Source organism: Veillonella parvula, assembly GCF_042850485.1.
Taxonomy (GTDB): domain Bacteria; phylum Bacillota; class Negativicutes; order Veillonellales; family Veillonellaceae; genus Veillonella; species Veillonella parvula_Q.
In genome coordinates this window covers 368,356-426,026 of record NZ_AP031417.1, presented here as the reverse complement: position 1 = coordinate 426,026, position 57,671 = coordinate 368,356, and the positions used below count along the sequence as shown (strand labels likewise).

Here is a 57,671-nt window from a genome sequence, read left to right as displayed (position 1 = left end):
TCCGTTCGATATCGTACGCTTTCATACGGCGCATGATGGTATCAACACTACATTGGAAATAATCCGCCACATCGCGAACGCTCCATTGTTTCTCTATATATAATTGCTGCAACAGCTGTTTTGGTATAACACGCACATTTCGATACATAATTTTGCCCTTCCTTATAAACGAACTCCTTCCCCTATTATTGTGAAAGTTTCACTAGGAAAAAACAATAAAAAAGAGGTTCCTAATAGTCACATAGGTGACCAATAGGAACCTCTTTCAATATGTAATTATATGCCCCACATTATGATATGTGACAGTATGGTTGCTATACCACATCAGTGCACAATCCATTATTATTTATGTTCCAATAAAACCATAATTAGTTTATACACTTATAAATAGATTACTTCATTAACGGTATCTACGTTCAAGAGCTTTAGGTTTACTTAAAATGATGGACCATTTCATGCCCTCTTTTAAAGCATGATTAGATTTACGACCGCGAGTTGAAGTCGCAGCTAGAGCAGTAGGCGCAGTTGTAATGCCTACATTTTCAATAAGAACTTGCTCCTCTTTAGCTACTTTATCTCGTTTAAACTCAGCTAGTCTTTCACTTAAGGTCGGCCCCGTAACAGCTTCTCTATCTAAGCGAGTCTTACTGGTAGTATAACTTGGAGTGCTACTGGAACTTTTCATTGATAAGGCTTCAATATCTCGTTGAGCTGCTGCAGCCTCTTCATTGAAATGTATGTCCTCCATAGTTTGCGATGGGGGTTCTGGTTGCTGATTGACAATCGGTTTATCTTCATAAGAGTCCTGATAAAAGTCATCAACCTTAAACAAATCTTCCATAGACGGTTCATCTACCTTGCGTTCTATGGAGATGCCATATTCGCGCTCCATATCTTCCCAAGTTCCGCCACCAGAGCTTTCATACTCATCATACTCTTCAGACTCTTCAGTATTCTTATTTTTTATAATGGAAAAAGCAATGTACGCTATGATACCTAAAACAAAGATTGGATTATGCGAAAAGATGGATAGCACTGAAGACAAAATAGAGTCCATAGCTACTCCTATTCACCATCTGCTAAGTTTTCACGCATTTTAGTGTCTGCAATAATATTGTTCATATTGTAGTAATCCATAACGCCAAGATTACCATTTCTGAAAGCTTCTGCCAATGCTTTAGGGACTTCAGCTTGTGCTTCCACAACCTTAGCTTGCATGTCTTGTGTTTTAGCACGCATTTCTTGTTCTGTAGCAACAGCCATTGCACGACGTTCTTCCGCACGAGCTTGAGCGATTTTCTTATCCGCTTCCGCTTGGTCAGTTTGCAATTGAGCGCCAATGTTACGTCCTACGTCTACGTCAGCGATATCGATGGACAAGATTTCGAATGCAGTACCCGCATCAAGGCCTTTACCCAATACAGTACGGGAAATGTGATCTGGATTTTCCAATACATCTGTATGTTCTTCAGAGGAACCTACAGTCGTTACGATACCTTCACCTACACGGGCAATAATTGTGGCTTCACCAGCACCCCCAACGAGGCGATCGATATTCGCACGTACAGTAACACGAGCACGAACTTTCAATTCGATACCATTTTTTGCTACCGCAGAAATAATTGGAGTTTCAATCACTTTAGGATTAACGGACATTTGAACCGCTTCCAATACATCACGACCGGCGAGGTCGATAGCTGCGGAACGTTCAAAGGTCAACGGAATAGATGCCCGTTCAGCGGCAATCAAAGCATCTACAACGCGGTCAACGTCACCACCTGCGAGGTAATGAGCTTCCAACTGATTTACATTCACATCAAGACCTGCTTTATTAGCTTTAATCAAAGGCATTACGATTTGAGATGGATTTACACGACGTAAGCGCATACCTACAAGTGTAAAGATACCTACGTTAACGCCCGCTGCTAGAGCAGATACCCAAAGCCCTAATGGCACAACATATAAGAATACCATAATACCAATCAGCAAAATGGGAATCAAAATTAAAATACCTACATCCATAATAACCTCCATTATTTACAACGATGTTGTGAAAGCTTAATCACGCTTTCTAACAATATTGCGGCCACCTACAACGCGAAGCACCACAATAGGTGAACCGGCATCGATGAAGTCACCTTCGGTTACAACATCTACCAAATTACCATTAATTTTAGCAATACCTGCAGGGCGCAGTGTTGTATGAGCTACGCCTTCCTTGCCAGCCAAATCTTCTAATACATCATTAGATACATAACCAGCTTTTGTCGTAGATCGTTGCCCTAAGGTAAACAATTTGCCTATCCAAGTCTTTTCAAAGTGATTAAAGAACACGATGATAATGACAATTAACAAGGCTGTTAATCCTAGCACGGCATACAATGCTACTGTGCCTTCCCCAAGAGCTACATAAACGCCCCACAGGAATGCGCAATAACCGATAAGACCTAAAATACCGCCTGGTACTACGAGTTCTACCGCCATCAAGGCAACGCCGATAGCCATCCATATCAAAAACTCCATAGGGCCTCCTCTCTTAAATTAATTTTATACAACTGATATGTTCATTATACAATATTGAGGATAAATTATAAAGACACTAAATAAAAACGACTACTTACTCAGGTTCAACCTAGTTCAGTAGTCGTTTATTATACTGAGTACAAATCAATTTACTTTATGATCTCAAGGTTATATTCCAAGATTTTAAAGAGCCATGATATTATACTTCTGTTTTTTTCAATTGGTCATTGCCAACGCCTGTTTTTTGAAGGATTAACAAGCTAATGCTCATAGCCATACCTACTACAGTGGCAAGGCCCATCCCTTTTAATACAACAGGACCAACTGCGAGTTCTGCACCGCTAAGACCTACCACAAGGATAACGGATGTAAGAATCATATTAACAGGGTTTGTGTAGTCTACTTTACGTTCTACAAGCATACGCAAGCCAGATGCTGCGATGATACCGAACAATAGAATAGATACACCACCCATAACAGGTACCGGAATAGCATGAATAAGAGCTGCCACTTTACCTACAAAGGACACAATCATTGCTAAAACTGCAGCACCACCGATTACCCATACGCTGAAGCAACGAGTAATTGCAAGTACGCCGATGTTTTCACCATACGTCGTATTTGGTGTCGCACCAAAGAAACCAGAAAGAATATTTGCAAGGCCATCACCAAGCAAGGATCTTTGTAGACCAGGCTCTTTCATCAAGTCTCTGGCAACGATGTTACTAGTTACAACCAAGTGACCAACGTGCTCAGCAAATACTACAAAGAGTGCTGGCATAATCATGATAATTGCATTGATATCAAATACAGGCATGCCGTAGAACTGAGGCAATGAAAGCCAAGGAGCAGCTTCTACACCAGAGAAGTCAACAACTCCCATCACAGCAGACAATACATAACCGGAGACAACACCAATAAGAACAGGAATAACAGCTAAGAAACCACGGAACACAACAGTTCCAAGCAAGGTAACAACTAAGGAAAACATGGAGATAATAACAGCTTGGCTATGGCTCATACCTAAATCTTGATTGCCGATAAGTCCAGACATACTCATCGCTACTGGCGCTAATTCTAAGCCGATAATAGCTACGATAGCACCCATAGCTGCGGGCGGGAATAATTTATCAATCCAACGCGTACCAATATAACGAACGAGAATAGATAAAATAACAAAAGATAGACCAAATACAACGAAGGCCCCTTTTGCAGCTTCATAACCAAGACCTGCAGATAACACACCTGCTACAGGCGCAATAAAGGCAAAGCTAGAACCAAGATATGCAGGGATCTTGCCCTTACACACAAATAAGTACAATAATGTACCAATACCATTCATAAACAATGCCGTTGCTGGGTCTACTTTTAATAAATACGGTACTAATACAGTAGAGCCAAACATGGCAAATAAATGTTGAAAACTAAGTGGTAACATTCGGCCCCATGATGGGCGTTCTTGAATATCAATATAATCTTTCATCGTTTCTCCTCACACACAATATAACGATGCTAAGTTCATATAGTACAGTCCTTAAATATACTCTATGAATTTACACAAACAGATTCATCTTATGATACATAAGTTAAATATTAACGTTCAAATTTAGTCTGTCTACGAGTCGACTTTTTAGAAGACCGTGGTTTAAACGGTCCAGGCATATTTGTCTTATTAGTACGCGTCGTAGCAGCAGGCTTGAAACGACTTTGTGTTTCTTCACGCAAAGATGGTAATGGTTCAGCTGTACCAACTGGTTTCACCCCTTCTACATTACGACGGCCAATACTTGCCAGCAACCCAATAGCCATGAAATTCATCAGTAATGAAGAGCCGCCATAACTAACAAACGGTAATGGTACCCCCGTTACAGGCATGATACCACATACCATGGCGATGTTAAACAAGGCCTGACCACTGATAAGCAATGTTATTCCCATTGCTAACCATTTCCCGAATTCATCACGAGCCTTATTAGAAATGCGGAACCCAAAATAGGTAAAAGCTGCAATCAGAACGACAACAAACACTGCACCAATGAAGCCCATTTCTTGCGCCCATACAGCAAAAGCAAAGTCCGTGTGTGCTTCTGGTAAGTAGAAATACTTTGATGTACCTTGCATAAAGCCTTCGCCTAAAATGCCACCAGAACCTACAGCCAACAAGCCTTGAACTGTTTGATACCCCATATCCTGTGCATGAGGCCAAGGATCAAACCAAGATTGAATACGTTCCCAACGATATGGCGACATACGAGCTGCAATAAAGCCAAGAAATCCAGCTATCACAAAAGCTCCGCCAAAGAATTTTCCATCAAAGCCCGCTAAGTAAATGAGCACAAAGGAAAAGCCAAAAATCAATACGGTCGTGCCCATATCTGGTTGCAAGATTGTTAAGCCTGCAAATATAATTGGCCATATTAACATTGGCAACATATAACTTATACGTTCACTAAAATAACCTTGTAAATTAATGAGAGGGTTAGTATGCTTTGGTTTTCCCCATTTCCGCATGGTGCTCAATTTAGCCGACGTCCATATCAAGGCAGCCAATTTCGCAAATTCTGAAGGTTGAATCGATACAGGCCCAATAACAATCCAACGACGTGCACCATTAATGACTGCACCAATCACAAGAACCAAGATCATCCCAATTAGTGTAGCAATCATAATTCTTTGCAACATGTGAGGCTTCTGTAACTGACGGTAATCATAACGATACAATATGACACCAGCTGCCATAGACAAAAGCAAGAATGTCATGTGCTTTAAAAAGTAGCCTAATAATCCTGTATTTTCATAGATAGAGCTGATATAAGTAGCACTAAAGATATTTACACTACCTATAATTGTAATGAGAAGAATAGGTAAGAGCATACCTTGTAAGTCATTTTTAAAGAGTGAGCCCCACCGACTATCCCCCTTATTCGGTGTTTCCATGTTAAGCCTCCTTTTGTACTTTTGGCTTAATTGCTTCTAAGCGGAAAATAGGTTGACCTTTTTCACTAAATTTTTCTTCATATTCAGTCTTTACATTTGGAAGATCCGTACTATGTAAATCATACGTTACATTTTTAAGCTCCCAACCGCATTCTTTGAATTCTTCGAGAGAAAACATAAACAATCCTTCATTATCCGTCTTGAAGTGGACTTCACCACCATCTTTCAAAAGACGAGCATAACGGTCGAGAAATGTGTGATATGTAAGGCGGCGTTTTGCATGTTTCGCCTTAGGCCAGGGATCACAGAAGTTAATATAGAAACGATCAACTTCACCTGGTGCTACTATCTCTTCAATACCTGCAATATCAAATAAAGATACCTTTGCATTGTTCCGCTCCCCTTCAAAGATTTTTTGTGCTGCATAATAAATAACCCCCAGCTGCACTTCAAAACCTACGAAGTTAGCATTTGGATACACTTCAGACATCCCCGCAATAAAGCGACCTTTCCCCGTCCCTAGTTCCATATATAATGGGTACTCAGGATGTTCAAATAATTCACACCACTTGCCTTTATACGCTTCTTGGCCAGACAAAATAATATGAGAGTCATATTCGTGGATAGCTTCATCAATCCATGGTTTTCTACGAAGGCGCATACTTTCTCCTTACATCTATTTTTAAAAAAATGTTTATATTTGTTTATATTTATTATTACAGGTCATATACCTATCTTATTAATTATAGAAAAGGGGACATTAAACGTCAATTAGATTCTATGTATTTAATACGAATCACTACGACTATGAAAGCACTTCTTATAAAAAAAAGACCTACTTCCGAAGAAATAGGTCTACATTTTATTGGAAAATCATAGCTTCTAAATTTTCAATTTGATATTGACTTAGGCCAAGTTCAGATAAACTCTTTTCAGCTGCAGTGAAAAGATTATTTTTACCAACTCGAGTACCTAATGCTGCCGCAGCGACCAATTCACGGTCCAATTTACCTAGACGTGAACGATTACGATTTTGAGGTTTTGGTTTTTTCATACGGAACGTATTATATTGAACCCCCTCTTTTGCTTCCTCAGCTTTCGGCTTTGTTAAAGGTGCCCCATTAGTGCCATTCCCCAATAAAGCACTAAGTCCTGTTTGCTTTGGTACCAATTTTTCGTACTCATCGCCAAACTCAGGGCGTTCATCACGTAATTGATCAAATGTAGCTAAAGCAGCATTCATTTGTTTCAAGCCAGCAGCAGAGTAAAGTTGACGAATGGCAATACTCACCTCTTGTGGCGTCAACGTGCCTCGCTCAATAGCAGATGCAATTACACTCTTTAATGCACCTTGATCACCAGACGCAGTATAGCGGCCAATTTCAACCAAGTCTTTCTGACGTGCATTAAGCTCTTTTGGCGTATATATATTTATCTCAGATATAGATGGTGCCTGTTTAGAAGGTTGTTCTCCCGCCCCATTAGCCTCAAACATATAGCCACCGGCAACGATGGCCACGGCTAATGTTAAGGTTAATACTCTTTTCAAAGTCTTACAATCTCCCTTATCATTAATACTAATTGTATAATACTGCAATAGTAGCGTACATTATCAATGGATTTATTTTACTGTTCTACTGTAATACATACTGTAAATATTATTATATAATACTTCATCTAATTTTTATAGTCCTATTCGAAAAAAATCTATAATCTTTTAAGAAATTATATATATTTATCTATAAAAATTATATATTTATAAACCACACTTAACAATGTATCAAAATGCACCTCTACTATTTTACCAAAGAGATTAATGGCTATCGTAACATACTAATATTCCTTACAACTATAATTTTCTACCATTTCGATTTATGATTCATTAGAAAGATAAAATCATTAAAATTATATAGCCGGTCCAAAGAACGCAAAAAGGCGGCACAACCAAATGGTTGTACCGCCTTGATTCATCAATTATTCAGCAGTGAATGGCAATAAAGCAATTGCACGTGCACGTTTGATAGATGTAGTCAATTTGCGTTGATGTTTTGCGCAAGTACCGGAAATACGACGAGGTAAGATTTTGCCGCGTTCAGTCGTAAAACGACGAAGTTTAGCAACGTCTTTATAGTCGATTTGATCGATATGGTCTGCACAGAAAACGCATACTTTTCTTCTTGGCTTTCTGCCTCTATCTCTTCTCATTGCGAATCCTCCTTTTCGAATTAGTAGGAGTCCCTGACACTAGAACGGGATGTTTTCGTCATCGCCGCCTGTACTGAAACTATCAAAATTGGACCCACCTTCGAAAGAATTAGTATTCATATCAAGGGATTGGCCCACAAAGTTCGCTACTACTTCAGTAACGTACCGTTTTTGACCGTCCTGAGTCTCGTAAGAACGAGTTTGCAAACGACCTTCTACAAAGCAACGACTGCCTTTACGAAGATTGCCTGCCGCTTCACCAAGTTTACCCCAAGCAACGCAGTTGATGAAAGCAGTTTGTTCTTTCGTCTCATTTGTTGTGGAATCAATATAGGTGTTTGTAGCAGCCACTGTAAAAGTTGCTACCGCACGACCAGTTTTGGTATAGCGTACTTCAGGATCACGAGCTAAATTACCTAGAATTTGTACAGAGTTCATGTTTTCCTCCAGGCTTTAATTATGCTTCGTGTTTAACAATTAGATGTCTTAGGACTTCATCGTTGATTTTCAATACACGATCGATTTCTTTGATTTCAGCAGGAGCTGCCTCAAAGTTAATCAATACATAGAAACCGTCAGTGAATTTCTTCACCGCGTAAGCAAGACGACGCTTGCCCCAACGATCTACCTTTTCTACTGTGCCGCCTACACGAGCAATTAAAGCTTCTACTTTTTCAATAACAGCGTTAGTTGCTTCCTCTTCAGCTGGTTTCACAATAAACATGACTTCGTATTTGTTCATACAAAATCACCTCCTCTTTCGGACTAATGCCCCTATCGACACATAGGGGTAGGAAGTGCTTACCATCAATAAGCCTTACTATTATAACCTAAAAAAATAATGAAAGCAAGGACTCAATTTAAGCCCTTGCTTTCACCAATATTATATACGATTATATTTTTCATCCTCAGGAAAGGCAATCATAGCACAGATACTTACAAATATGGCTATTACCCCCATCATAGGATAGGCCGTATCATTTGGTAAGAAGGTAAGTATCAACGATGACACAATACCACTACCATATTGCATGGCACCTAATAGTGCCGCCCCAGATCCAGCCATTCTACCTGCTCTATCTAAAGCTAATGCATTAGTTACAGCGGCAATGATACCGTTCATGGAGAAGAATAAAAAACAGCCAATAACGATTAACCACAATGAATGGTAACCTAAGAACATCAAGCCCATAACAATGGATACACAAACAGCAGCAAATAGTGTGGCATATTTCAATAGTCTATCAAGGCGTATAGCACTTACAATACGACGATTAATAGCACTTAACAACATAACACCAATAATATTGACAGAAAAGAGATAACCAAAATATTCTTTGGGCACTTCATACACATCTATATATACATAAGGCGATCCCGTTAAAAACGCATAAATAGCAATATAAAATGAGCTAACACATAGGGTATATTTCATAAACCCTTTATTGCGTAATAAAATCCAATAGTTATTATAGGTATGACCTATGGACTTTTTGCTCCTCTTCTCTACGGGATGTGTTTCCGGAAGCACTAATACGGCAACGAGCATTAAAAGCCCTATACCAACAAGCAACCAGAATATAGAATGCCATGTATACCATACAAGTAAATGTCCTGCTAACATCGGGCCTGCTATAGGCGCTATAGCCATAACAATGGCCAATGTAGACAACATTTTAGCCGCCTCAGTCCGACCATATAAATCCCGAATCATAGCCCGCGATAGCATCGGTCCTACACAGGCACCAAATGCCTGAAACACACGCCAAGCCAACAACTCCATCATAGAGGAACTCAAGGCACAACCTACAGAACCAATAATAAATAAAACTATCCCTATAATCAGTGGCTTCTTACGACCAATTTTATCGCTAACAGCGCCCCAAAAAAGCTGAGCTAGCGCAAAGCCAATTAAGAAACCCGTCAACGTAAGCTCCGCATCACCATTGAGGTCACGCCCCATCTCAGGCATAGCCGGCAAATAAATATCCGTTGACAACGATGTAAACGCCATCAAAGCACTTAATATAGACGTAAAAAGCCATCCCTTATTGCTAATCGTCAGCATAAAGACACCACTTTCATATAAAACCGCACTATCATATGTATGTATTTAAATTATATCAGAAATAAAATTAATGCTATATAAAGTTTTGATTTTTTCAATAAAAAAGCGTAGTAAAATACTACGCAAAAATTGGTCTATAGTAATATCACTCTTTGCACTATTCAAATAGTATAAAGACAAAAGCCTAACGCAACAGAGTATTCAAAATACTCGCACGCTAGGCAATCCTCTTAAAACAGTTTATAAGATGAGCCTAACGCTACCACACGTTGATGGCTCTCTTTTTATTATACAACATAAATAGAATTTCTTAAAGGAATTATAAAACAAATGGTATGACTAATAAACTCCTCATAATGCGACCTTTTATAGTCATAGACTTAAACAATATTTACATAAATCAGAAATTCTATAGAAAATCCTTGCGTCATTATTCTATATAATTTACTATATATAGAGAAATCTGATTATAAAAAGGAGTCATCATGGCTAATATCAATGAAAACTACTTAAACCTTCAAGGTTCTTATTTATTTGCTAATATTGCTAAAAAGGTAAATGAATACCAAACTGCTCATCTAGATGCAGATATTATTCGTCTTGGTATCGGCGATGTTACATTACCTCTTGCTCCAGCAATTATCGATGCTATGAGTAAAGCTGTTCAAGAAATGGGAAAAGCAGAAACATTCCGAGGTTATGGCCCTGAACAAGGTTATGACTTCTTACGTCAAGCTATTATTGATGGCGATTACAAACCATTAGGCGTAGATATCGCTATTGACGAAGTATTCGTTTCCGATGGTGCAAAATCTGACGTTGGTAATATCCAAGAGTTATTCAGCGAAGATAACATCATTGCTATCACAGATCCTGTGTACCCAGTATACTTAGACTCCAACGTTATGGGTGGTCGTACTGGCGAAGCTGTAGATGGCATCTTCCAAAAGGTTGTATACCTCCCTACTTACGCAGAAAATAACTTCTCTCCAGAATTCCCTTCTGAACGTGTAGACATCGTATACCTTTGCTCACCTAACAATCCAACCGGTACTGTTTTGAGCCGTGCTCGTTTAGCAGAATGGATCAAATGGTGTAAAGATAATGATGCGATTTTGATGTTTGACTCCGCTTACGAAGCTTTCATCAGCACAGAAGATACTGTAAAATCTATCTACGAAATCGAAGGGGCTCGAGAAGTAGCTATCGAGTTCCGGTCCTTCTCCAAAACTGCAGGTTTCACTGGTACACGTTGTGCTTATGCAGTAGTACCTAAAGAGGTCACTGGCAAAACTAAATCTGGTGAACGCCAACCGCTAAACCCTATGTGGAATCGTCGTCAATGTACTAAATTCAATGGTGTTCCTTACATCATCCAACGCGGTGCTGAAGCAGTATACACAAAAGAAGGCCGCGAACAAACTCGTGCTAACATTGCATACTACAAAGAAAATGCCCGCATCATCAAAGAAGGTCTTGAATCTATCGGTCTTACTGTATACGGCGGTGTGGACGCTCCATATATTTGGCTAAAAACACCTGGCAATATGACTAGCTGGGAATTATTCGACATCTTGCTCGAACAAGTTCAAATCGTATCTACACCAGGCTCTGGCTTTGGCCCTCATGGTGAAGGTTACCTTCGTTTGACAGCATTCGGCAGTCGTGAAAATACAATTCGCGCCGTTGAAAGAATCAAAACATTACAATTCTAATATGATTATATCTATATTTAGGTTTAGATTTATATCTTGATTTATATTTAGATTACATTAAATCTGGATTATGTGATTTAAAATAGTTTATATCTATAAAACCAAAAGACCGATTACAATCCTTCAATAGGAATGTAATCGGTCTTTTTATATACCCTTACATATATGAATATTTAATTCTAGTATTCCTTAACACTATAGTACTAACAAATAACATCCCCATATTATTTGTCTCCGCTATATTTACCATTAATTAAAAGTTATGACGAATCCCTGCGTCAATGCGATAGGAATTGTCTATGATAGCACCAAAGTTTTTAGTGAAAGTCCCATAAATATATGTATTAGGGCGTACGCTCCATGAACCACCTAACTCAAGATCTAGCCATGTATCTTTAAGTTTCACTTCACTGCCTGTAGTTGGCTCACCGGTCATACTATAAGTAGCTTTCATTTTACCAGAGAATTCATGCGCTAATGCAGCTTTGAGGAAGAGGTTGCTGTTCTTACTTTCCTTACCAATGCCTACACCGATACGACCAATAACGGAATTCACCGCATCAGAGTTAATGTGCACTGTACTACCTGTATTTGTACGAGCATCAAAGTTTACACCAGACAATCGACTAAGCGTCAATTCTGCGTTAGGATCGATATAGAAACCATTGTCTTTCTTGATTCGTTTACCATATTCAACGCTCAAAGAAGTACCTGTATTGCGGTAATCTCCGCTCAAACTTGTACCCAAGCTATTGCGTACAGTGAAATCATTTTTCAAACGACTTACTTTACCAATCACATCTAAATAACGACCATCATTATATTGTTTTGCACCGTATAACGCTAAGCCCGCAGTTTTACCAGAGCCAGAACCTAGTGTGTAATCACTACTGCTTGTACCATATAACAAGGCCCCACCAATAGTCCAATCGCCACGCAATATGTCATAGCCTACTTGTGCCATGTTATAGGTTTGATTTACATAGGCGCTGTCCGTAATTTTAGATTTACCACCGATGTATTTTCCCCATACACCATGCTTATTGGAGTTGAGTCGCACATCACCGAGGCGACGTTGTAAATCATTCGTATCGGCTCTCATTTGCATCACAGAGGAGACTAACGCACTCTTAGCACCAGAAACAACTTCGCTTTCACGAGCTGTCACAACCGCTTGGTCAGTAATACTAGGTTTCCCATCAACAGTAAAGCTACCTGTACCAAGCTTAGTGGAATATGCAGGGCTAATAAGGCCTGAATCGACTTGAACATTCACATCTAAATTACGTTCACCCTTGGTAAAGCCGGTATATGTTAATTTATTAGCCAACTGCTGCAAAGTGCCTCGTGGGTTGTCTATATTTGCATACCCTTTAAGTGCATCTGCCGAACTGCGCATAGTCACAGAAGAACCTTTATCAGCATGGTTGATAACGACTTTGCCCTTACCTTGTGCAGTCGCAGGGGCTCCCTTTTCATAGTCGATAGCTGCATGACCAGCATAGTTGTTAATAGTAATAGGTCGTGGATCTACGGCTTGGATAATACCTTGACTATTTATATCTTTACCACCAATGAAATGTTCTACACGACTACCAGTATATAAATAGTTTGCATTATTAGGGCGACCTTGTGTAGGATATACGCGTTCAGCTCCTAACCATTCATTGCGCCAAGTCGCACCATTTTGTAAGTACAATCGCAAACCACCATGGTACGGATTGTTGTTGCTTTCATCAAATTCATTAAGTACGCCCCCTACCAATTTAGAATTTGGTGTTGTTAAACCTAAAGAAATTTCAGATCCATGGTTATGTGGATTCTTGTCGATACCATAGTTTTTATCTAAAAATCCTATATTACCATACATCTTCACATCATTCGTTCCCGGATGTAAGCCATCCATACCTGTATTTACATAAACAAAACCTTCTTCAGATAATGCAGAATAGGTATCAGAGGTATCTAAAGGATATGTTTTTATATCAGCCCCACCTAGTATGCGAATATATCCATCTTTATTAGCTTGCAAACCAACGCCAACAGCATCGACTTTAGCATTACCCTTTACGGTAATTCGAGTATCATCGTTATTTCCATCATTAGTAAGTCCACCATAACCAGCATAGATACCGCTCATGTAATAATGTGCCAAATCAGGTCTACGTTTCGCACCACTTTCTGCAGGTGCTGGATTTTTAACTGTTACAGTTACATTTTTATCGATAGCGACTTGTGTCCCATCAAGGGCGTAAATACCTGTAACATTATTATGATATTTTGTTCCATTTACACCTAAACCTGATACATTAACAGTTAAGTCATCTGTATAATGTCTCTTTTCCCCCCACAAATTAAGGCCAATGGATTTTCCGTCTGTATGACTTTCCACAGTTGTGGCTGATACCATGGTAAAAGCATTAGCACCTGTTACAATTAATGCAGCAATAACAGCAGCTTTTACATTTCTTCTCATGTTATACCTCCTTAACACTTCAACTATGAACATAACTAGCTAACATAACCAATTTAATTGTATCTAGATTCAGGGTATATGTGTCAATTTCTACTCATATGATTTTTTATTTGTCCCCTATAACAACACGCTATGTATCGATATAGTTGTGCACAAATTACTTGTTTAAATTAGATATTAATTATTTTCTATACCATCTAATAAATTCTATAGAAAAATATTAAAAGCTATTAATTTTATGCTATAATAAATATGTTAATCATTAAATTTCAACTTATATAGGAGGCTAATATGAATATTCGTATTGGTATCGTTGGTTACGGCAACTTAGCTCGTGGCGTAGAAGCATCTGTTCAGTTGCAACCTGATATGGAGCTCATCGGCGTATTCTCTCGCCGTCAAGGTATTGAAACTGTATCTGGTGTACCTACTTACACGATGGAAGATATTCCTAACTTTAAAGGCAAAATCGATGTAATGGTTCTTTGTGGTGGATCTGCAACAGATCTTATCAAACAAACACCGATGGTAACAAAATACTTTAACTGTATTGATTCTTTCGATACACATGCACGTATTCCTGAACACTTCGCTAATGTAGACAAAGTAGCAAAAGAAGCTAAAACTGCTACTTTGATTTCTTGCGGTTGGGACCCAGGCATGTTCTCTTTACAACGTGTATATGCTGAAAGCATCTTACCTCAAGGCAAATCCTACACATTCTGGGGCCGTGGCGTTTCCCAAGGTCACTCCGATGCTATTCGTCGTATCGATGGTGTTCTTGATGCCCGTCAATACACTGTTCCTAAAGAACAATACTTAGACGAAATCCGCAACGGTAAAACTCCAGACGTTGATGGCTACAAAGGTCACCTTCGTGAGTGCTACGTAGTAGCTGCTCCTGATGCGGACAAAGCTAAAATTGAAAATGAAATTAAAACTATGGAAAACTACTTCGTAGGCTATGAAACTGTAGTCAACTTCATTTCCCAAGAAGAACTTGATCGCGACCACAAAGGCATTCCACATGGTGGCTTCGTTCTTCGCTCTGGTGAAAGCACAGAAGGCACACGTCACGTTATCGAGTACTCTTTGAAGCTTGACTCTAACCCTGAATTCACAGGTTCTGCACTTGTTGCTTACGCTCGTGGTCTCTACCGACTTGCCAAACACGGCGGCACAGGTTGCTACACAGTATTCGACATTCCACCAGCTTGGATTTCCACACAATCTGCTGAAGAATTAAGAGCACATTCGCTATAATAGAGCGAGGCCCTCATCGACTTAATAGATGAGGGCCTTTTTCATACACATTAAAAAAGATACCATATCAGATGGTCTCTTTTTTTATTCTATTAACCTTATTTTACGTTTAATTAATACCATCGTGTTAACGGCAATTCGTTCGTAACACCTTTTGTCATCAAAATTTGATGCAAGTCCATATTACCAATGTAGAAACCTGCCGCACATCCACAAAGATACAGATCCCACATGCGTACGAATTCACTCCCCCGTTTCGCCTCTACTTGCTCACGGACGCCTTGGAAATTGTTATACCAATGCATTAAAGTCTTATAATAGTGATACCGTAAACTTTCAACATCGATGACATTCATATCATAGTCATAAGCGAGGCTGACCATTTCGCGAAGGGACGGCAAACATCCGCCCGGGAAGATATATTTACGAATCCAGGCACTTGTTTCCTTTTCAGAGGGATCACTGATGTAGTGAAGCAGGAACAACCCGCCGTCTTTAAGCATGTCCGATGCGTCCTCCATATACAGAGGAAAGTTAGGTCGCCCTACATGTTCAAGCATACCGATGCTGACAATGCGGTCAAAGGTGCGACCGGAAGCCGCTACGTCTCGATAATCTATAAGTTCAATCTCAACTTGTCCTTCAAGGCCATATTCTTTAATGCGTTCCTGTCCTTTTTTCCATTGTTCTTCGGAAAGAGTACACCCATAGCCCTTAACCCCATATTTACGAGCCGCTTCAATGAGAAGGAATCCCCATCCGCAACCGATATCAAGTAAAGTCATCCCTTCTTTTAAATATAATTTATCAAGAATATGATGTACCTTTTGATATTGCGCATCTTTGAGACTATCATTCTCATGCTTAAAATACGCACAGGAATAGCTCATGGTTTCATCGAGCCACAATTTATAGAATTCATTACCTAAATCATAATGGGAAGATACTTGTTGTTTTTGATCTTTCTTTTTAAGACCCGCATTAAAGAGCGAGCTAAGTACCTTACGATTGATAGAGTCCTTACCTACATGACCAAGGACTACACAAAGGGCTTTAAACAAATCCCCTTCAATTTCGATATCTTTACGCATATACGCTTCACCGAGGGCGAGTTCTGCGGATATTAACAAGTCCTTCTTGGGAATATCGCGATTAACGATGACGGTAAACTCGGATTCTCCGTCACCGATTGTATATTCATTATCTCCAATTTTTACGGTAAAACAATGATCATTAAAGCATTCTAAATAATGGACTAAGAAACTATCAAATAGCTTGGAAAACATACTGAACTTCCTTTCCTATTAGCTTTCACTATATAGGTTTAAAAATATATACATTAACATGATTGGATACATTCCATACCCTTATTAATTTATATACCTATAAATTATATCAATATAGTTACGGCGAATAAAAATCTATATTAATCCTATATTTTAATATGAACTTATCACATTATTTAAGTAATATATTTAACTCTATTTATATTATAGCACTTTGAAATAATCTATTTTATATTTATAGACTAACTCCATCCTATTAGTATGGTATAATATTTATTTGATAAGGTTTATAACAAACTATTACTATAAACTTTCACAAAGAACGAAATCAATTTGTTAATAAAAGGTGGTACCATGAGCACAAATTTAGAAGTAGGCATCGTAGGCCTTCCAAATGTTGGTAAAAGTACATTATTCAACGCTATCACAAAGGCGGGCGCTGAAGCTGCCAATTATCCATTCTGTACAATCGAGCCAAACGTAGGTGTCGTTGATGTTCCAGATAATCGTTTAGCTGTATTGGCTGAAATGTTCGGTTCCAAACGTATTCTTCCTGCAGCTATGCGTTTCGTAGATATTGCAGGTCTCGTTGAAGGTGCCTCTAAAGGTGAAGGCTTAGGGAATAAATTTCTTAGCCATATCCGCCAAGTAGATGCCATTGCACAAGTTATTCGTTGCTTCGATGACCCTAACATCACTCACGTAGCAGGTTCTATTGACCCAATTCGCGACATCGAAATCATTAATACTGAGCTCTGCCTTGCTGACCTTGAATCCGTAGAAAAACGAAAACAACGCATCGAAAAAATCGCAAAATCTGGCGATAAAGATGCTCGTGCTGAACTGCCATTATTAGAACGCATCATCGAAGGTTTAGGTGAAGCAAAACCCGTTCGTGCACAAGGTCTTGAAGAAGAAGAATTGGAAATGATCAAAGAGTTGACATTGCTTACAGCTAAACCATCTCTTTATGTAGCCAATATTTCCGAAGATGAAGTATCTGATTATTCTGCCAACGAATATGTAAAACGCGTAGAGGAATATGCGAAAAACGAAGGCGCTGGTATCGTTGTTGTGTCCGCACGTATCGAGTCCGAAATTGCAGAGTTATCCGAAGAAGAATCCGCTGCATTCCTTGAAGATCTTGGCCTTGAAGAGTCTGGCTTAACTAAACTTATCAAAGCAAGTTATGCACTTTTAGGTCTTATCAACTACTTCACAGCTGGCGAAATGGAAGCTCGTGCTTGGACAATCGTAAATGGCACCAAAGCACCTCAAGCTGCTGGTAAAATTCACTCGGATATTGAAAAAGGCTTTATCCGCGCTGAAATTGTCTCCTTTGATGATCTACAAGCTTGCGGTAGCCAAAACGCGGCTAAAGAAAAAGGCCTTGTACGCCTTGAAGGTAAAGACTACGTTATGAAAGACGGCGATGTAACCCATTTCCGCTTCAATGTATAAACAAACTTATATAACAAAAACCAGTAAATCTCAGGATTTACTGGTTTTTTATTACTAATTATAACCTTTATATAATATTATTTATCGTCTTTATGAAGAACATTTTTGACGCCACTAATCGCACCATCTACAGCATCTTTAACATCTTCAGCTGCTTTTTTGAGATCTTCAGCAACATCATGTGCAGCGTCTTTTACTTTTGCAACTGTATTTTCTACAGCGCCTTCTGCTTCCAATTCTTTGTCACCAGTTAATTTACCGGCATTTTCTTTTAATGCACCTTTAGCTTGATTTAATTTATCTTCTAATGCCATAATTATGAATCCTTTCATATGAAATCATTTTTAGTTATGTTAGCTATATATGTTATCTATACTTTTAAAAATAGATTACTATCCCTTTTTCCCGAAGAAAAAAGAAACAACAGCAACAACAATTACAGCGCCAAGAACAGAAGGAATTAATGCCATGCCAGCTAAACTAGGACCCCATGTGCCAAATATTGCTTGACCTACAGACGAACCAACTAAACCAGCAACAACATTGGCAATAATGCCCATTGCTCCACCTTTGTTAGTGATGGCTCCTGCAAGAAAACCGATAAAACCACCAACAATAATTGACCATAACATACGATCACTCCTTCCTATTTAATCAATATATTTATAATATCCTACCAAATTATATGGGCTTTATAAATATAATAAATAATATGTATATTTATAATATACCATTCATTTCTAAAGATTAGATGAAGAAATTCGATGTAGTTATAAAAGTCACAATTGATTAAACTACTGTAACAATTTCATTCATTGTACGACGTGTTTTATTTCGATGTGGTTCTTCATCACGATAACCAAAGGCAGCCATCACAGCAATGCCAAAATGCTTTGTATCAAAGAGCCCTAGTTCATCACCTAAAAAAGCGGTCATCTTATCTTGATTAAAGCCTTCCAATGCACAGGAATCAAGACCTTCATAAGCAGCCATAGTCATCATGTTAGCCATTACAATATACGCTTGCTTTGAAGACCAATCAAAGGCAGCACGATCAGACTCAAATGTTTTATAGTCTTCAGTTGTGAACTGAGCATATTTTTCTTTATAAATAGCATCGACTTCAGCAGGTAATTGTTTCACCTCTTCTTGAATATAGCGTACATAAGGAGAATCAAATTCCAAATCCACTTTTTTACGTGTTAAGAACACCACGAAATGACTCGCTTCAAGACCAGCTTGAATTCCCCAACCATAAGATTTCATCTTTTCACGGATTTCAGGATTTTGAATAACTAATAATTGGTAAGCCTCAAAACCTAAGGAGGTTGGAGACAAGCGCGCCGCCGTTAAAATACCTTGCCAATCTTCATCAGAAATCTTTTTAGCGCTATCAAATTTCTTACATGCGTAGCGATATGTCATAGCATATTCTAAATCCTTACGATCAAATTTAGGGGCTGTTAATATTACATTTTCTATTTCATATTTACTCATATATACCTCCATAATTAATATCTGCAATTGATAAAATATATCATGTTTCTATAGTACCACACTCATCGTTCAAGTTATATGAAGATGGACACTAAAGTAAAAAAGCCTAGACAACGTCTAGACTTTATACGGTACAGCTAGCTCGCCCTTTTCATACCAAAATAAGCCAGATGTACTAATTTTATGTTCTTTTAAAATGGTCTTTACTTGATCCACTATACTTGAGTCTATTGCAATAGATAAACCGCACATATCGTAAAGCTCTGGGGGGGTAGCCATCAACTGATGAGGCACCTCTAACTCGGTTAATACTTTATCCGCTTTATCACCAAAATAATAGGATGTAAAAACGACAAGTAATTTTTTATTTTCCAATGCCTCACCTCCTACCAAAGTAGATACGATTAAATGTCTTTCATCTCAATGATTCATTCTAGAAATAAGAAATCTACTTTAAATCAGTAGCTCTAAACCGATATATCGAAATAAAATACTAATATTATAGCTTAACAATATTATCTCCAAGGATTGCATCTGTAATAGCGTACATATTAGTAATACTGCCTACGCCCAGCTCAGCTTTTACACCGAAATAATCAAGGCAAATGCCGCATGCTGCAATTTCAACACCTGCATCAGCTAGCTTTCTAATATTTTCCAAATGAACAGAATCGTTAGTTACCATCTTAACACTGCTATTAATGAAATAGATCTTAGATGGTTTCACATCGGCTTCTACCATGCACACCCAGAAAGTTTTCATCAAATTTCTACCGAGCTCTTCACTACCTTCACCAAGATAATCCTTCGTCATCAAAATGACGCGATTTCCATAGTTCATAGGTTCACAACTTACTTCCGTTACCGGATTTGCATTTGGTGTCATAGTAAGATAAAAATCCTTGCCATCTTGGCGAATACCTACACCATAACCACGAGACTTACCAAACTTCTCTACATTATCGCGGCTCACTTCATTATCTACAATTGTAATAATAACAGCATTTGGATTCGCATCACTTACCTTCTTAGTTTCAATAACAGGTTTTGGACACAAGCTACCGCGCACATCTACCGTTAATTCCTTTGTATTGCTCATCATACACCTCTATATACATTATATAATTTGTGAAAGTATCAGCTATCAGCTATCAGCTATCAGCTATCAGCTATCAGCTATCAGCTATCAGCTATCAGCTATCAGCTATCAGCTATCAGCTATCAGCTAATAATATTTTATTTAAATAGCTAAATCAATACCATACAGTACTTATCTTTTATGAGTTTATTTTGTTACTCGTACGGCAAGACCGCTGAAGCTTTCAACAGTGCCCACAATAGCAGCACAGTCAATCCCCGCCTTATAAAAGGCCTCGACAAGTGTCTCACTTTCGCTAGCAGGAACAGAAAATAGTAACCCGCCAGAGGTTTGAGGATCAAATACAATATCCGTCCATACAGGATCCAAGTCCTCATCAACTTGTACTTCAGTTATAGCCTTGCGATTACCATAAGATGCAGCCGGAATTAAGCCCATTTGAGCCGCCTCGATAACATCATCAAAAAGAGGGATATCGTAAGCTTTGATATGAATCGTCACATCAGAAGCACTTGCCATTTCTACGGAGTGCCCCATAAGGCTAAAGCCTGTTACATCTGTACAAGCATGAACTGTAAAGTTATGTGCCACCTCAGCCGCTACACGGTTTAAAGTACTCATACTAGTAACAGCCTGTTCCGTACCTACAGGAAATAAACCTGCTTTCAGAGCATTATTCATAATACCTGTGCCAATGCGTTTTGTTAGCACCAACACGTCCCCTACTTGAGCACCTTTATTTTTCCAAATCTGATTTGGATTTACTTGTCCTGTCACAGACATCCCAAAGATAGGTTCCTTATTTTCAATGCTGTGTCCACCTACGATGGCTGCACCAGCCTCGGCTACAATCGAACCAGCCCCATTTAACACATCCGTCAAAACACCTTGCTCGACAAGAGGAACCGGAAAGCCTACGATATTCATCGCTGTTAAAGGGGTGCCACCCATAGCATATACATCGCTTAATGCATTGGCAGCTGCAATTTTACCAAATAAAACAGGATCATTAACCATAGGGGTAAAGAAATCTAAGGTTTGCACCAATGCAAAGGTATCAGAGATTTGATATACTCCAGCATCATCGGCACCAGTCATATCCGCGAGAACATGCTTGTTAGTAACGGGTGTTACAGCTTTTAGCACACGGTTCAATATATGAGGCCCAATCTTACATGCGCAGCCTCCACTTGTAACATAATCAGTAAGTCGTACCATAACTCCTCCTTACTCATTTTCCGGCAATCGAGAGACGATTTTCTTAACAGCCTTTTCAAATTTAGGGCGCGGCATCAAGAGTTGATGACCGCAGCCATTACATACGATGAGAAAGTCTGTGCCGATTCGCTTAACTTCCCACTCGTCACTGCCACAAGGATGCGATTTTTTCATTTTCACTACATCGCCTACGTAATATCTAACAAATGCCATAGCGCCTCCTTTAACTTCTGTCAGTATTTATATATTTATTATACATAAAATAGTTACTTCTATAAATATACCCTAATTCTATAGTTCAATCCTCTATTATATATAACCATAAAATTTTCACCCTAAATATATAATGTACAATTTTAATATATCTACTGTTCTTATAATTAAACCATAAATCAAGAGAATTATTATTTTATAACCACCAAAAGGTTACAGAAACTTTGCACTTAATCATTATATTTTATGGGGAAATATTAGTGCATACAACGAAATTAACATTAACAACTAAACAATAATGATTTTTCATTTAGTTATCATTCTCAATATCAAAATATAGATTTTTTATAAATCCCATACTATTCAATCTTTATAAACCCACATTTTTACTGCATTGATAATATTTATCATTTAGAAAATTTTCGAAATAAATTTTACAAAAAGACTTGCATTTCTCATTTAGTATGTTACAATATAGTCAACAATGATTATTCGTTAAGTATACGGATAACACATTGTATATAAAACTGTTAAGACGGCAAGTGCCGAAACACACAAATAAGTAAGTACTATTTTAAGAGTTAGGCAAGTGTCTATTTGATCTAAGAATAAGTTTTCTTACTAAGGCGAAGTCGCCCTCGAAATTGATAGAATAAGTATTCTATTCCATTGCATTCACAACCAAGTGGTTATGAATATATACGTTAAGTAACAATTTTGAAAATTATCGTAAGTACAAAGGAGTATTAAAATGGCAGAATTAAAAGGTTCTAACACTGAAAAAAATCTTCAAGCAGCATTTGCTGGCGAATCCCAAGCATTTCAAAAATATACATTCTACGCTAGTGCAGCTCGTAAAGCTGGCATGAACGAAATCGCTGACTATTTCGAAGAAACAGCTCACAACGAATCTGCACATGCTAAATTGTGGTTCAAAGCTCTTCATGGTGGCGATATTTCCGCTGATATCGAAGCTAACCTTCGCGATGCAGCAGCTGGTGAAAACTACGAACATACTACAATGTACAAAGAATTCGCTGACGAAGCCGAAAAAGAAGGCTTTGCTAAAATCGCTTTCCAAATGCGCGAAGTTGGTAAAATTGAAGCTCGTCATGAAGCTCGTTACCTTGCATTAGCCGCTCAAGTATCCGGTAACAAAGTATTCCACAATGACGAACCAGTAGCTTGGATCTGTGCTAACTGCGGTTATGTACACGTTGGTGAAGAAGCTCCAAAAGTTTGTCCTGTATGTGCACACCCACAAGCTTTCTTCCACCGTTTCGTTGAATCCATCTAATCTGTAAGTGCGACACCAACTAGATTAATAGCCTGTAAGTACAGATTTTAATGAAACTATACCTGTAAGTACAATCTAAACTTACAGTAAGTACTGACAACTTCCTTAACAAAAAGACGATGACATTTGTCATCGTCTTTTTTGCATTCTTTTGCTAGATTTTTATTTTGTCTACTAAATTTTTAAATTGTTGTGTTGCTTCATATGGATCATCTGCATGAGCAATAGCAGATATTACGGCTACTCCACTGGCACCAGCTTGCAAAACAGGCGTTGCATTAGCTAACGTAATCCCACCTATGCCAACACAAGGTAATGTTAGGCCTTCTGCTTGCAGCTCAGTAATGCGCTCAGGTCCGCACGGCAATTGAGCATCAGGTTTGCTACTTGTAGTATACATAGGGCCTACACCAACACAATCCGCATACACTACATCGGTCTTATGAAGTTCCTCCAAAGAGTGAATGGATATACCAACGACCTTATTCCCGACAAGATTGCGAACGTCTTCTAAACGCATATCTTCTTGTCCTACGTGAATACCATCAGCATTAACAGCCACTGCTAAGTCTACATCGTCATTAATAATATAAAGCACATTATACATAGCACAAATTTCTTTTAACTGCTGAGCTAATTCTAGTTTCTGTTGTCCTTCTAATGTTCCTATGCCCTTCTCTCTAAATTGAAAGCAGGTCGCACCACCTCGACAAGCAGCTTCAACAATGTCCAGTAAATGGCTTTCATTAAAACCTACATCCTGTGTACCACTAATAAAATATACCTTTAATTGATCGGGCACAACTACAGGCCGTATTCGGTTTTCGGATAAAAGCATCGCATCATCGAATTCATATAAGGCATCCATAAATGCCATACTAAAACTACCAGGTTTTACACCGCTCACATTAACCGCACTTTCACCAGCTAGACCATAGTAAGCCAGTGCATACGCAAGAAACTCACCTATAGACATGTTATACATGAATGGACAATAGGAACTAAAGAATGCAGCTAACACAGCACCTAATAAACAACCAGTCCCAGTTACGGCTGTCATGATTGGATGACCATGAGGAACTGCAAATACACGGGTTCCGTCAGAAACATAGTCCTCTTCCCCCGTTGCGACAACAGGACAGTTAATTTGGCGTGCAAGACGATACGTTATAATTGCGCTATCCTCAACTTGTTCCCCATCTACGCCCTTACCAGAGAGAGAATTATTAACCTTATGATTTGTATTAAGAGCATCATAGATGGCTTTGATTTCACTTTGGTTGCCCCGTAGTAACGAAATAGCATCAGTTTTAATCAAGTCTAAAACAACAGATAATCGATAAGCCCCGGCGTGACAACCCACAGGGTCTAGTATAATGGGTACCTCATGAGCCTTCGCTAATTTAACAGCCTCTTTGTAATAAGTAACCTTATCTGGTGTAACGGTCCCAATATTGATGAGCAGTGCAGAAGCATGAACGATAAGGTCTTTCAAATCTTCGCTACACTCACTCATCACGGGTGATGCTCCGATGGCTAGTAAACCGTTAGCCGTAAAGGTTCGCACTACATCATTTGTAATACAAATAATAAGCGGATTTCTTTTGCGTAGAGTCTCTAATATATTCAGTTCGGTCCAAGTTGAGCTATTTATATATGGATTTTCATAGGTCATATAACTATCTCCTCTACTCATTTTTCAAGAGTTCATCCATCGTTTGAGGGCCATTTGTCAATAAACCATAAGCCATGTGATTAACAGGTCCGCAGCCAGTTCCAAGCGCTGGATTATGCTTAATCGCAAGGGCAATATAGTTCTTTGCAATACCTATGGCTTCCATTACATCACGCCCTTTCGCGAGCTCTGCCGTAATAACCGCCGAGAAGGTGCAACCCGTACCGTGAGTATGAACAGTATTATATTTAGGACTTGTCCACGTACGCACATCTCCATCTTTGGTGAAAGCATAATCCGTTGCATCATCTCCAATATGCCCACCTTTAATGATGACCACTTGAGGTCCTAATTCACGTAAAATACGGTTAGCTGCTGTTGTGATGTCACTTTTACAAGAGATAGACATGTCCGCTAACACCTCTGCCTCGCTACGATTAGGTGTAATGACTGTGGCGACCGGAATGAGTTTAGATTTTAAGAAATCGACGGCCTTATCCGATACAAGTCGATCACCGCTGGTGGCAATCATAACTGGATCCATCACATAAGGGATGTTCTTACTCACATAAGGATAAATGAGATCCATCATCTCTGGTAAAGCAATCATGCCCGTCTTAACGGCTTGTGGTGTAATATCTGAATATACATCGTGTAACTGTTTTTCTATGCTTTCTAGCGATAGGTGTTCTACGTGATGTACACCCGTTGTATTTTGAGCCACCACAGAAGTAACAACGGCCATGCCGTATACATTTCGACTTTGGAAGGATTTTAAATCAGCCATAATGCCAGCGCCACCACTAGGGTCAGTACCGGCAATTGTTAATGCAGTATGTAGTTTCATTATGCCTCCTTGTGTAACAGATTACGTCGAGATAAGATTTGTAATACTACAAAGCCAATGCAAGCACCTCCGATAGAGCTCATGGAAAAGGATGTAATTAAGGTCAACAATGCCAATGGTTTGCCTAGTAGGAAATGAGCAATTGGATAGCTTAGAAGAGCACCAATAAGTCCAGTGCCAATGATTTCCCCTAAAGCCGCTGCCCAGATGGCGTTGTATTTTTTATATAAATACGCAGATAACCAAGCGCCAATCATACTACCTGGAAAGGCTAATGGAGAACCTAGTGCTAGTACATTACGTAAGCAAGAAGTACTAAAGGCAGCGCCTACAGAGAATCTCGCTCCAACTATAACGGCTAAGATTACATTCATCATATGTTGAAATGGAAAAATACGAGCAGGGCCAATAGGAATCGACGTAGTCGATAAGACGACACCTAAGGCCACACATATACTAGCAATAATCATTTTTTTCATAATACCTCCAAGTAAATAAAAATGAGACCACCTCAAATGGAATGGTCTCGTAATAGTTTGGTATCATGTTTCATTCCACTTCCCTACGCCAGTATTATCTGGATCAGGTCTAGGGTTTTGAATGGTCAATCTCAGCAAAAGCACCCCTAGTGGCAATATATTTTTATAATCTAGTTATAACATTATTATACAATCTATGCAACAAAATAATTGACGGTTCCCGTAGCACCTCGTATAATGAAGCCATAATGGGGTGCTCACACAAGTGGGCTGAGAGTAAGCTAAAGCTTTAACCCATAACCTGATTTGGATAATGCCAACGTAGGGAACATAGAGGATTAATGGCCGAGTTCCTGTGAGCTCGGCTTTTTCTATGACTTCCTGGCAAGGAGGACGTATGAAAAATACACACATCACGCAACCACAATTTGCCATGATATGGTTCGGTGCCGCTCTATCGATTGCGGAAATTATGACCGGTACCTATCTGGCCCCCTTAGGACTTACACAGGGTCTCTATGCCATCATACTGGGGCACATCATTGGCGGTATATTACTTTTTGGAGCTGGCCTCATCGGTGGACGTTTACAGCAAGGCAGTATGAATACTACCGCCTTCAGCTTTGGCCCACTAGGGGCAAAGGGCTTTGCCTTTTTAAATATGCTCCAACTCATCGGTTGGACCAGCATCATGATTTACGATGCCATGTTAGCCTTACAAGCACTGGCACCTCTATCACCTATGATTTGGACCATTGCCATCGGGGCCCTCGTCATTTTGTGGCTCTTCATCGGCCTCCATAATACGGGCTATATTCAAGCCATCGTATCTGTTCTATTGCTAGGTCTCACCCTCTACATGGGCGCTCACATGATATCGCAGTGGCCTAACGAAGGTAGCCTTCTAACTAGCGGAAATATGAGTTTTATCGCTGCTCTTGAATTATCTATTGCCATGCCACTATCTTGGCTACCTCTCATCAGTGATTATACCCGTGAAAGCAAAAAACCTTTCTCCGCATCACTTACAAGTGCTACAGTCTACACTATAACAAGTATCGTTATGTACACCTTAGGTCTTAGTGCCGCTATCTTTGGTGGTGGAGACTCTATTATTACCATTATGATGAATGCAGGCCTTGGCCTAGCAGGGCTCCTCGTAATTATCTTCTCTACTGTCACTACAACCTTTATGGACGCTTACTCTGCAGGTGTTTCTAGCACCACCATCTATAATAGTGCATCTAGTAAGGGCATTGCAGTTATTGTTACAATCGTTGGCACTATTGCAGCCATCCTATATCCGATGGACGATATTACAGACTTTCTATACCTTATCGGCTCTGTATTTGCGCCAATGATTGCCATCTTATTGGCAGACTATTTTGTCAACCGCCAGCAAGTACAAACGCTATCGGCTTATCTAATTCGTGGGCTGATTTGGGCTGTATCTGTAGGTTTATACCATTATATGTTGCATAGTGAAAGCTCTATAGGTGCAACATTACCAGCCTTTGCAATAGCATTTATCGTAACAACCATCGTGGGATTCATAAGCAAAACTGCTAACGCCTTACTATAAGCCCCTCTTCACAAGTCCAGTGCCGATCTCCAACCATTTCGGCTTCGCTTTCATCATGGGTAACCCATACACATGGCACATCCCATTCGCGAATAATGGAAACAAGATCCTCTCGAACATGCTTACGTAAATTCCAGTCTAGTGCAGATAATGGTTCATCAAGAAGCAAGATGGTTGGTTTAGAGTAAAGAGCACGCCCCAATGCAACGCGTTGTTGCTCACCACCAGACAAGCTACCTGCTTTCGTTTTACGATATTTTTCGAGGCCTAAACGCTGCAATAGATTATTGCACATCTCTGGTGTGCCTCGTTTACTATAGGTAATATTATGTTCCACAGACAAATGTGGAAATACAATATTCCCTTGTGGCATATAGCCTACCTGACGTTTTTGAGCGGGAACCCAAATCTTACTATCTCGATCCACCCATGTCATTTCATCATGTTGAATACTACCCGTAGTAGGCTTCACAAGGCCCGCTATACATTTAATAAATGTACTTTTACCACTGCCGGATTGGCCTGTTAATACTGTGATACCAGAAGGAAGTACACCATCGGCTTTCACAGTCACAGAAGGTCTCGCTACAGTAAAGGAAAATGTAATCATCGGACCTCCTAATTATTATCAATATGGCGGAACAAGGACCCCTTTGTGATGAGGTGAATCCCACTCAACAATGCCAATGTGAGCACACAAATATAGATAACTAATTCAAAGGCATCCATGTACTGCCCTGCCTCTACGTAAGAGTAGATAGCAAGTGGCATGGTGCGCGTTACCTTTGGAATATTACCGGCAATCAAGATTGTGGCACCGAACTCGCCCATAGCTCGACAAAATGCTAAAATACTGCCCGTCAAAATGCCTTTCCAAGCGAGTGGTACAGAAATAGTAAAAAAGATACGTAACTCTGAAGCACCCAATGTGCGCGCTACGTCCTCCATATTATGATCGACAGATTGTAATGCAGAACGCACCGTCTGATAAAATAATGGAAACGCAATAACTGAAGATGCTACCACCGCACCAGATGCAGCAAACACAACGCTCATACCATGCGTCTCAAGCCATGCACCAAAGGCATAGCCTGGCGTAAACACCATGAGAAGAGCAAAGCCAACAACAACTGGTGGCAATACAAGCGGCAAGGTAATAAGTGCATCAATAATAGCCATGCCACTCCATTTACAGCGATTCATCCAATAACATGCGGCTAAACCACTTAAAATAACTATAATAAGAGCTATACTTGCTACCCATAGTGATAGCCATAATGGACTCATGTCACGCCCCCTTTCTATACAGAATAACTCTACAATATGTGCTATATCCATTAGTCCCAAAATATTTTTAAGCAAATTATATGCCTAAAATCATATCATATGCTAGATTATTTAACAGTCATCACTACAAATGAGCTAGAAATTACATACAGTTAAAAATAGCATACCCTTAGAAATAATGTTATTAGTAATACCAATAATGTCTCTATTGTATCATAAGAAAACGCTAGCCCTGAAAGCTAGCGTTTTACTCTTATTTAGAAGTAGAGAAACCGTATTTTTCTAACACTTTTTGGCCTTCTGGGCTCATTACGTATTGGTAGAAGTCTTTTGCCAACGCGTTGTCATATTTTTTGATAATACCGATTGGATAGATAACTGGATCATGAGAGTCAGCAGGTGTTACAGCAGAGATTTCAACTGCATCACCAGCTGCGATAGCATCAGTTTTATAGATGAAACCAACATCACCAGCACCTTGGCTAATGGAAGCAGTTACAGCTTTAACGTCTTTCGCATACACTACATTAGGTTCTACTTGTTCCCAAACGCCTAGTTTTGTTAATACCTGTTTACCATAGTTACCAGCTGGTACTGTTTCAGGGTTACCTAATACGATACGTTTTACGGAAGCAATTTGATTCAATTCAACTTTAGGTTGGCCTTTTGGAACAACAAGAACAAGTTCGTTAGTCACAAATGGTTTTACATCAGTTACTAAGTCTTTCTCTTGTAACATTTTCATGTTTTTTTCGTCAGCAGAAATGAACAGACTAGCTGGCGCACCTTGTTCGATTTGTTGACGTAATGTACCAGAGCCAGCAAAGTTAATAGCAATTTGATCATCTGCTAAGTTATGGCTTTTTTTGTATGCATCTGCCAATTCGGTAAGAGCACCTTTAAGACTCGCTGCAGCTTGTACAGTAATCTTTTCAGATGTACTTGGTTTAGCCGACTCAGTTGGTTTACTTGCATCATTACCACAGCCAACTAAAAAGGCAAGCATGAAAACGCTCATTAACACTAATAAAATTCGTTTCATAATTCCTCCTGTGTATCCCTTAAAACGCCACACTGTAAAAGCTATGGTAACACCTAGAGACACCTCGTGTACTAACAAATTAAAATATACAATATATTCATATTATACTATAAATCGATAGCTAAAGTCGTATATCCAAAAACACATATTGCATAGATATTTCTGATGATTATGATAAGTAATCATAATCAATAATTTTTTAAATCCCAAAAAATACATACTATGGTATGATAATATTATAAAGAATAAGCACATTTCGTAACGCTTATTCACTTTTAACTTATATAAAGTAACTGTATATTTGCTATATAGTTATACGATACATTAAAACTATGCCTTTATATTAATGAGAAACTCTAGGTGAGATGATGAATCTATTCGAATTAGTAGGCCATATCTTTATGAACTCTATGGTACCTATCCTAGTACTTATAGGGGTAGGATTTATATTAGATAGAAAATTTAAACTCGATCTATATACACTGAGTAAACTAAACTTTTATATACTGCTGCCTACCTTTATATTTCGAGCAATGTACGAAGCCAAACTTAACTCAGGTACCTTGGAAATTGTATTCTGTGCGCTCTGTGTACTCATACTAAACTCAATTCTTTCAGATGTAGTAGGAAAGATGCAAGGTTATGATGTGGCTAAAATTGCAACCCTGAAAAACTGCGTCATGTTTAATAATGTTGGGAACATGGGTGTCGCTCTTGCCATCTTTGTATTTACTAACATTCCCTACGTCATTGATGGTGCTACACCCTATGCTAATCTAGGTTTAGTGAGTGTTGTATCTATCATGATTATCCAAACTATTAGCAGTAATACCTATGGTTTCTACCAAGCGGGAGCAGGACGATTAACCCCTCGGGATGCACTAAAAGTCGTATTTCACATGCCCATGGTATATGCCATTCCACTGGCACTACTTTGCCACCTACTCCCTTTTGATTTACACGGCCTCTTCTTCTTTGCACCGCTCAATATATTTGCCAATGCCTTCGTTGGCGTCGCTATGATTGCCTTGGGTGTTCAAATTAACAGAACACCGCTAAACTTCTTCAAAATGGATGTTATGCTTGCTACTACATTACGGCTCATTGTAAGTCCATTCATAGCAGCTGGTATTACCATACTATTCATTATGTTCTACGGCCCTATGCATCCAATAGCGGCACAAACTATCATCATAACCTACAGCGTACCTACCGCTATCAATATGTCTCTTATTGCTATTGAAATGAAGAATAATCCAGAATATGCAACACAAATCGTAATGGGCACAACCATTTTATCCGCTATAACTATGCCACTGTTTATTACTATAGCCTATTACCTATTCCCATTATATTAAAATAAAAAATCACTCATAGTCGTATGGCTATGAGTGATTTTTTATGCCTTAGCATTTAGCCTTGTTAAACAAGTTACACAAGCTGTAACAATTATAGCACCGATAATTTCATTCAAGGCTAAATTATGATTAAGAATAACTACATCTAAACCTAAAGTAACTATTGGTCCCATTGCACTAATAACTGCTGCAAGAGATGCATTAATTTTTTTAAGACCAAAAGACATCAAATATGAAGGAATGATAGAACAAAAAATGGCCAAAAATACTAAATAAATCATAGTATGAGTTTGAAGCGTTAAAAAAGTAGTAAAATTTTTGCTATCAATTATAAAGCCAAAAAGTAAAAGTACTGTAGTTATACACATATAAGTACTAGTAAAAATAGTAGGACTAATATTCGAAACAGCCCTCTTACTATAAATAATAAACAACGCCCAAAAGATGGCAGAAAGTAAAACTAGTGAAATACCTATTAAAGTATCTATAAGGTGGTTATCAACGGTAGGATTAAACATAATTGCTAAGCCTAGCACAGTAGATACAATTAGAACTACTTTTGAAAATGTAATGCGTGATAAATCTGAAGATAACAGAAAAACGTAAATTGGAAATGTAAATAGAACAGCACGTTCTAATGAGGCAGATATATATAATAATCCTATAAAGTCAGCTATAGATGAAGATAAATAAAGAATAGCTCCAAAAAATGAGTATTTAAAAACCTTACTTTTATTCACGCTATTCCAATCAAAACGAATCATTGGTATAAGGAAAAAAGGTAATGATAAAACAGCCCTACACGCAAGAACATTCAAGGGGCTCAGTGAATCTAAATAAATTAATTTTGCCCATATAGATTTTGTTGATAGGAATACAGTAGCTAAAAATACCACTAATATTCCTATATTTTTCATTAACAGATTCACTTTATATACTTCTCCATAATCAAATACAACTCAAATAAAATATATAAAATATAAAAACACATTTCATCCTAAGTAGGACGAAATGTGTTCATGATACTAAAATGTAATTATTGATGAGCTACGTGTTCCATCCCCATGCGAACTAAACATTCAACATGATCATCGTTTAGAGAATAATATGCTGTTTTCCCATCCTTGCGATATGTAACAAGGCGTGCTTGGCGCAATACACGCAATTGATGAGAAATAGCAGATTGTCCCATCTCCATGGTTTCTGCAATGTGATTAACACACATTTCATTTTCTAGTAATAGCTCTACTATTTTAAGGCGTGTAGGATCACCCAAGATTTTAAACAGTTCTGCTAGCTTCAGCAATGATTCTTGTTTGTCGGTCATATAATCCCCCTTTTTTAATCCTATCCATTCTTTTTTGTAGCTCTTCTATGTCACTAATCGATACGTCTTAACGTATAACACCAATATGTATGGCATACATATAGACATTATATCATTTTTAACATAAAAAAGAGACTTTGAGAAACCAAAGTCTCTTTTTTTATCATATCTATATAAAATATAAGATATAAATTATTTAATGATTAATACAGGGCAAGTGGAGTGGCTAGTTACATAGCTACTTACGCTACCCATGAATAAGCCTTTCAAAGGGCCAAGACCACGGCTACCCATTACGATGAGATCAGCATTATATTTTTTTGCCACTGCAAGTAGTGCAGGTCCAGGGGAGCCAACTTCAAATACGCTTTTAACTTTTACGCCTGCAGGAATTTCTTTCACTACATCATTAAGAATTTCCTTACCAGTTTCTTCCATATCCTCAGCAATTTGCTCAGATACATATCCACCAGAAATTGGTGTTTGATCAAAATTGGAAATAGCAGACACAATATTTGCAACGTGAACAACAATCAATTCAGCTTGGTTGCGATCCGCTACAGCGAGAGCATGTTCCAACGCACGTTTAGCATTTTCAGAACCATCAGTAGGTACGACAATAGTTTTGTAGGTAACCATAATAACCCCTCCTATTCCTAATCCCTCAAAGGGGATATGATCAAATATCGTTTAGCCTATACTAATATATTCTAGACCATCAAGGAAAACTCCTCTTTTTTCTGAGGATTTATTACATTATAGCACAAATCGTACAGAATTATACAAATAAAAGAATATTATGCGTATATTAAAGAACCTGAGACGATTGATTTGTATTAAGTGTAGTAGTCAATTTAAAACCATCTAATATATCTATAAGTTCCTGAGTAGCAAGATTGCTAGTGGATGGACCAATCATTCGAGCTACTGCTACATTACCTTCATTGCCAAGAATAATTGTTGCACCAAAGGATACTGGTTCCGCTACAGATGTATCAGACGTATTTGGATTTTTCATATGTCCCGCCAAATAGAACATCACATTACCGTCAATGATATGCGTTTCATAGCGAGTAATCGTGGCCTTGTTCACATCGACCAATTGTTTAAGATAATAATCACCAAGCATTTGCTTAGCCATCATAGTTGGCATGCCGGAGCTAACAGCTTGTACTGGGATTGTAAAGGACTCAATGTCGAGGCGTACATTATGTTTAGTGAAAGCAATCTTACCCTTTTCATTAAGACGGGTAAAGCCTTTCGGATAGGTAAATTTGATGCCTTCTGCAACACTGATATCGCTTGTGCCGGTTAATATTTTTTTTACCCCTTTAATAGCATTAGAGCCGCGCTTATTGATCAATTCAAAGGATGGGATTGTATGCTCCATCAAACCTAGCTCCATAAACTCTGCACGAACAGGAGCATAGGTACTAGACAAATTGTACCGATGAGTTGGATCTTTCTCCATGATAAATTCTGCTTCAAATACAGACTGAACCGGCTCTGTAGATGTCATGTCCGCATAAGATTTTGGTGTACTCTTATCCCAGCGTGCGGAAACTGCACCTTTCTTAGTAAAGAACCCACCAATAATATCATTATGTTCAAAGTTATTGCTATGTTGGCGCCAAATATTCAAATACTCCTCATTAGACATGCCCTTAATAGGTACACCATACCAAGTTGTATTCCATTCTTTTTGAGATACCCCTTCTTGTGGTGTATTATTACGCTTAGTAAAAGATACTGTATAGGAATCCTCTTGCGTAGGGCCCGCTAAATTGAAGGAATATCCTTGAATATGTTCGCTTTCACTACGCACATCCATATCTAACATAACGCCATCAGCTACACGCCAAGGAATCGAGAACATATAACCATTTTTGTAATCCTTCACCACCGTGTTCATCTTAGTAGCATAGGATTTGTATTGTTCTGGCAAAATAGATGCGGAATCCTTCTGAGATTCCACAATAGATAAAGGTGTATCAGGCGTCTTCTGTAAATCTTCTGCCATAATAGAAGTCGTTCCCAAAGCCATGACAGCTAAGATTGCCGCAAATAAACGTAACTTCATAGAACCTCCTATAACATATTATCCAAGAACGCTTTCGTTCTTTCGTTCTGCGGATGATTAAAAATTTGTTCTGGTGTTCCTTCTTCTTGAATAACACCATCAGCCATAAAGATAACACGATCCGATACTTCACGAGCAAAGTTCATTTCATGGGTTACGATAATCATCGTCATGTGATCGTCCGCCAATTGTTTAATCGTTTTAAGAACCTCACCAGTAAGCTCTGGATCGAGAGCAGATGTAGGTTCATCAAATAGCATAATTTCAGGATTCATCGCTAACGCACGAGCAATAGCTACACGCTGTTGCTGACCACCAGACAAGCGAGATGGATACATATTACGTTTTTCCCATAGCCCTACTTTATTGAGTAATTGCTCTGCAATCGGTGAGATTTCATCATCTTTCATACCTTTTACCATACGTGGAGCAATCATAATATTATCTAATACCGTCATATGCGGGAACAAGTTGAAAGATTGGAATACCATCCCCATACGAAGCAATAATTCATGCTGAGTTTGAGGAGAAGCATATTTTACAACCCCATTTTCAGTACTAGCAAGAACCGTACCATCAACGGTAATAGAGCCTCCATCAATTGTTTCTAACTGGCCCAAGCAGCGTAAAAATGTGGATTTACCTGAACCAGAAGGTCCAATAATAGAAACGATTTCTCCTCTATTCATTTTGAGCGACACATCGCGCAATACTGATTGATTATTAAAGCGTTTTTCAATACGCTCCATATTTACAAATGTCATAAGTACCTCTTACGTCGTCATATTAAGTATATAACCAGCACCTCAAGTAAAGATATCTCATCTACAAAATCACATCTATAGACATCAAATAAAAGTATCTCACCTATAAAACTAGCTATATGATTACATACGACAAACTATCATAGAATTAGATTAATCTTCGTATACGGCAAATCTTCGTTCTAAGTAGTTGAAGATATTCGTTAAAATAAAGGTAAAGATCAAGTAGAATAATGCTGCCACGAGGAATGCAGAAATATCAAAATCACGTTGTACGATAGATTTTGTAATACGCAAGATATCATTCATCGCCAATACATACACGAGAGATGTATCTTTCAATAAGTTAATCGTCTCATTCGCAAGAGGAGGCAATACACGTTTAAACATTTGTGGCAAGATGATCTTACGCATAGTTTGTGCATAGGTAAAACCAAGCACTTTCGCCCCTTCGTACTGACCTCGAGAGATAGATTGAATGCCCCCACGGAAAATCTCACATAAATAAGCTGCATAGTTTAATACGAAGGTAAGAACTGCTGCCGTGGCATCATCCATTTGAATGGCACCGTCTGTGATGATTGGTAATGCATAATAGACGAATAAGATTTGTAGCATCAACGGCGTGCCCCGCATTAAATATACGAAAGCATCGACAAGCTTATCTACTAAAGGCAATTTAGATAGGCGTAACATAGCCATTAAAATGCCACCAGGAATAGATAAAATCCATACAATACAGAATAGCGATACGGTTACCTTTAAACCATCAGCGATGGTTGGGATAATCTGCAATAAATAATCTAACATGAAAGACTCCTTCAAAACACGACTAGAGAAGGGCCATCTGGCCGCTTCTCTAGTGTACATTTCGTTCTTTAATTATCAGTTGTACCTACTGACCATAGTACTATTAGTATATCACGAATTGTACTATTTAGCATCGCTCTTATCTAAGTCTGCACCTGAGCCTAACCATTTTTCAGCAATTTTATCAGCAGTACCGTCTTTTTTCATTTCAGCTAAGATACCATTAATTTTGTCACGCAAAGCAGTATCATCTTTGCGGAAGCCAACAGCGAAATTATCAACACCGTAGTCAGTACCTTCTACGATTTTATATTTACCAGGTTCTTTTGTCATGAGATAACGAGCGATTACACCATCAGCAATAACCGCATCAACACGACCAATACCAAGATCCATAAATGCACTTACAAAATCCGCATAGGATTTTGTTTCTTTAACCGTCTTACCGCTTGGGTCGTTTTGCAATGCTGCTTCACCAGTACTAGCTTGTTGCACGCCTACTACCTTACCAGCTAAATCGGCTTTACCTTTAATGGAATCATCGTCATTACGAACAATGACATATTGTTTATCCTTCATATATGTATTGGAGAACAAAATATTCTTCTCGCGCTCAGGAGAGACTGTTAAGCCATTCCACAAAGCATCAATTTTTTTAGATTTTAGTTCCGCTTCTTTACTAGACCAGTCGATAGCTTTGAACTCTACATCCATGCCAGCACGTTTAGCTGCTTCTTTAGCCATGTCGATATCAAAGCCGACGATTTCACCTTTTTCATCTTTAAAGCCCATTGGAGGGAAACTATCATCTAAACCGATAACAACTTTCTTAGGCAATTCTGTATTAGCTTTTTTAGCGTCACCGCCACAACCTGTTACAAATGCCATCATAGACACGGCTGCAAGGCCAACAGCCATCATCTTTTTCCAATTCATAACTATCCTCCACGGCGATTATCGCCTATTTACTACTTAATAATATGTTCAATACAGATTTAGATTCCGTACTTAATGATTGTATTATACTTTAGTTTATTAAAGTTGTAAATAGTTAATTCGATAAATTTTATATTTTTTATTTTAGAGACTCTCCACATATATAGTTTATGACTCTAGATTCATTTGCTTTATGTTTCTGTAGTCCTATATTTATATTTCTGTATACCTATATTGTATGACGCTACGTACTTATACTTTATGACTGCGTATGTTTATGAATGGCCTCAATCATCGCCATTTTATCCTTGTACGCCACCTGATGTAGATCAAGTGGTATCACATAGATCCCACCATGACCATTCATCGCTTGCAACTCACGCCATTCCTCAGTGAATCCAATAATATGCTCATAATCAACAAAGACGAAATATTCATCCCCATAGAATAAACTGTGAAAGTATTCTTTCACAGAAAAAGGCCTACGTTTTAACACGAGGCCCTTTTCACAGATAAAAGCTTGACTTTCACCTAATCTATGAAGGGTCCATAATATCACGAGCAACAACAGATAATACCATACACGTTCCGCCCAGTCTGAGGGCATATATTTTACAATCAACGCACACGCAACTAGACCGATGATGCGACCGGTCCACTGTATACCGCAATGTATTTCTAAGCTCTGTTGTACGGCACCTGATGAAAAGCGTTCCATCGCCTCTTGTTTCGTCATGGTTTACCTCACAAATTGAAAGTCTACTATATGATTTTATTTACGACACAAGCCCATAGCTTGTTCTACCTTACGGTACATTGCACTTGCTTTAGCATGCGCCTTAGCAGCCCCTTCATCAAGGATTACATCCAATTCAGGGCTTGTAATCAATTCATTGTAACGTTGTTGAATTGGTTCAAGGGTTGCTACTAAAAGGTCGGCAATATCGGATTTAAATACACCGTAACCTTTACCAGCGTACATTTCTTCGATAGCTTCGTAGCTATCTTTTGTAATAGCACGGTAGATTCCCATCAAGTTAGAGATGCCAGGTTTATTTTCTTTATCATAGCGAACCGCATTATCAGAATCAGTTTGAGCTCGTTTCAACTTTTTCACGATTAAATCTGGTGAATCCAAAAGACGGATTGTAGCATTTTGGTTATCATCAGATTTACTCATTTTCTTAGTTGGTTCTTGCAAGCTCATAACGCGAGCGCCACCTTCTCCTACCTTGATATCAGGTACTACAAAAGTTTCACCGAATCTACGGTTAAAACGCTCTGCTAAATTACGAGTCAACTCGAGATGTTGCTTTTGGTCTTCCCCTACAGGAACATAATTCGTACCATATAGCAAAATATCTGCCGCCATCAACGGTGGATACGTAAGCAATGCAGTTGGAATAGAATCCCCTTGCTTTTGAGACTTATCCTTGTACTGAGTCATACGCTCTAATTCGCCAACATAACTAATAGATTGCATAACCCAACCGAGCTTAACATGCTCAGGTACTTCGGATTGAACAAACAATGTTACCTTTTTAGGATCAAGGCCAACCGCAAGGTACAATGCAGCCAAATTACGAGTATTTTGAAATAATTCTTTTGGATCTTGCGGTACCGTAATCGCATGTTGGTTAACGATACAATAGTAACATTCATCAGTATCTTGATAGTCTAAGAAATTACGTAAAGCCCCCAAATAGTTACCAAGTGTTAACTCCCCACTTGGTTGGATGCCGGAAAATATAACTGCCATAATAGTCTCCCTATATTGAAATAAACCAACAGTGCGAAAGCACTGTTGGTTATATATTATTCTACGGTTACAGATTTAGCCAAATTACGTGGCTTATCTACGTCTGCACCGCGTGTAATTGCTGCATAATACGCCAATAGTTGCAATGGTACAACTGCTAAGATTGGAGCGATAAATTTATTCGCACGAGGCACATAAATGGTGTGGTCTACGTGTTTAGATAATTCTTCGTCACCTTTCATGCCAATACCGATTACAATAGCTTCACGAGCTTTTACTTCACGGATGTTGCTGATCATCTTATCGTAAACATCCTCTTGTGTAGCCAATGCGATAACAGGTACGCCCTCTTCGATAAGAGCCAATGTACCATGTTTCAATTCGCCACCAGCATATGCTTCAGCGTGGATGTAAGAAATTTCTTTCAACTTCAAAGCACCTTCCATCGCTACTGCATAGTCGATAGCACGACCCAAGAAGAATGCGTCAGATTTGAAGCCATAATGTTTAGCAAAGGCTTTCATATCTTCGTCTACTTCAAAGATTTCATGAATCAATGCAGGCAAATTTTTAACACCGCTAAGAATTTCTTCGCCTACAGCTGGATTCATTTTGCCGTTTAATTGGCCAAGGTATACAGCGAACAACAAGCCTGCTACTAATTGAGTAGTGTACGCTTTTGTGGACGCTACAGAAATCTCAGGACCAGCCCATGTGTAAACAGTGTTATCTGCTTCACGGGAGATACTGGAACCTACTACGTTTGTGATAGCTAAGGATTTAGCACCAAGGCGTTTAGCTTCCTTCAAGGCCGCCAATGTATCGGATGTTTCACCGGATTGGCTGATAACGATACATAATGTTTTATCATCAGTCAACGGGTTGCTGTAACGATATTCAGATGCGATTTCCACATCAACTGGAATACGCGCCAAGTTTTCAATATATTGTTTTGTTACAAGCCCTGCATGGTATGCAGTACCGCATGCAACGATGAGAATTTTATTGAAAGCGGCTACATCGTCAGCAGTCCAGTTCAATTCCTCGAAGTGTACAGTTTTACCGTCTTCAGAAATATGTGTACCAAATGTATCACGAACAGCCTTAGGTTGATCATGAATTTCTTTCAACATAAAGTGTTCATAACCGCCTTTTTCTGCTGCTTCCGCATTCCAGCTTACGTGGAATACTTCTTTATGGATTGCATTACCTTCACGGTCAAATACGGATACATTATCGCGAGTTACGATAGCTAATTCGCCATCGCTTAAAATATATGTATCACGTGTGTAATTAATAATAGCTGGAATATCGGAAGCAACGAAGTTTTCCCCTTTGCCGAGGCCGATAACCAAAGGGTTTTCTTTCTTTGTACAAATGATTTTATCCGGTTCATCGGCACAGATGATTTCGAGAGCATACGCACCGTCTACACGATTCAGCATACGACGAACAGTACCGACAAAATCGCCATCATACATATCCTCCAACAAATGTGCAACCACCTCTGTATCCGTTTCAGATTTGAAATGATATCCTTTTGCGATGAGTTCCTCTTTTAAAGGCATATAGTTTTCAATAATACCGTTATGTACAACGGCAAATTTACCATCTTCAGATGCATGAGGATGCGCATTCATATCGGATGGACGACCATGTGTAGCCCAACGAGTATGACCAATACCTACAGTTCCTTCATTAGGATCTGCTTTCACGATAGTCTCTAAATTGGAGAGACGGCCAACCTTTTTTTGAATTTTAATAACATTTTCAGCACCAATAATAGCGATGCCTGCAGAATCATAACCACGGTATTCTAATTTCGCCATACCGTCCAATAAGAAATCAGATGCTTGATTAAAGCCAATGTATCCTACGATACCGCACATAAGTATATCCTCCTATAACTGGGGGTATTTCTAGCCCCAGCAAAAACTAAGGCTAACTAATTAATGTTCTAGATTAATATTCTATTTAATGTATTAAATATTAGTTCAATACAATTCATTCAGATATACTTTGTCCCCATCGTTACCGATGGGCTTTTTAATACCTGTTACGACATGAATATGCCGGAAGAGCATCCGCTGATGACTCGATCACTCTTCACCTCGTCTACCCTAACGACTGCCTTCGCGGGTACTTGCGCTATTCGCCTTTACGAATTTGGAATTCCTTTCTATGATATACGGCAGAATCAGTACAAAATAAAATATGTACTGAGGTATATTATACTAAAAAAATCGATAAAAAGTAAACCACCACAGATAATCCAAAAAGAATAGAAAAGATTGTTTCTATGCTTCACATCCTTTTCATTGTAAGAAATTATACTTCTATCATTCTAAATTTTACACAATTAGATTTTGTTGTATTTTCAAAATGTATGTATATAATTTGGGAGATATTAATCATGAATAAAACAACTATAAAGAAACAACATAAAACTAAAAAGAATAGCTTATCATATAGAAAATTACGTCGTTGGGTGTTACCTGCAGTCCTTGGTGCCGCTTTATCGACATTAGCGGTTATCCCAACCTTAGCCGCAGAGACTCAAACTAGTACTAACGTAGCAGTTGTAACCTCAACAGAGCAAACTAAAACAGTACCATCCGCACAAGGAAGCACACCTCCAAACGGTGCACCTCACGGCAAACCACCTGCAGGTCAATCACCTACAGGCACGTCTAACCAAATACCTCCAAATGGAAATCCTCCTTCTGGCACTCCTAACGGTATGCCTCCAATGGCTATGCAGAATGGAGCCCCTAATGGAATGGCACCACAAGTTGAAGTAGATCCTAGTACTTTTAAAGGCACAACTATCGTTACAGAAAACAAATCCATTGCTCACGAATTGATGACAAACACAACGGCTGATCAGAATGCTTTCATCGGTAAAAATAAAGCGGTAATTGATATTGAAAATAGCGTTTTCGATAAAACAGGCGACACTACAAGCGATGACAACAGCAATTTCCGCGGTCAAAATGCAGTAGTCCTCGGTATCGAGGGTAGCCAAATTAACATCAAAGGTAGCAATATTACATCTAATTCTAAAGGCTCTAACGCAGTCTTTGCCACTGGTGAAGGCTCTGTTATCAACGTAGAAAACACTAATATTCACACAAAAAGCGATTCCTCTCGTGGCTTAGATGCCACTTACAAAGGCACTGTAAATGGCAAAAATCTAACTATCACCACTGAAGGTGCTCATTCTGCCACACTTGCTACAGATCGCGGAGAAGGCACTATCAACGCAGAAGCAGCCAAACTTACGACATCTGGCGAAGGCAGCCCTGTTATCTACTCCACGGGTAATATTATAGTGAACAATGTCAACGGCATAGCGAATAACAGTGAAATTGGCGTCGTAGAAGGTAAGAACTCCATTACCCTTACAAACTCCAATGTAACAGGCTACAAAGATAATGGTTTCATGCTATATCAAAGCTTCTCTGGTGATGCTGAAAGCGGTATTGCTCGTCTGAAAGCAGAGAATAATACACTTACAACTCACGCTACGGGTGCGTTCCTCTATGTAAACAACACTACTGCTGAAGTAGACCTGTCTAACAATGCCATCTCTATGCCGAACACTTCTACCCTAGTGAAAGCAGCTGCCGACTCCCGTTGGGGAAAAACTGGTGAGAACGGCGGTCATCTTACACTCCGCACATCTAATCAAGAACTAAGCGGTAATATTATGGCTGATTCAATCAGTACCATCGCACTAGACATGACAAATGGATCTAGCCTTGTATGCGCTGTAAACACAGACAATGCTGCTAAAGAAGTAACTGTGAAACTCAGCAAAGACTCCAATTGGATACTCACAGGCGACAGCTATATAAAATCCTTGAACAACGAAGACACAACAGGTAGTAACATTCACTTAAATGGATACAAACTCGTTGTGGCTGATAAATAATAATAAAAGCACTACTTTGAATTATTCCAATCCAAAGTAGTGCTATTCTTTTTCAATCAAAACTATAAAACTTCAACTATATAAATATTCTTTAGCCCTATCACTATGAAGTTAGCGTATTATAAGTTATGAGTTAAACAGTCTATTAAATAGCAGCCATATATAGGCCACAGTTTTAATTCAACCATAGGCTTGTAGTTTTCATCTTTAATTTTATGTTCCAACAAATTTAGATTCTCTAAATCATCTTCCCAGCTTTTGATATAGTCCTGCTTTTCTTCTTCGCTATCAAAGTCTTCGTCTATTTTTGCATTTTCAATGCATGCCAATAGTTCATTTCGTTGTTTATCGACTTCACGATCGAACATATCATGTTGCTTCATAGTCCAAAGGCCAAAGTAATACGGACCGTCACTTAAATCGCAGTCAGATTTAGCCTTTTCACATTCATCTAAAAATAGGCCATACTCATCTAATATATAATAGGCGTCAATGATATCTAACTCAAAAACTTCATCATTACTTAAATGATATGCTACATCGCATCCAAGCTTAATTTGCTTCAAACGATCAAGGGCTTGCTTTTTATTACCTAAATACACATCACAATAAGCAATACAAACTAGTAACCTCATCCTATTTGGATAGCTTTTTAATAACTCTTCAAAAATGACCTTTGCTTTCTCATATTGCTTAAGCTCAAATAAACACACTGCATAGCCAAAGTTCATTTCATAATCGTTCGATACTATTATTCCCCTTTCAAAAGCACGTAAACTTTTCTTTAAGTCCTCTGCAGAACCTTTCTCTCTATAAGCTGAAAAATGATATAAAGCCAACCCTCTGTAAGTCTCTATATATGGAGAATTTAGCTTTACAGCTGCATATAGATAGTCATATTCTTTTATATTCCCCTCATCGTTATAATAAAAAGCCAAATTAGTGTAAACTCTTGCTTTTTCAGTATCACTCAGTTCTTCTATATATTTTCTGAGAAACTCTTCCAATAGTTGTATTGAATTTTCTTCATGCCTCAACACCTGTTCAACAGTTGCTAAAGCACATACCACATCCACATCATGCGGATGTTCATGCATCAAACCATGCAAGTAAGTTCCGAAACGCTCTGCATATTCCTTTAATACATTATAATCACTAAATATAGATACCTTATAATTAGTTTTATATTCTGTTTTTAGATTTTGCCAATACTCTCTTATAGCAAGTTTCATATTACACCTTTACTATCATCGAACATATTTTAGACCATATGTTTATAATAACATAAGTTATTACTTATATACTTTTGTGCTTATAATAACGCCATTCGTATAAATTCAAACTATACAAAAAGATTTCCTTTAGCCTCTATCTAATTCTAATTGCATAAAAATAACCCTCTATTAAATATTCTAAAAATGAATAAAATATCTAATAGAGAGTTATGTTGCTTGGACAAAATAAAACCTAACTATATTATGCTCTATCAATAGAAATTAAAGCCGCATTTTTTGCATGTATCAATGTAGTATCAAATAAAGGTATATCCGTATCATCTTGTTTAATAAGTAGCCCAATTTCAGTACAGCCTAAGATAACACCTTGTACACCAGATTTTACCAAATCACCAATAATATCTAAGTATTGTTGTTTAGATTCATTAGAAATAACACCTAAACACAATTCATTATATATAATATCATTCACAAGTTCGACTTGATCTTCGTTAGGTATAACAACATGAATCCCCCGATTTTCCAAGATACATTTATAAAAATCTTGTTGCATCGTGTACTTGGTACCGAGTAGACCTACCTTTGTAATACCTGATTTTTCCAACTCTACTGCAGTCATTTCCGCAATATGAAGAAGTGGAATGTGAATATGTCTTTTTATTTCATCCGCTACTTTATGCATTGTATTCGTGCATATAACAATATAATCAGCACCAGCCTTTTCTAAAGATTGAGCAGCATCGGATAAAATTTCAGCACTTCTGACCCAATCTCCATTTGCTTGACACTTTTCTATCTCTTCAAAATCGACACTATATAAAATACATTTTGCTGAATGTAAGCCGCCCAAAACTTGCTTAATAGTTTCATTCAAGACTTGGTAATACGTAATCGTACTTTCCCAGCTCATTCCCCCAATTAAACCTATTGTTTTCATAATTTCACCCTCTAAGCTTAGAATAAACCAAAATAAAAAGATTATTCATTATGATTATTCAATTTTAAATATCACTCATCTCTAAACCTCCTATATACGATCCTGCAGTGACTTTACGTAGGACGGAGCAAAGGGACATATATAGGAGGGGATACCTTTAATATCAAATTGTAGAATGGATTCACAATTATTAAAATCCATAGGATTAATCTCAGTAAAGATGGTTCCTCGCAGTGGATTTTGCTTCGCAAAATCTTACGCTCGGAACAAAGTGATGTGTGGGCTTCATCGTCGCAGGCTCCTCTGCCGCCTCACACCCTACTTTTATTCAGCCAACCCTTGTTCTCTACCGATAATATCAGCAATTTCTTGGCACAGGGATTGTAGTTCTTCTTGGTTAGGCCCTTCAGCCATGACACGGATGAGTGGTTCTGTCCCGGATGCACGTACTAAAACGCGACCTTCATCACCAAGTTCTCCTTCAGCTGTTACGATAGCAGCTTTGATGAGGTCATTATCTTCCCAGCCAGTTTTTGTAGCTACACGAACATTTACAAGAACTTGTGGGTATTTTGTCATAATGCCGGCCAACTCAGAAAGAGGTTGCTTTTTCTCCTTCATAAGAGCCGCCACTTGAACAGCTGTTAACATGCCGTCACCAGTGGTGTTGTGATCTAAAAAGATTACGTGACCAGATTGTTCACCACCAACGGAAAGATTATGTTCACGCATATATTCCAATACATATCGATCACCAACAGCAGTAGAAACCGTTTTCATACCAAGTTCTTCTGCTGCTTTATGGAATCCGATATTACTCATAACGGTACCAACTATGGTATCACCTTTAAGTTTGCCTTCTTCTTTTAACTTAAGGGCGCATAGCAACATGATTTGATCACCATCGAGGACTTGACCTTTTTCATCAACCAATAAACAGCGGTCAGCATCGCCATCATTAGCAATACCAAGGTCTGCATTATGTTGTTGTACGGCTACTTGTAAGCCTTCAATATGTGTGGAACCACAATGATGATTAATATTCAAGCCATCTGGATTCACATTAATATTGATGACTTTAGCCCCTAGTCCAGACAAAATTTCCGGACCTACACTGGACGCTGCGCCATTAGCGCCATCATAAACGATAGTCAACCCTTCAAGGGACGTATCGATTGTGTGACGTACAAAATGAGCATATAAATGAGCCAAGTTACTATTGAACTCAATTTTACCAATACCATCACCGGTAGGACGCGCCAATTCATTATCTGCGCTTTGACGAACATATTTTTCCAATTCATCTTCCACTTCATCAGGTAATTTATAGCCATTACCATCAAAGAATTTAATGCCATTATCTGGATATGGATTGTGAGATGCAGAAATAACAGCACCCGCATCAAAACCTTGTTGCCGTACAAGGTAAGCCACTGCTGGTGTTGGGATAACGCCTGCAATTACTACATTACCACCAACAGAGCAAATGCCCGCCGCTAATGCACTTTCAAGCATAGAACCAGAAATTCGCGTATCGCGACCAATCAAGAACGTAGGGTGATTCTTTGCCTTACCAAAATGTGTTCCTGCCGCACGACCTAAATGATAGGCTAATTCCGGCGTTAAAAACTCATTAACAACACCACGTACACCATCTGTACCAAATAAACGAGCCATAATTATCCTCCTCTAAGGATTTGTGAAAGTTTCACAAGTCTATATATCTACCGTGTGTATCTTTTCAATAATTACTGTTGTGTATTATATCATAATATAGAAAGCATACCTACTATAAAGTCACATCTATATTACATAAATAGTATGAATCTATACTGTAATTCAATCCATCAGTATAATTCCCCACTAATTAGGTTTTGCATATTTTGCCATACATAAAATAGCCGTTTCCGCACCATCAAGGGCAGCACTCATAATTCCCCCTGCATAGCCAGCCCCCTCACCCATAGGATAGAAACCTCCTACAGTAGGAGAAATGCGTTCTTCATTGCGTCCCATACGAAGCGGTGCAGAAGTACGCGTTTCAACACCTGTCATGCATACCGCAGGATTATCAAACCCTCGGATACGACGGCCCCAGTATGGCAAGGCCCGCTCTAATACGGATGTAACGAATGATGGCAAGCAATCATGTAAATCGCAATTTACAACACCTGGCTCGTAGCTATATATACTATTTTGTACGCTAGGTGCTTGTGAAAGTCCTAAAAACTGTCCTACAGTTTGTGCAGGCGCATGGAAGTTAGAACCGCCCAACTCATAGGCCTTGCGTTCCCATTCTCGTTGAAATGCGACGCCATCTAAAGGATGAGTACCAAAGTCATCTGGACCTACGTTGACTACGATAGCACTATTAGCAACACCGCTATCCCGAGCGTATAAACTCATGCCATTTACGACAACGCCACCATCTTCAGAGGCAGATGCTACTACTTGACCTCCTGGGCACATACAGAAGCTATATGCAGTACGACCTGATTCTTTATCGTGGTATACGAGAGAATATTCCGCTGCACCAAGGCCCAAACTAGATGGATCTACACCATATTGAGACTCATCAATTACAGCCTGATCATGCTCAATACGAACACCGATAGCAAATGGTTTTGTCGTCATTTCCACATTGCGTTTATAAAGCATTTCATATGTGTCACGTGCACTATGGCCTACACCAGACAAAACAACAGTCGTATCAATACGCTCACTACCATTAACTTCAACGCCTACGATACGGTCATTTTCAATAAATAAATCCGTTACCTTAGAACCAAAGCGGACTTCACCGCCCCATTCGATGATGCGCTCACGCATAGCTTTTACCATGGTACGCAATTTATCAGTACCTACATGAGGTTTATGTTTATATAAGATTTCTTCAGGCGCGCCAAACTCTACAAAGTATTTAGATATTTCATGTAATCGCGGATGGGTAATGCGAGTTGTCAACTTACCATCGGAAAAAGTTCCTGCGCCGCCTTCCCCAAATTGTACGTTGGACTCAGGCTTAAATATGCCCTTTTTCCAAAATGTCTCTACATCATGACTACGTGTATCTACATCTTGACCGCGTTCAAGCACGATTGGGCGATAGCCTTCACGAGCTAAGTAAAAGGCTGCCAGCATCCCCGCAGGGCCAAAGCCCATAACAACAGGACGATGCGCTAATGGTACAGCCCCCAAAACGATAGGTTCTGGATCTTCTGCAGCAAATACAGATACATCCTTTTCTTTACCAAGCTTTTTCATGACTTGAGCTTCATTATGAACCTCAATGAATAGGGTATATACAAAAACAATGTTTGGCTTCTTACGGGCATCTACGGCACGTCGAACAACATGAATCGTTTCGATAGCACCACGCAACGGGGGATATTTCTTTTCTACAATACTTTTGATATCCGACTTAACCGTAACAGCCACGCGGAGATTTATTATTCTAATCATAGGTTTCCTATTAAAGCCTCCCTTTTAGGTGAGCCTACTTCTTTAATCTTTGACCAAAATTCTTTACCACTTGACCAGTAAGAAAGTAGTCATACATCTTTATTATACAACACTACTATAAAAGCTAATATATAAATCATAAAAAGGCCCTAATAGAGAAATATTCACTCTATTAGGGTCTTTGTCGCAAGATTTCAAAGCCTCACAAAAAACTTATCATCCATTAAGTACCTTCTTTTGTATTTCTACTTTCACCCGTACCGTTGTGGTATTGCTATTAACTCCATTCGGTAATACTAAATTATAGTTACCCTGTACAGTTTCAGTAGCACCCGATACATCGATAGGTTCCGTTTGTATTTCTGTAACGGAATCAATCATTTCTTCACGACCTGTAACTGTTAATTGCGTTGGTGTAGCAGACGTGGATTTAACTTCATAACCTTCTGCTACTGTACCAACAGTCGGAACAGTAATAGGAACCGCCTTTTCTTTACGTAATAAGTTGAGTTCGTATTGTGCTTGGCCTTGGTTTGGATTAATATGTACATCCAGTACATTACCTGCCGTATCCCAAGCTTCTAAAGTACTAACAGCGCTAAAATTCTTCGTTTGACCAGCCACATTGACTTTCATCACAACCTTGCTCACTGCATTAACTTGTTGCTTACGACCAGAAACAGTTACCTCTTTCGGCACAATCGTTACCGATTTCAAAGCAATATCATCAGAGAACTTGCCGATTGGAACTATTTCAACAGGAATGGTTTTCTCTGCATATTCATCAACATTGATGATGATATTATCTGGTTTAACCTCCACAAGATTCATCCCTGCCGGAGGCGTAAAATTAATAGTTACATTATTTTGACCTGGTTTTACACCAGATGCATCAATATAAGCCCGTAAATTATCTGATTTCATAGACATAATGGTATCACGTGGACCAGCCAGAACAACACGGACCACATCTGGTGCATCTTCTATGATATAGCCAGAATTGAGATTTTGAACCTGAACAGGTATTGTATAGGTTACTTCCATCACAGGGTTCTGATCGCGCATAATAAAGAACCACATGACGATAGCCGCTAGCAAGGATAATAATTTAGCAGGCCAATTGCGTTTCAAATGAATCATCATTTATTTGCCCTCCATTTCCACATACTAGTAATGGTTTGACGAGGGCGTTCCATAAAGGTGCGCAATGCCTCTTTAATTTGATCCTCTGGTAAATGGCGATAAATATGACCCCCATATGTATAAGAGATGGTCCCTGTTTCCTCACTGACAACGACTACGACAGCGTCTGTTTGCTCAGATAAGCCAATAGCTGCACGGTGACGTGTACCTAGTTCAGTACTCAATGTGCGGTCCTCAGTCAACGGCAACAAGCAGCCCGCTGCACGGATTCGCCCATCACGAATAATCAAGGCCCCATCATGAAGCGGTGTACTAGGAACAAAGATATTTTTAATCAACTCGCGACTCAATACAGCATCGATAAGAATACCAGTATCTACAAAGTCATTGAGACCTACTTCACGTTCAAAAACGATAAGTGCCCCAGTATGTTCGCGAGACATAACGCGAGCCGCAGCCATCACTTCATTAATAGCCATATCCATTTCTTCTTCGTTTACATTTTGTGCCTTGCTGAAAATTCGGCCACGCCCCAATTGTTCTAGAGCACGACGCAATTCAGGTTGGAATACAACGGGTAACGCAAAGAGAAGAACGGTCATACTTTGTTGCAAAATCCAGTTGATAACGTATAGATTTAACAGATGACTCAATAAATTAAAAATCGCCAACATAACGAGACCTTTTAAAAGAGAAACGGCCCGTGTATCTTTAAGCAATTTATATAAATAGTAAATACCAATAGCAACGATTATGATATCAACAATATCAAGAAGCCTAAAGGTATGTATAAGTGCGTCAATATGCATAAAAATAGCTCCTTATACAAAATAATAAGGTACAATCAATTCTTTGACTGTACCTTATATTTTAACTCATTTTGAGAGTACTGTAAATTTATAAACAAACGCTGAATGAGATTTTTATTAGATGTTTTGTGTTTCAATCCAAACATCCATTTGGCCCCCACAAACCATGCCTTCTTTAACAGCTACGTCATCATCGAGATGAACATCGATACGACGGTGAGCTTCTTTTTTATTCAAAGAGTCCACCGCACTTAGGCGGATTTCATTTTCCGCACGTCCGCCGCCGATAGTACCAAAAATAGATCCATCAGGAAATACAACCATAGATGTACCAGCTTTACGAGGTGTGGATCCACAGGTATATAAAATAGTGGCTACTGCTAAGGTTTCGTTTTTACGTTCACTAAGGTATTCAATAAACTCACGATTCATGGATCACTCTACCTTTCCGCAATGAGCCGCCTTTTTTTCCACGCACCACTGCCAAATATTCACTAACGATAGATAATGCAATTTCCTCAGGCGTTTGAGCTCCTAAATCTAGCCCAATAGGCGCATATACCATATCTAACTCATCTTGAGTCCATCCCTGCTCACGCAACACTTCAAAAGCGTGATGGATGCGTTTTTGGCTGCCCATAACGCCCATATAGGTAGGCAAGTACCCTCGTAATTGTTCTAAGCATATATTATCGTACTCATGAGCACGTGTCACAATGATAAAACCAGTATATTCATCAAGAGGTAAATCGTTCTTGAAGTTTTCTAAAGGTAAGCATTTACGTATGACACGTTCATCAAAGAATTCAGGAACTACATATTCTGGACGGTCATCTACGACTGTAACACGACATCCAATAAACAGCAGCAAATCTGTAATCGCTCGGCTAACATGACCTGCGCCTAATACGAGAACTGACGGATCATTTTCTACAGGTTGTACGAAACACTCCATTTCGCCTACCATGCATAGAGAATTTAGCTTTGCTTTATCTACAGTAAACCCTTCAATAGGAGTTCCGTATAGAACCCTTCCATCTTCAGCATAAATAGTCTTATCCCCTTGACGAGGACCGGATAGAACAGTAACCATCACAGTAGTTTCAGTAACCTGTAGACGATCTTTCATCACATCATAAATTGTTTCCATCTAGATTCCTTTCATAATCCCAAGCGGTAACAGCCTCTAATACACCTCCACCGACAGCAAGGGATTTATCTGAAATACTATAGCAATGAGACTCTTCACAACGAGCATCCACATCAGCCAACTTAAAATGATCTGATACGATGAGCCCACTTTTTAAAATGCCTCGTAGAATACCTGTAATTTTCGCTCTTACTGGTTCTTCATCAACATAACCAATTACTTCATTAGCTTGTACAGAATCCCCAATATGACGTTTTGCTGTAAATAGTCCAGCCTTTGGAGAATGAATAACGCGCTCATGAGTGTAGCCACCTACATTTCCAGGGATACCTGTATTAGGTTGAGCTGGTCCATCATAGATACAGCGACCTAATGAATGACCACGCATCGTTTCAATGACTACATCTACATCTTCTCCAGCAATAAATCCAGGGCCCACACCGATAACTAGATCTGCATCATCCCGTTTTGTACCAAGATTCTTTTTACTCAAAATAGCATCGACTACAATCTCTGGTTTTAAAGTGTCCAATAATTCCTCATATGAGCTAGTGACAACGGGGATGATTTCCTGTGCCAATGTATCCTTCACTTCACTAAGAGACACATGACGAGCAACAAAACGTTCCAAAATCATTTCTCCACGATGAACCGCATTACCGTAACATACTTCGCGGCGAATCATGATAGGAATCGCTATTTCACTAATTACAACGGGATAGCCCGCCCGTCTCAATCTATATACAGCGCCGGAAGCAATGTCTCCGCCTCCACGCATAAGTACCAATGGTTTCATAATGCCTCACTTTCACGATGTTTCAAACGCTCAAAATCATCGGGTGTATCGATATCGTCGCCAATATCATCACTAATCCATAATTTCACGACATGGGCTTTACCATCACCATGAATAATGGTCTTACCCCCTTGATCCCCTTGAATCTGTTGTAAATAATCAAACCAATGAGAACCAAAGAGAACGGGATTTCCCGAGTGATAATTTGCCCCATAATGTGGAACGACGATAGTTTTCGGATGAAAGTTTTCATTAAACGCACGAATGACCTCGTGTACAACAGCACTCGTCAGAAGTGGTTGATCTCCTACTGAACAGAGAATACCGTCTAGCGGTATGGATAACGTATTCATCAAATGACGTACTCCCATCGCTATGGATACGCCTTGCCCTAGTTCAGGATGGTCATTTCGAATGGCTTCAAAACCATAGTTTGTGACAATTGGTTCTAATTTCTCATGATCATCACCAGTAACTGCCACAAAAGGTAGCTTACAGGACATAGTAGAAGCTACCTGTCCACCCCATCCACCTTGAAGAGCCCCACAGACCGCATCTAGAACAGTCTTACCACGCCAGGGCAAGAGCTGCTTATTACATCCCATGCGCTTGGATTGCCCTCCCACAAGGAGGACAATGCCAATATGCAAAGGATGACGGTCTATGGGGTCTCTCATGGGACTAAAAGCGGTGTTACAATTTGCTTTCATAATAGTCATGAGTACCTACCGACATTGAATAATGCGACGGATTTCACAACTTGCTTTATATCCATCAGCCAAAATGATAGCCGTAATATCACTATCAACAATATGATCAATAAAATCATCGATAATGCGATGTTGCACTGTTTCATAACCAGTACAGAATAATATTTTCTTACCTCTACTGTATTGGAATAAACCTTGCCTATGTAAAACAAGATCAGCCAACATACGAGGAGTTACAATAGCCCCCATATCGCGTTTTACAATATCTTGAACAAGCTCGATATTATGTACGTGCTCATCATCTAATGGGGCCCCTAGCATTTGTAGATTCACGAGGCCAATCGTAGTCTTTGTAAGAGATGGAATGACAGGTTCGGTCGTCTTAGGTGCCTTGAGCCATTTTTCCTTCGCCCCATCTGCTTCTACAACAATTTGCCAATTGGGATGTAACTTGGATAAACCATCGATAAGATCACAATCTAAGGAGTCTACTTTTGTTCCTGTAATTCCAGCGAACCACGCACCACAATAGCCATGTAAAAGTCGGTCAGTACAATACTCATCAGCTTCATTAATATTATGAGTATAAATCGGTTCATAATGAGCCACCTGAGACTCATAAAGTCGAGTCGTAGTCGTAACTACGATGGGCTGACCTTTCAGCCGTCCATATTCTACTAGTTTTGAAAGCACAGTCGTTTTACCGCCTGCCCCAACAAGGGCAACGATTCCCGGCTGAATCAATCGATTCCAATAGGATGTTTGTGATGTCATAGAACCAGGCCTCCTTAGAAAGTAAAAGGAACTAGAAATCTCTATACTTTATATTTCTCGTCCATAGCCATAAATACCTTCTCAGGTGTCATAGGTAATGTACGAATATCCGCACCAACTGCATTTTTAATGGCATGTTGAATAGCAGGGCACCCCGTATTGATGACAACCTCACCAATAGATTTTGCTCCGAAACCACCTGTAGGCTCGTAAGATTCTACAAAGTCTGTATGTAATTCACCAATATCCTGACGGGTTGGGATTTTATAAGTCATAAGATTGTTTGTTTCCAAGCGACCATTGCTTGAATAGCGTACATCTTCATATAAAGCCATGCCGATAGCTTGTACCACACCACCCTCAACTTGAACACGAGCCAATTTAGGATTGATAACAGTACCACAATCAACACAAGAGTAGAAATGAAGAGGAATAACCTTACCTGTTTGTTTATCTACCTTCACCTCAGCAATAGATGCCATAAATGGAGGTGGGGACGTATGACTGCCCCATGTAGCAAAACCAGACAATTGCTCCGCATTAACACCAACTAATAATTTTGGTGCCAATTGATGGATATCCATTGTTTTAGCACCATCTTTTGTGGTAGCTACAACGCCGTCAAAGTCAACGTTTTCAACGTCAGTTTCAAAGAATTGAGCGAATTTAGCAATAATCTTAGTGCGCAATTCTTCTGCCGCCATCTTAGCAGCAGTACCTGTTACATAGGTTGTACTAGATGCGTAAGACCCTGGATCGAATGGTACGATATCTGTATCTGATTCAATAACAGTCATATATTCCATAGGACAGCCGATTACTTCACAGGCCATTTGAGTCAATACGGTATTAGACCCCATGCCCATATCAGAAGACCCAGTATACAATGTATAATTACCATCGTCACCAAGGCGAATTTCAACGGATGCCACATCGATATTTGCGACACCAGAGCCTTGTAATGCTAAAGCCATGCCAAGTCCACCGCGGTAGCGCTCATCGATATCCCAAGAATGAGGGCGTTCATCCCAACGAGCCATTTCTTTTACGCGATTTACAGTATCTTGAAAAAGACCAGAATCAAGATATTCATCTGGAGCATATACTAAGCTTTGTTCACCTTCCGCTATTAAGTTCTTCTGACGTAATTCAGCTGGATCAATCCCCATCTTATCAGCTAACTGGTTTACTGCACATTCTAATGGCCACAATGCTTCTGTTGCACCATACCCACGGAAAGCACCACCAGGAGTTTGGTTAGTATACACACCCTCTGTACCATAATGAACAGCAGTCGCTTTGTTGTACAAAGGTACAGATTTATGTTCGCCAGCCGTTGTAGTAGTGAAGCAATGAGTTGCATGTGCACCAGCGGCTGTGATGGAGTCCATATCAATAACTTTAATAATGCCATCTTTTGTAGCACCTACACGGATTTTCCATTCACGAGCATGACGTGTAGTAGAGCAAGTTTGTGCTTCTGTACGATCGTATAAGAGATAACAAGGTTTTTTCAATGTCCACGCTACAAAGGCCGTCATAATTTCTGTACAAGCCGTTTGTTTAGAGCCGAAACCGCCGCCGATACGAGGTTTAATAACACGGACTTTTGTGGCCGGAATACCGAGTGCACGAGCGATGTGACGGCGTACATGGAATACGATTTGTGTAGAGGATACGATAACTACACGACCTAGCGCATCTATATATCCAAAGCTTTGGAATGGTTCCATCGCTGTTTGGCGTGTGGCCTGGTCAAAGTATGTACCTTCTGCCACGTAATCACATTTAGCAAGTTCTGCTTCCACATCTCCTACCCGTTTGTGATAGGATACGCAAATATTGCGTTTGTAATCTTGTCCTACAGGGATATTATTGTGAATATCATCTTCAGGATGTACTATAGTTTCATGGTCGATAGCAGTATGCATATCAAGTACAGGTTTCTGTACTTCGTATTCAACCTTGATAAGCGGCATTGCTTTAAGCGCTGTAGCCTCATCTTTTGCTACGATAAGAGCTACTTCGTCTCCAACATAGCGAACTACAGGGTCCAAGATGAGTGCATCATAAGCGGATGGCTCTGGATATGTTTGACCTGCTAATGTGAATCGCGTATTAGGCACATCTTCATAAGTAAAAATAGCTTCTACGCCAGGAATCAATTTGGCTTTAGATGTATCAATAGATTTGATGCGCGCCTGAGCATGAGGGCTACGAAGAGCCTTAATAACGAGCGCATCTTTGGGAACAAAATCGCCAGTATAAGACGGTTTACCAGACAAAATACCTTTGGAGTCAACTTTGTCATAGGATTTTCCAATATGCTTATTCATCATTATAGGCCTCCTTCTAAGAATTTACGAACTCCTCGAAGTTGTGATTCATAACCAGTACAGCGACATAAGTTACCTATGAGGTATTCGCGAATCTCATCATCGCTAGCCTTTGGATTTTTGCGTTTCAAATTAATAGCACTCATCATCATGCCAGTTGTACAAAAGCCACACTGATCTGCGCCTTCACTTGCGATACAAGCCGCTAATAATTCAGCTTCCTCTTGTAAGCCTTCTAATGTAGTAATTTTATGTCCTGGCGCACGAAATGTAGGGTATGCACAGGACAAAATAATTTCGTCATCCACCCATACAGTGCAAAGGCCACAGTTTGTAGTATCACAGCCACAGCGGACACTGTAATAGCCAAGATTACGCAATGTGTCTAGCAACATCTCATCAGTTGGCACATTAACAGTTACATTTTTGTTATTAATATTAAGTACGAGTTCCATTATTGTGCCACCTCCTTAGCTAAGCGTTGAACCATTGCTTTTACCATTTCCATGCGATATTCTTTAGACGCATGAGAGTTAGATTGATACACTAGTTCTTCGGATGCCAATTGACCTGCCTCTTTTGCGGCAGATAATCCTTTTTCTGAAAGCAAGGCACTTGCTTTAACAGCTAATTGAGGTACACCAGGTCTTGTACCGATATACAATTCAACGCCTTTTTCATCATGACGAAGAGCACCTGTCAATAACGGGAAATCACCACGAGAAATGCGAAGGGCTTCAACAGCTACAGCTACATCTACTTTAGGGATGCGAATTTCCACGAGAATATCACGTTCTCTATAAGTCATATAATCTTGCATGGACATACGACCGCCTTTGAAGGTAACGATGTCTGCATGCACTGCCAATAGCGCGGGGATGATATCAGAGAAGCCAAACTTACTTGCTACAGAACCGCCCATGGTAGCAGTATTCCTAAATTGAACGCCAAGAATCTCCTTAACGCCTTTAACTACGGCACCGCCGCAGAATTGTTGTAAAGGCTCAAAGCGTTCCACATCTCCTTGTGTCGCCATAGCGCCAATAACAAACTCCTTATCTTCTTCACGAACATAACGCAAATCAAGACTCGCCATATCAATCACTGATGGCCAAGTTCGTCGTCCTAGACGCAGCCAACAGCCGCCTGCTAGCATAGGAGCAGTTTTGTTCTTTGTGGCT

General features: G+C 39.2%; 58 protein-coding genes and 2 riboswitches (2 of these 60 only partly in view). Of the genes, 7 read left to right on the top strand and 51 right to left on the bottom strand.

The genetic code is table 11. The features are described from left to right. The 12 genes from ACGHIY_RS01790 to ACGHIY_RS01735 form a co-directional block, all read right to left on the bottom strand. Positions 1-148, bottom strand: partial view of a sortase gene (locus tag ACGHIY_RS01790; protein WP_012863918.1) — the start only. It extends 584 nt beyond the left edge of the window; the window shows 148 of its 732 coding nt (coding positions 1-148); the start codon lies at positions 146-148; its stop codon lies beyond the left edge, outside the window. Between the two features lie 252 nt (positions 149-400). After that, the gene (locus ACGHIY_RS01785) at positions 401-1,057 is read right to left on the bottom strand and encodes a hypothetical protein (RefSeq protein ID WP_390525616.1); all 657 of its coding nucleotides are present in this window, start codon (positions 1,055-1,057) and stop codon (positions 401-403) included. Between the two features lie 8 nt (positions 1,058-1,065). Next, entirely contained in the window at positions 1,066-2,022 is a 957-nt protein-coding gene (floA, locus tag ACGHIY_RS01780) for a flotillin-like protein FloA (RefSeq protein WP_004693762.1), read from the bottom strand. Between the two features lie 36 nt (positions 2,023-2,058). Beyond that, entirely contained in the window at positions 2,059-2,523 is a 465-nt protein-coding gene (locus ACGHIY_RS01775) for an NfeD family protein (protein ID WP_012863916.1), read from the bottom strand. A gap of 199 nt (positions 2,524-2,722) precedes the next feature. Further along, complete coding sequence (gene uraA, locus ACGHIY_RS01770) at positions 2,723-4,006, bottom strand: uracil permease (RefSeq protein WP_278604930.1); 1,284 nt, start codon at positions 4,004-4,006, stop codon at positions 2,723-2,725. A gap of 110 nt (positions 4,007-4,116) precedes the next feature. Then, positions 4,117-5,460, bottom strand: coding sequence for an FtsW/RodA/SpoVE family cell cycle protein (locus tag ACGHIY_RS01765; protein ID WP_287526473.1), 1,344 nt, complete (start codon positions 5,458-5,460; stop codon positions 4,117-4,119). 1 nt (position 5,461) lies between these two features. Continuing rightward, complete coding sequence (trmB, locus tag ACGHIY_RS01760) at positions 5,462-6,121, bottom strand: tRNA (guanosine(46)-N7)-methyltransferase TrmB (protein ID WP_287526471.1); 660 nt, start codon at positions 6,119-6,121, stop codon at positions 5,462-5,464. Between the two features lie 201 nt (positions 6,122-6,322). Next, the gene (locus tag ACGHIY_RS01755) at positions 6,323-7,009 is read right to left on the bottom strand and encodes a carboxymuconolactone decarboxylase family protein (RefSeq protein ID WP_004697971.1); all 687 of its coding nucleotides are present in this window, start codon (positions 7,007-7,009) and stop codon (positions 6,323-6,325) included. A gap of 425 nt (positions 7,010-7,434) precedes the next feature. After that, complete coding sequence (gene rpsR / locus ACGHIY_RS01750) at positions 7,435-7,665, bottom strand: 30S ribosomal protein S18 (RefSeq protein WP_004693795.1); 231 nt, start codon at positions 7,663-7,665, stop codon at positions 7,435-7,437. A gap of 39 nt (positions 7,666-7,704) precedes the next feature. After that, complete coding sequence (locus ACGHIY_RS01745) at positions 7,705-8,103, bottom strand: single-stranded DNA-binding protein (protein ID WP_004693797.1); 399 nt, start codon at positions 8,101-8,103, stop codon at positions 7,705-7,707. A 19-nt stretch (positions 8,104-8,122) separates the two neighbouring features. Continuing rightward, complete coding sequence (rpsF, locus tag ACGHIY_RS01740; RefSeq protein ID WP_004693799.1) at positions 8,123-8,407, bottom strand: 30S ribosomal protein S6; 285 nt, start codon at positions 8,405-8,407, stop codon at positions 8,123-8,125. Positions 8,408-8,548: 141 nt separating this feature from the next. Further along, positions 8,549-9,733, bottom strand: coding sequence for a multidrug effflux MFS transporter (locus ACGHIY_RS01735; protein WP_278466935.1), 1,185 nt, complete (start codon positions 9,731-9,733; stop codon positions 8,549-8,551). 485 nt (positions 9,734-10,218) lie between these two features. Between ACGHIY_RS01735 and ACGHIY_RS01730 the strand changes: the two genes are divergently transcribed. Beyond that, positions 10,219-11,448 (top strand): LL-diaminopimelate aminotransferase, encoded by a 1,230-nt coding sequence (locus ACGHIY_RS01730; RefSeq protein WP_390525615.1) that lies wholly within the window; start codon positions 10,219-10,221, stop codon positions 11,446-11,448. A gap of 253 nt (positions 11,449-11,701) precedes the next feature. Here the strand turns inward: ACGHIY_RS01730 and ACGHIY_RS01725 are convergent, their stop codons facing one another. Next, a complete protein-coding gene (locus ACGHIY_RS01725; protein ID WP_390525614.1) occupies positions 11,702-13,924 on the bottom strand; it encodes an autotransporter outer membrane beta-barrel domain-containing protein in 2,223 nt (740 codons plus the stop codon). Positions 13,925-14,215: 291 nt separating this feature from the next. On the opposite strand from ACGHIY_RS01725, the gene ACGHIY_RS01720 reads away from it, so the two are divergent. Beyond that, positions 14,216-15,187 (top strand): diaminopimelate dehydrogenase, encoded by a 972-nt coding sequence (locus ACGHIY_RS01720; protein ID WP_390525613.1) that lies wholly within the window; start codon positions 14,216-14,218, stop codon positions 15,185-15,187. A gap of 113 nt (positions 15,188-15,300) precedes the next feature. Here ACGHIY_RS01720 and ACGHIY_RS01715 read toward each other — a convergent pair whose 3' ends face one another. After that, positions 15,301-16,473: a cyclopropane-fatty-acyl-phospholipid synthase family protein gene (locus tag ACGHIY_RS01715; RefSeq protein WP_316101968.1), complete on the bottom strand. Its 1,173-nt coding sequence runs from the start codon at positions 16,471-16,473 to the stop codon at positions 15,301-15,303. 354 nt (positions 16,474-16,827) lie between these two features. Between ACGHIY_RS01715 and ychF the strand changes: the two genes are divergently transcribed. Further along, on the top strand, positions 16,828-17,934 hold the full coding sequence (gene ychF, locus ACGHIY_RS01710; protein ID WP_315307378.1) for a redox-regulated ATPase YchF: 1,107 nt from the start codon (positions 16,828-16,830) through the stop codon (positions 17,932-17,934). Between the two features lie 77 nt (positions 17,935-18,011). Here ychF and ACGHIY_RS01705 read toward each other — a convergent pair whose 3' ends face one another. The 7 genes from ACGHIY_RS01705 to ACGHIY_RS01675 all read right to left on the bottom strand — a co-directional run bounded on the left by ACGHIY_RS01705 (position 18,012) and on the right by ACGHIY_RS01675 (position 21,961). After that, complete coding sequence (locus tag ACGHIY_RS01705) at positions 18,012-18,248, bottom strand: CsbD family protein (RefSeq protein ID WP_353799573.1); 237 nt, start codon at positions 18,246-18,248, stop codon at positions 18,012-18,014. A 78-nt stretch (positions 18,249-18,326) separates the two neighbouring features. Beyond that, positions 18,327-18,566 (bottom strand): GlsB/YeaQ/YmgE family stress response membrane protein, encoded by a 240-nt coding sequence (locus tag ACGHIY_RS01700; RefSeq protein ID WP_012863894.1) that lies wholly within the window; start codon positions 18,564-18,566, stop codon positions 18,327-18,329. 157 nt (positions 18,567-18,723) lie between these two features. Next, entirely contained in the window at positions 18,724-19,431 is a 708-nt protein-coding gene (locus tag ACGHIY_RS01695) for an NAD(P)H-dependent oxidoreductase (RefSeq protein ID WP_390525612.1), read from the bottom strand. A gap of 117 nt (positions 19,432-19,548) precedes the next feature. Continuing rightward, positions 19,549-19,806 carry a DUF3343 domain-containing protein gene (locus ACGHIY_RS01690; RefSeq protein WP_004693822.1) on the bottom strand — a complete coding sequence of 86 codons (258 nt, stop codon included), beginning with the start codon at positions 19,804-19,806 and terminating at the stop codon, positions 19,549-19,551. A 124-nt stretch (positions 19,807-19,930) separates the two neighbouring features. Further along, entirely contained in the window at positions 19,931-20,530 is a 600-nt protein-coding gene (yedF, locus tag ACGHIY_RS01685; protein ID WP_390525763.1) for a sulfurtransferase-like selenium metabolism protein YedF, read from the bottom strand. A 186-nt stretch (positions 20,531-20,716) separates the two neighbouring features. Beyond that, positions 20,717-21,748, bottom strand: a complete 1,032-nt coding sequence (selD, locus tag ACGHIY_RS01680; protein ID WP_316138730.1) for a selenide, water dikinase SelD — start codon at positions 21,746-21,748, stop codon at positions 20,717-20,719. A gap of 9 nt (positions 21,749-21,757) precedes the next feature. Continuing rightward, positions 21,758-21,961, bottom strand: coding sequence for a DUF951 domain-containing protein (locus ACGHIY_RS01675; RefSeq protein ID WP_004693828.1), 204 nt, complete (start codon positions 21,959-21,961; stop codon positions 21,758-21,760). 751 nt (positions 21,962-22,712) lie between these two features. Between ACGHIY_RS01675 and rbr the strand changes: the two genes are divergently transcribed. Next, positions 22,713-23,258, top strand: a complete 546-nt coding sequence (gene rbr / locus ACGHIY_RS01670) for a rubrerythrin (RefSeq protein WP_004693830.1) — start codon at positions 22,713-22,715, stop codon at positions 23,256-23,258. A 154-nt stretch (positions 23,259-23,412) separates the two neighbouring features. Here the strand turns inward: rbr and thiM are convergent, their stop codons facing one another. Genes thiM through thiW form a run of 3 tightly spaced genes read right to left on the bottom strand, consistent with a single transcriptional unit; the run spans position 23,413 to position 26,259 of the window. Then, positions 23,413-24,933: a hydroxyethylthiazole kinase gene (gene thiM / locus ACGHIY_RS01665; protein ID WP_390525611.1), complete on the bottom strand. Its 1,521-nt coding sequence runs from the start codon at positions 24,931-24,933 to the stop codon at positions 23,413-23,415. 13 nt (positions 24,934-24,946) lie between these two features. Beyond that, positions 24,947-25,780: a bifunctional hydroxymethylpyrimidine kinase/phosphomethylpyrimidine kinase gene (gene thiD, locus ACGHIY_RS01660; RefSeq protein ID WP_004693834.1), complete on the bottom strand. Its 834-nt coding sequence runs from the start codon at positions 25,778-25,780 to the stop codon at positions 24,947-24,949. Beyond that, positions 25,780-26,259, bottom strand: a complete 480-nt coding sequence (gene thiW / locus ACGHIY_RS01655; RefSeq protein WP_004693836.1) for an energy coupling factor transporter S component ThiW — start codon at positions 26,257-26,259, stop codon at positions 25,780-25,782. The genes thiD and thiW overlap by 1 nt, the downstream gene beginning before the upstream one ends. A gap of 63 nt (positions 26,260-26,322) precedes the next feature. Continuing rightward, positions 26,323-26,417: riboswitch (TPP riboswitch) on the bottom strand. Between the two features lie 81 nt (positions 26,418-26,498). Then, positions 26,499-26,604: riboswitch (TPP riboswitch) on the top strand. 52 nt (positions 26,605-26,656) lie between these two features. On the opposite strand from thiW, the gene cytX reads away from it, so the two are divergent. Beyond that, positions 26,657-27,841: a putative hydroxymethylpyrimidine transporter CytX gene (cytX, locus tag ACGHIY_RS01650; RefSeq protein ID WP_128114479.1), complete on the top strand. Its 1,185-nt coding sequence runs from the start codon at positions 26,657-26,659 to the stop codon at positions 27,839-27,841. Here the strand turns inward: cytX and ACGHIY_RS01645 are convergent. The 3 genes from ACGHIY_RS01645 to modA all read right to left on the bottom strand — a co-directional run bounded on the left by ACGHIY_RS01645 (position 27,825) and on the right by modA (position 30,170). Beyond that, positions 27,825-28,451: an ATP-binding cassette domain-containing protein gene (locus tag ACGHIY_RS01645; protein WP_195213473.1), complete on the bottom strand. Its 627-nt coding sequence runs from the start codon at positions 28,449-28,451 to the stop codon at positions 27,825-27,827. The genes cytX and ACGHIY_RS01645 overlap by 17 nt on opposite strands. An 8-nt stretch (positions 28,452-28,459) precedes the next feature. Next, positions 28,460-29,128 (bottom strand): molybdate ABC transporter permease subunit, encoded by a 669-nt coding sequence (modB, locus tag ACGHIY_RS01640; RefSeq protein WP_278604674.1) that lies wholly within the window; start codon positions 29,126-29,128, stop codon positions 28,460-28,462. Positions 29,129-29,381: 253 nt separating this feature from the next. Further along, a complete protein-coding gene (gene modA / locus ACGHIY_RS01635; RefSeq protein ID WP_120055602.1) occupies positions 29,382-30,170 on the bottom strand; it encodes a molybdate ABC transporter substrate-binding protein in 789 nt (262 codons plus the stop codon). Between the two features lie 368 nt (positions 30,171-30,538). On the opposite strand from modA, the gene ACGHIY_RS01630 reads away from it, so the two are divergent. Beyond that, on the top strand, positions 30,539-31,528 hold the full coding sequence (locus tag ACGHIY_RS01630; RefSeq protein ID WP_390525762.1) for an AEC family transporter: 990 nt from the start codon (positions 30,539-30,541) through the stop codon (positions 31,526-31,528). 41 nt (positions 31,529-31,569) lie between these two features. On the opposite strand, the gene ACGHIY_RS01625 is transcribed toward ACGHIY_RS01630, so the two are convergent. The 10 genes from ACGHIY_RS01625 to glmS form a co-directional block, all read right to left on the bottom strand. Next, positions 31,570-32,445: a DMT family transporter gene (locus ACGHIY_RS01625; protein WP_155086362.1), complete on the bottom strand. Its 876-nt coding sequence runs from the start codon at positions 32,443-32,445 to the stop codon at positions 31,570-31,572. A gap of 119 nt (positions 32,446-32,564) precedes the next feature. Continuing rightward, positions 32,565-32,855, bottom strand: a complete 291-nt coding sequence (locus tag ACGHIY_RS01620) for a metalloregulator ArsR/SmtB family transcription factor (RefSeq protein WP_004693850.1) — start codon at positions 32,853-32,855, stop codon at positions 32,565-32,567. A gap of 192 nt (positions 32,856-33,047) precedes the next feature. Further along, entirely contained in the window at positions 33,048-33,494 is a 447-nt protein-coding gene (locus ACGHIY_RS01615; protein ID WP_004693853.1) for a universal stress protein, read from the bottom strand. Between the two features lie 169 nt (positions 33,495-33,663). Next, on the bottom strand, positions 33,664-34,935 hold the full coding sequence (locus ACGHIY_RS01610) for a hypothetical protein (protein ID WP_390525610.1): 1,272 nt from the start codon (positions 34,933-34,935) through the stop codon (positions 33,664-33,666). Positions 34,936-34,943: 8 nt separating this feature from the next. Further along, positions 34,944-35,699, bottom strand: coding sequence for an amino acid ABC transporter ATP-binding protein (locus ACGHIY_RS01605; protein WP_004693856.1), 756 nt, complete (start codon positions 35,697-35,699; stop codon positions 34,944-34,946). Between the two features lie 153 nt (positions 35,700-35,852). Continuing rightward, on the bottom strand, positions 35,853-36,509 hold the full coding sequence (locus tag ACGHIY_RS01600; protein WP_004693858.1) for an amino acid ABC transporter permease: 657 nt from the start codon (positions 36,507-36,509) through the stop codon (positions 35,853-35,855). Positions 36,510-36,632: 123 nt separating this feature from the next. After that, positions 36,633-37,445 carry an amino acid ABC transporter substrate-binding protein gene (locus ACGHIY_RS01595; RefSeq protein ID WP_004693860.1) on the bottom strand — a complete coding sequence of 271 codons (813 nt, stop codon included), beginning with the start codon at positions 37,443-37,445 and terminating at the stop codon, positions 36,633-36,635. A 259-nt stretch (positions 37,446-37,704) separates the two neighbouring features. After that, a complete protein-coding gene (locus tag ACGHIY_RS01590) occupies positions 37,705-38,181 on the bottom strand; it encodes a hypothetical protein (RefSeq protein ID WP_270279204.1) in 477 nt (158 codons plus the stop codon). A 36-nt stretch (positions 38,182-38,217) separates the two neighbouring features. Further along, positions 38,218-39,204 carry a tryptophan--tRNA ligase gene (gene trpS / locus ACGHIY_RS01585; protein ID WP_287526429.1) on the bottom strand — a complete coding sequence of 329 codons (987 nt, stop codon included), beginning with the start codon at positions 39,202-39,204 and terminating at the stop codon, positions 38,218-38,220. 56 nt (positions 39,205-39,260) lie between these two features. Next, positions 39,261-41,093: a glutamine--fructose-6-phosphate transaminase (isomerizing) gene (glmS, locus tag ACGHIY_RS01580; RefSeq protein WP_287526427.1), complete on the bottom strand. Its 1,833-nt coding sequence runs from the start codon at positions 41,091-41,093 to the stop codon at positions 39,261-39,263. A gap of 524 nt (positions 41,094-41,617) precedes the next feature. Here glmS and ACGHIY_RS01575 point away from each other — a divergent pair. Beyond that, positions 41,618-43,138: a hypothetical protein gene (locus tag ACGHIY_RS01575; RefSeq protein ID WP_390525609.1), complete on the top strand. Its 1,521-nt coding sequence runs from the start codon at positions 41,618-41,620 to the stop codon at positions 43,136-43,138. A gap of 119 nt (positions 43,139-43,257) precedes the next feature. Here ACGHIY_RS01575 and ACGHIY_RS01570 read toward each other — a convergent pair whose 3' ends face one another. From ACGHIY_RS01570 to ACGHIY_RS01505, 14 genes are all read right to left on the bottom strand, one after another. Beyond that, on the bottom strand, positions 43,258-44,370 hold the full coding sequence (locus tag ACGHIY_RS01570; RefSeq protein ID WP_390525608.1) for a tetratricopeptide repeat protein: 1,113 nt from the start codon (positions 44,368-44,370) through the stop codon (positions 43,258-43,260). Between the two features lie 244 nt (positions 44,371-44,614). Next, positions 44,615-45,310, bottom strand: coding sequence for an aspartate/glutamate racemase family protein (locus tag ACGHIY_RS01565; protein ID WP_004697879.1), 696 nt, complete (start codon positions 45,308-45,310; stop codon positions 44,615-44,617). Positions 45,311-45,634: 324 nt separating this feature from the next. Next, positions 45,635-46,987 (bottom strand): phosphoglucosamine mutase, encoded by a 1,353-nt coding sequence (glmM, locus tag ACGHIY_RS01560; RefSeq protein ID WP_390525607.1) that lies wholly within the window; start codon positions 46,985-46,987, stop codon positions 45,635-45,637. Between the two features lie 186 nt (positions 46,988-47,173). Continuing rightward, on the bottom strand, positions 47,174-48,772 hold the full coding sequence (locus tag ACGHIY_RS01555; RefSeq protein ID WP_390525606.1) for an NAD(P)/FAD-dependent oxidoreductase: 1,599 nt from the start codon (positions 48,770-48,772) through the stop codon (positions 47,174-47,176). A gap of 216 nt (positions 48,773-48,988) precedes the next feature. Continuing rightward, positions 48,989-49,915, bottom strand: coding sequence for a YbbR-like domain-containing protein (locus ACGHIY_RS01550; protein WP_004693876.1), 927 nt, complete (start codon positions 49,913-49,915; stop codon positions 48,989-48,991). Continuing rightward, entirely contained in the window at positions 49,912-50,724 is an 813-nt protein-coding gene (gene cdaA / locus ACGHIY_RS01545; protein WP_105086940.1) for a diadenylate cyclase CdaA, read from the bottom strand. The genes ACGHIY_RS01550 and cdaA overlap by 4 nt, the downstream gene beginning before the upstream one ends. Before the next feature lie 117 nt (positions 50,725-50,841). Beyond that, positions 50,842-51,156 (bottom strand): XdhC family protein, encoded by a 315-nt coding sequence (locus ACGHIY_RS01540; protein ID WP_004693881.1) that lies wholly within the window; start codon positions 51,154-51,156, stop codon positions 50,842-50,844. Continuing rightward, the gene (locus ACGHIY_RS01535) at positions 51,146-51,874 is read right to left on the bottom strand and encodes an XdhC family protein (RefSeq protein WP_008602931.1); all 729 of its coding nucleotides are present in this window, start codon (positions 51,872-51,874) and stop codon (positions 51,146-51,148) included. The genes ACGHIY_RS01540 and ACGHIY_RS01535 overlap by 11 nt, the downstream gene beginning before the upstream one ends. Then, complete coding sequence (yqeB, locus tag ACGHIY_RS01530) at positions 51,858-52,670, bottom strand: selenium-dependent molybdenum cofactor biosynthesis protein YqeB (RefSeq protein WP_390525605.1); 813 nt, start codon at positions 52,668-52,670, stop codon at positions 51,858-51,860. Before yqeB ends, ACGHIY_RS01535 begins: the two co-directional genes overlap by 17 nt. Then, positions 52,667-53,389 (bottom strand): NTP transferase domain-containing protein, encoded by a 723-nt coding sequence (locus tag ACGHIY_RS01525; RefSeq protein ID WP_008602934.1) that lies wholly within the window; start codon positions 53,387-53,389, stop codon positions 52,667-52,669. The genes yqeB and ACGHIY_RS01525 overlap by 4 nt, the downstream gene beginning before the upstream one ends. Before the next feature lie 6 nt (positions 53,390-53,395). Next, positions 53,396-54,154, bottom strand: coding sequence for a selenium cofactor biosynthesis protein YqeC (gene yqeC / locus ACGHIY_RS01520; RefSeq protein WP_008602936.1), 759 nt, complete (start codon positions 54,152-54,154; stop codon positions 53,396-53,398). A gap of 41 nt (positions 54,155-54,195) precedes the next feature. Then, positions 54,196-56,493: a xanthine dehydrogenase family protein molybdopterin-binding subunit gene (locus ACGHIY_RS01515; protein WP_288565613.1), complete on the bottom strand. Its 2,298-nt coding sequence runs from the start codon at positions 56,491-56,493 to the stop codon at positions 54,196-54,198. Further along, positions 56,493-56,945 (bottom strand): (2Fe-2S)-binding protein, encoded by a 453-nt coding sequence (locus ACGHIY_RS01510; protein WP_004693892.1) that lies wholly within the window; start codon positions 56,943-56,945, stop codon positions 56,493-56,495. The genes ACGHIY_RS01515 and ACGHIY_RS01510 overlap by 1 nt, the downstream gene beginning before the upstream one ends. Further along, positions 56,945-57,671 carry the 3' portion of a xanthine dehydrogenase family protein subunit M gene (locus ACGHIY_RS01505; protein WP_008602942.1) on the bottom strand. It continues 56 nt past the right edge of the window, so the window shows 727 of its 783 coding nt (coding positions 57-783); the start codon falls outside the window, past its right edge — the gene reads right to left on this strand; its stop codon occupies positions 56,945-56,947. The genes ACGHIY_RS01510 and ACGHIY_RS01505 overlap by 1 nt, the downstream gene beginning before the upstream one ends.

Coding starts and splice junctions, on each gene's coding strand:
- ACGHIY_RS01735 (WP_278466935.1), bottom strand. CDS start 9,733: ATGCTGACGATTAGCAATAAGGGATGGCTTTTTACGTCTATATTAAGT.
- ACGHIY_RS01720 (WP_390525613.1), top strand. CDS start 14,216: ATGAATATTCGTATTGGTATCGTTGGTTACGGCAACTTAGCTCGTGGC.
- ACGHIY_RS01730 (WP_390525615.1), top strand. CDS start 10,219: ATGGCTAATATCAATGAAAACTACTTAAACCTTCAAGGTTCTTATTTA.
- ACGHIY_RS01525 (WP_008602934.1), bottom strand. CDS start 53,389: ATGACTATTATGAAAGCAAATTGTAACACCGCTTTTAGTCCCATGAGA.
- ACGHIY_RS01725 (WP_390525614.1), bottom strand. CDS start 13,924: ATGAGAAGAAATGTAAAAGCTGCTGTTATTGCTGCATTAATTGTAACA.
- uraA (WP_278604930.1), bottom strand. CDS start 4,006: ATGAAAGATTATATTGATATTCAAGAACGCCCATCATGGGGCCGAATG.
- ACGHIY_RS01550 (WP_004693876.1), bottom strand. CDS start 49,915: ATGATGATTCATTTGAAACGCAATTGGCCTGCTAAATTATTATCCTTG.
- ACGHIY_RS01555 (WP_390525606.1), bottom strand. CDS start 48,772: ATGATTAGAATAATAAATCTCCGCGTGGCTGTTACGGTTAAGTCGGAT.
- ACGHIY_RS01595 (WP_004693860.1), bottom strand. CDS start 37,445: ATGAATTGGAAAAAGATGATGGCTGTTGGCCTTGCAGCCGTGTCTATG.
- glmS (WP_287526427.1), bottom strand. CDS start 41,093: ATGTGCGGTATCGTAGGATACATTGGCTTTAATCAAGCATCTGATTTC.
- ACGHIY_RS01620 (WP_004693850.1), bottom strand. CDS start 32,855: ATGACCGACAAACAAGAATCATTGCTGAAGCTAGCAGAACTGTTTAAA.
- trmB (WP_287526471.1), bottom strand. CDS start 6,121: ATGCGCCTTCGTAGAAAACCATGGATTGATGAAGCTATCCACGAATAT.
- modA (WP_120055602.1), bottom strand. CDS start 30,170: ATGAAACGAATTTTATTAGTGTTAATGAGCGTTTTCATGCTTGCCTTT.
- cytX (WP_128114479.1), top strand. CDS start 26,657: ATGAAAAATACACACATCACGCAACCACAATTTGCCATGATATGGTTC.
- glmM (WP_390525607.1), bottom strand. CDS start 46,987: ATGGCTCGTTTATTTGGTACAGATGGTGTACGTGGTGTTGTTAATGAG.
- ACGHIY_RS01515 (WP_288565613.1), bottom strand. CDS start 56,493: ATGATGAATAAGCATATTGGAAAATCCTATGACAAAGTTGACTCCAAA.
- trpS (WP_287526429.1), bottom strand. CDS start 39,204: ATGGCAGTTATATTTTCCGGCATCCAACCAAGTGGGGAGTTAACACTT.
- ACGHIY_RS01540 (WP_004693881.1), bottom strand. CDS start 51,156: ATGAATCGTGAGTTTATTGAATACCTTAGTGAACGTAAAAACGAAACC.
- ACGHIY_RS01700 (WP_012863894.1), bottom strand. CDS start 18,566: ATGTTATGGTCAATTATTGTTGGTGGTTTTATCGGTTTTCTTGCAGGA.
- yqeC (WP_008602936.1), bottom strand. CDS start 54,154: ATGACATCACAAACATCCTATTGGAATCGATTGATTCAGCCGGGAATC.
- ACGHIY_RS01715 (WP_316101968.1), bottom strand. CDS start 16,473: ATGTTTTCCAAGCTATTTGATAGTTTCTTAGTCCATTATTTAGAATGC.
- ACGHIY_RS01565 (WP_004697879.1), bottom strand. CDS start 45,310: ATGAAAACAATAGGTTTAATTGGGGGAATGAGCTGGGAAAGTACGATT.
- ACGHIY_RS01695 (WP_390525612.1), bottom strand. CDS start 19,431: ATGAGTAAATATGAAATAGAAAATGTAATATTAACAGCCCCTAAATTT.
- yqeB (WP_390525605.1), bottom strand. CDS start 52,670: ATGAAACCATTGGTACTTATGCGTGGAGGCGGAGACATTGCTTCCGGC.
- rbr (WP_004693830.1), top strand. CDS start 22,713: ATGGCAGAATTAAAAGGTTCTAACACTGAAAAAAATCTTCAAGCAGCA.
- thiM (WP_390525611.1), bottom strand. CDS start 24,933: ATGACCTATGAAAATCCATATATAAATAGCTCAACTTGGACCGAACTG.
- ACGHIY_RS01765 (WP_287526473.1), bottom strand. CDS start 5,460: ATGGAAACACCGAATAAGGGGGATAGTCGGTGGGGCTCACTCTTTAAA.
- rpsR (WP_004693795.1), bottom strand. CDS start 7,665: ATGAGAAGAGATAGAGGCAGAAAGCCAAGAAGAAAAGTATGCGTTTTC.
- ACGHIY_RS01600 (WP_004693858.1), bottom strand. CDS start 36,509: ATGTTAGATTATTTATTGCAGATTATCCCAACCATCGCTGATGGTTTA.
- ACGHIY_RS01590 (WP_270279204.1), bottom strand. CDS start 38,181: ATGACGAAACAAGAGGCGATGGAACGCTTTTCATCAGGTGCCGTACAA.
- ACGHIY_RS01705 (WP_353799573.1), bottom strand. CDS start 18,248: ATGGCATTAGAAGATAAATTAAATCAAGCTAAAGGTGCATTAAAAGAA.
- ACGHIY_RS01625 (WP_155086362.1), bottom strand. CDS start 32,445: ATGAAAAATATAGGAATATTAGTGGTATTTTTAGCTACTGTATTCCTA.
- cdaA (WP_105086940.1), bottom strand. CDS start 50,724: ATGCATATTGACGCACTTATACATACCTTTAGGCTTCTTGATATTGTT.
- ACGHIY_RS01575 (WP_390525609.1), top strand. CDS start 41,618: ATGAATAAAACAACTATAAAGAAACAACATAAAACTAAAAAGAATAGC.
- ACGHIY_RS01785 (WP_390525616.1), bottom strand. CDS start 1,057: ATGGACTCTATTTTGTCTTCAGTGCTATCCATCTTTTCGCATAATCCA.
- modB (WP_278604674.1), bottom strand. CDS start 29,128: ATGAGTCCATTATGGCTATCACTATGGGTAGCAAGTATAGCTCTTATT.
- ACGHIY_RS01615 (WP_004693853.1), bottom strand. CDS start 33,494: ATGGTTACCTACAAAACTATTGTCGTACCTACTGATGGTTCTGAAAAT.
- ACGHIY_RS01605 (WP_004693856.1), bottom strand. CDS start 35,699: ATGACATTTGTAAATATGGAGCGTATTGAAAAACGCTTTAATAATCAA.
- thiD (WP_004693834.1), bottom strand. CDS start 25,780: ATGAAACTACATACTGCATTAACAATTGCCGGTACTGACCCTAGTGGT.
- ACGHIY_RS01775 (WP_012863916.1), bottom strand. CDS start 2,523: ATGGAGTTTTTGATATGGATGGCTATCGGCGTTGCCTTGATGGCGGTA.
- ychF (WP_315307378.1), top strand. CDS start 16,828: ATGAGCACAAATTTAGAAGTAGGCATCGTAGGCCTTCCAAATGTTGGT.
- ACGHIY_RS01570 (WP_390525608.1), bottom strand. CDS start 44,370: ATGAAACTTGCTATAAGAGAGTATTGGCAAAATCTAAAAACAGAATAT.
- ACGHIY_RS01645 (WP_195213473.1), bottom strand. CDS start 28,451: ATGATTACATTTTCCTTTACTGTAGCGAGACCTTCTGTGACTGTGAAA.
- yedF (WP_390525763.1), bottom strand. CDS start 20,530: ATGAGCAATACAAAGGAATTAACGGTAGATGTGCGCGGTAGCTTGTGT.
- rpsF (WP_004693799.1), bottom strand. CDS start 8,407: ATGAACAAATACGAAGTCATGTTTATTGTGAAACCAGCTGAAGAGGAA.
- ACGHIY_RS01510 (WP_004693892.1), bottom strand. CDS start 56,945: ATGGAACTCGTACTTAATATTAATAACAAAAATGTAACTGTTAATGTG.
- ACGHIY_RS01630 (WP_390525762.1), top strand. CDS start 30,539: ATGAATCTATTCGAATTAGTAGGCCATATCTTTATGAACTCTATGGTA.
- thiW (WP_004693836.1), bottom strand. CDS start 26,259: ATGAAAAAAATGATTATTGCTAGTATATGTGTGGCCTTAGGTGTCGTC.
- floA (WP_004693762.1), bottom strand. CDS start 2,022: ATGGATGTAGGTATTTTAATTTTGATTCCCATTTTGCTGATTGGTATT.
- selD (WP_316138730.1), bottom strand. CDS start 21,748: ATGGTACGACTTACTGATTATGTTACAAGTGGAGGCTGCGCATGTAAG.
- ACGHIY_RS01675 (WP_004693828.1), bottom strand. CDS start 21,961: ATGGCATTTGTTAGATATTACGTAGGCGATGTAGTGAAAATGAAAAAA.
- ACGHIY_RS01610 (WP_390525610.1), bottom strand. CDS start 34,935: ATGAAGTTACGTTTATTTGCGGCAATCTTAGCTGTCATGGCTTTGGGA.
- ACGHIY_RS01535 (WP_008602931.1), bottom strand. CDS start 51,874: ATGGAAACAATTTATGATGTGATGAAAGATCGTCTACAGGTTACTGAA.
- ACGHIY_RS01745 (WP_004693797.1), bottom strand. CDS start 8,103: ATGAACTCTGTACAAATTCTAGGTAATTTAGCTCGTGATCCTGAAGTA.